Genomic DNA, 55226 nt, shown 5'->3' with positions numbered 1-55226 from the left:
CGGGAGGCTTATGCACATGCAACCGCCCGTCAAAAGTTTCGCATTGCAGCGGAAAATCCAAAAAAACTGGAGGTCGTCCGCGAGCTATTGGAGAGGCACGCCCACGATCGCGTTTTGATCATCGGGCAATATATCGATCAGCTTGAGCAGATGGCAACGGCCCTCCAACTGCCACTCATTACAGGAAAAGTACCGGACAAAGAACGTGAGCTTTTGTACACGCAGTTTAAAAAAGGGGAAATTACACGCCTGATCGTATCCAAGGTAGCCAACTTTGCCGTTGATTTGCCGGATGCCAACGTCGCGATCCAAATCTCCGGGACGTATGGTTCCAGACAAGAAGAGGCACAGCGCCTGGGACGTATCTTAAGGCCCAAAACAGACGACAACACCGCCCATTTTTATACATTGGTAACACGAGACACGAGAGAGCAGGAGTTTTCGCTCCATCGCCAGCTTTTTCTGGTCGAACAAGGCTATCCATACGATATTATAGAAATGGAAACGCTGGTCTGAAACGTTTATGAATAACCAGCGTCTCATAGAGGGAAGGGAGGCCAAAGATTCAATGCAATCCGACGCCGAAATCATTCAGCGGATTCTTCAAGGCGACATCGAAGCGTATCGCGACCTCATCCAGCGATATCAGCATATGATCTATGTTTTCATTTACAAAATGGTAAACAATCGCTCTGATGCAGAGGATCTCACTCAGGAAGTATTTGTTAAAGCGTATGAAAAATTGTCCACATTCCGCGGGGACAGCCAATTTTCTTCTTGGTTACATACGCTTGCCAGAAATAAGAGCATCGACTTCTTGCGTCGCCGAAAGTATCATGACTCGGATGAACAATTGGCCTATGTGCCATCTAATACACGTGACGAATCCCCTCAGGAATCGCTCATGACAAAAGAGCAACGTCGAGAAATTCAGGAGGCCTTTGCCTTACTGTCAGATTCTTATCGAGAAGTGATCGTCCTTCGCTGTACGCACGAATATCCGTTTGAAAAAATAGCTACACTCCTCGGCATCGCCGAATCTACAGCTCGCGTCCGTTACTTGCGTGCTCGTCAGGAACTCGCAAAATTGTTATCCCGCAAGGAAGGGGGGCTCGTACATGAACTGCCAGGCATTTAGAAAAGCATGGTTAGATGACACAGATAGCGATTCGCACTCACATATTGAAACCTGTGACGAATGCATCGCTTGGATAGAAACGCAAATGACAACAGAAGAGGAGGTGCAGTTCTTGAAGGAGGTTCCACTGCCTCAAGCGAACCTGGAAGACAGAATCATGCAAGCAATCTACCAGACCGCCGGAAAAGGTGTACCCCCTCACGCCGCTACTGCATCTTTAGAGCAACAAGCAAGCACAGTGATTTCAAAGCCAAACAAGCGTTGGACCAAAGGGTTCCCTTCATACGCCTGGGTTAGCGCAGCGGCTGTGTTGCTCGCAGTTGGTTTTGTCGGCTACCAACAGCTGACACCGAGTAATATTCAAATGGCTGCCATACAAGAAAACGGAATGAAAGACACCCAGAGCATTATTGCATTCGACGAAACGGAATCAAAATCGGCACCGCAAGCTCCAGCACCTGCTATCGCTTCCCAACCAGCAGCCGCTGATAGTCCGACGCTGAAAAAAGCAGAGAGCAATCCAGATTCCGCTGCTTCACAATCGCAGGTCGCTCCGACTGCACCTGCAAAAGATGCACCACCTGCATCACCTCCCCAATCGAACACTGCGATTGCGATGGTGAAACCAGAGGAAAAAATAACCTCACCAGAGCCACGTACGGTAAATAAAGACGGGCAGAACAACGTGGCATCTCGGGGATTACAGGGGAACTCAGCTGATCAAGCGGCAAAAGCGAAATCAGAAGTTCCAGCGGAGTCAGCAAATACTGGTAGCCATATAGCCGCTAAAGAAGCCAATGGCGCTGCTGCTGAGAATCCTACGACCTTTGGGATCGCTTCCCAAGCAGAACCAGACACTGCTGATGGCGGTATGACCGAGAACGCATTAGTGGGTCCAGCGTTGCCAGCGGCAGCGAAGCAACCCATTACGCTATCCTCCTTCTCGGATTTGAACACCGCTGTACAAGCATCAGATATGCCTGTACCTGCCCTCTCGCAAGCACCGAATGGGTTCGGGCTGAGTACGGTATCGGTCCAATATGAATCAGAAACCAGTCAAAAGGTAACTCGCTTAACTGCAGATTACAAGCGGAACAACGACTGGATTCGCCTTGATGTTGTGCGAAATACAGAAGGCAAGCGCAGTCTCTCGATCCCAGGTACGTTCTCCGCTACTCAGTTGTTCGCGGTCAACGGAGAGCAAGCTATCGCCGTTTCTTTTGATCAAACGGATTCAAAAGGATCAACAGCCCAGCACGCGGTTCATTTTAACGCTCAATCCGACAACCAATCGTTGTATGTGGTAGTGACAGCAAACGGAATCACCCTTAATGAATTAATGGAAGCTACCAAACATATCACGTGGAATCCGTAAAAACTCCCTACAATTGGAAAAGACACGATCTACTTTTCAGGATCGTGTCTTTTTTTCTACTTTAATGCTTTTGATTTTTCTCCTGATTCCACTGCTTAATTTGCTCGATGATTTCCCGAATTTGATTCCGTGCTTCCATATGCTCAGGCTCACTTCCCCAATGCTGAATCAGCGGCGGCATCGCTTTTGCCATTGTCGTGTACAAGCACCATATTTTCACCATTTCTACGCGCTCAGGAGTCGCTTCTCCTGTCAACAGCTCTGTAAATTTATGAACTAGATCCTCCAGTTCAGGGACCAACGCTTCTTTTTTCTCATCCATGTCAGTTACCTCACTTTCAGGAACTTTTCTATTTGTATCCTTGGTTTATTTTACGAAAAAACACCCACGCGGAAAAGGAAGATTTTTCAGGTGGGATCTGTTACGCTTATGCTATCAACATGGTCGAGGTGAAGACTTATCAAAGACATTCGTATTCGATTGGTTCCTACAACCAGAGATAACTGGCAAGATGCATTACGCTTGCAGGTGCAAGATGAGCAGCAGCGCTTTGTCCCGTCTGTCGCCGTTTCATTGGCAAAGGTTCATATCCGCCCTGATGGTGATAACTGCGCATACGAACCATTCTGTTTGTATGACGCTGATGAAATGGTTGGGTTTGTCATGATTACCTATGACGCCTCAACAGATTGGTGTTACTGGTTCAACGGTTTTTTGATCGATCACCAGTACCAAGGTAAAGGATATGGCAGAGCGGCTCTCGCAGCGATCGTGGATTCGGTACGGAACCGTTTCCCGAAAAGCAGATTTGTCAACCTGACCGTATGCCCGGATAATGCAGGTGCAAGACATTTATACAGTCAAACCGGTTTTGAAGAAACGGGAGACGTATATGATGGAGAGATTGTCTACAAACTCACATTATGAAGAGCATAAACAAAAACCGCCAGAAATGGGCGGTTTTCATGCATATAGCTATTTTGTTTCTGGTACCATGAATTGCAAAAGGCCAAAAGCCACTCCTGCCGTCAATAGCGCACTCCAGATAATAATGCCCACCGACATCCACAACATAAGCTTTTTCGTAGGGGCTCCCAGCGAGATACCAATAGCAGCTCCCAGCGGAGCTCCCGTTAACAGCGGCGAAGCGAGACCAAGACCGACCACTCCGTATTTATCCCATATCTGCCACATGCGCCCCTGCCGCTTGCTCCGTTTCTCTACACGCTTTAAAAGCCAATTGCGCAAGGAACCTCCCACAAAAATAACAGCACCTGCGCTGATGATCGCACCCACCGCACTAAAAATACCGATCAGAACCGGTGGTAGCTGCAACATAAAGCCTACAGGGATCGCTGCCCACAGCTCAAACATGCCAGATAGTGTAACCGAGCCTGCTTTCCATAATACATCCATTCTGTTTCGCCTTTCTCCTCTCGCTGTCTTTTTCATTCGTCATGGTAAAGACGAGCAGACTTGCAATAAAGTAACGGAATTTGGCAAATTAGGATGTGACATCCCTACGGATAAAGGTCGCGTACGCAATGATCAGCGCTGCTATCGCCCATACACTCAATACGGTCAACGAGAACGGCAACGTCATCCCCTTAATCGGAGGAAGTGTTCCATTGAGATAATCCGTAAGCTGCAAATTGACCACGAACAAGTATTTGGACGATTCCCAGGATGAGGCCATCTGCGTCAGGATCGTTCCGCTAATTAACGCTGCCATCATTATTCCCATCCCCGCAGCCGCACTCCGAACCAAAACAGAGACCATCAGTGTTACCGTCGCAACCACGAGGCAGACGAACCAGCCGAGCCCGTACTGCATCAGCAAAAATTGCCATTGTGGCAGCATGAAAGCCCCAGAAGTCTCCAGTTCTCCTCCCGATACTTCAAATCCAGTCAAAATAGGAAGGTCCCAACCCGAATAACCAAACACAACCCCAGAGAGCAAATAGGCAAGAATCAGTGTCGTAAGAACCGTAAGAGAGGTAAACAGCAGAAGTGTGATGTATTTGCTGGTCAGTACCTTCCAACGCCGTACGGGTCGCGTCAATAGCAGCTTGACCGTGCCCTCACTAAACTCAGAAGATACGAGGTCAACCGCGAGTACGACGATTATCATCGGCAAAAACATCGAAATAGCCTGATCCATAAAGCCACGGGCAAAAGTCGGTCCACCCGGCGCCATCGGGTTTATGTCGTGATCCAAATAATATTGCTGCTGTGCGATCCTGACCTTGATTAAATCCCGCCACTCTTCAGGAAGACGGCTTGATGCCAGCCTGTTTTGCATATCGACAATTTGTTGGGTTAAGAGCGGACGCCAGTCAGTTGTCCCCATTCGTTCTTGTGCAGTGACAACCGAGCGGTACTGCGCATATGTAAAAATCGGGATCAGAATCGCCAAGATCAGCACGACGACGAGAAAACGGCGACGACGCAGCAATTTTATGGTTTCATTTTGTACGAGCCCCACTATGCTCTGCTCCATGACTTCCCCCTCCTCCCGTCAATGTAAGGAACAGGTCTTCCAGTGTAACCGTCTTCGTTGCAATTCCCATCACAGGTATGCCGCCATTGACCAACGCTTGGTTAGCCTCGCTCACTTTTTCTATATCCATGCGTGATTTCAGGCACTCTTCACTGACCACCCACACATCTGTAACTGCTTGTAAAGTTCGCAGAATTTCCTCGGCCTTTTGTATATGGGAAGACGGGATTGTCCAATCGACCTGATCAGCAAACTGCTCCATCAGTTCTTTGACTAATCCAACGGAAATGACCTTCCCTTGGCTGATAATCGCCACCCGGTCACACATCATCTCAATTTCACTGAGAAGATGACTCGAAATGAAGACAGCGAGCCCTTCCTCCTCGGCAAGCTTGCGAATAAACTGACGCAACTCACGAATCCCCGCCGGGTCCAACCCGTTCGTCGGTTCGTCCAGGATCAATATTTTTGGACGATGCAAAAGTGCCTGCGCAATCCCCAGACGCTGTCTCATTCCGAGCGAATACGTTTTTACCTTATCATCAATCGCACGCTCCAAATCAACAAAGCGGACGATTTCCTCAATACGCTCAGGCGTAATACCGCCGCTCATTCTCGCAAACTGCTCCAGATTTTCCCTGCCCGTCAAAAACTTGTACAGCTCCGGGTTTTCGACGATACAACCAACCTGCGCAATCGCTTGCGGAAACTGTTCCTGAAGGGAAATGCCTCCGATACGAATGTCTCCCCCATCCGCCTTTGCCAATCCAACGAGCATGCGGATCGTGGTGGTTTTGCCTGCGCCATTCGGCCCGAGAAATCCAAATACCTCTCCGGCGAAAACGTCAAACGTAATATCATGAATGATCGGCTTTTTGCCAATCGCTTTTTGCAATCCCTTTACTGAGAGGACCGTTTCGGCCAATGTGCGCCCTCCTATCTGAGTCTCCCCTCGTCAACTGACGATGGCGTTCTGTTTATGGTACACTGTCATAAGATGTCCATCCACATTATACCATGACCATAGACTTTATAACGAATAGGAGGATACCCGATGCGCACATCCGGCCAATTTCTTTGGCGCACGGCAGGTCTCTTGTCTTTACTCTCCTTTCTTTTATTTGCGACAGGGTTTGTACTCGCGATGAATCCGCAGCAGTTGGCACCATCCACAGCAAGCCCACCTGCGCAAAAAGAGCATCCACCCTCCCCTTTACCAGAAAGGGGTGTCCACAAAGTAGTCGCGCTAGGGGATTCCCTCACGCGCGGTGCCGGAGACGCAAACGGCCAAGGCTATGTCGGACTCGTTCGCCAAGCATTGGAGAAAAAATCGGGACAGTCGATTACGTTCACCAACCTCGCGATAAATGGACAGGAATCATCTGAGCTGCTCAAGCAAATGTCCCAGGAGCAAGTGAAGAAGCTGCTCGCTGAAGCCGATCTGATTCTTTTTACCATAGGCGGCAATGACTTGTTCAGGCAGACAGGCGGGCTGTATACCATTGAAAAAGAAAAAGTGACCACGGCTCTTAATAAGCTCGCGGTCAACTACGAAGATATTCTCAAACAGATTCGCAGCGTCAACAAGACGGCGACGATCGTTTACACTTCCCTGTACAATCCTTTTGGCAATACCGAAGCATCCGTCGACACCATCGGGCCCGTGCTCGATTGGAACAATCAGGCGTCCCAAATCGCCTCACGGTACCCGCAAGTATTCGTGGTGCCGACCTACGACTTATTCTTGCGAAAGGAACAAAACTACCTATATACAGACCACTTCCACCCAAATGCGGAAGGCTATAAACGAATGGCGGATCGTATCTTGCAAGCGTTAGAGTGATTCAACCCTGGCTTCATTTAAGGATTTGCCTCGGGTTGCCTCAAAGGCGCGAGCACCCGCCCATTGGAAGGCACTGCTCATCATCGAAGTCGCTGCTACCACCAGGAACAAGGTCGTACCTCCGTAATGTGCCAACAGCAATCCGCCCATCCACGGACCGATGAACTGGCCGAAGTTGCTGAAGCTTTTCGCACCGTAATAGCTGCCCCGCATACTCTCTGGGGCCATTCGGTCGATCAGGACGTCCCCTGCGGTAAACGTAAGGATTTCACCAATCGTGAAAAATACCATCGCCACAATGAATATCAGCCACGAATTGGCAAAGGCATAACCCACGTCACCAACTGCATACATGGCGTTTCCCACCAAAATGGCGGTGAGAGGCGTCTTTTTTTCTGCCCAAGTCGTCAACGGAAGCTGCATCACAACGACAACAATCGCGTTGACTGTCATCAGGATGGCAAACAGCTCTGTTCCATTCACGACCGTCATTTCTGCGAATTTGGCCAGCGTAGAAGACATCTGCGAGTAGCCAATTGCTCCTAAAACTCCGGCGAGCATGTACAAGCGAAACGCTTTGTCGTTTACGACTACGCTGAATGCACGGCTGAATGTAACGACTTCTTTCTTTTGACCTTCGATTTGCTTAATGCCGAACTTGTTCAATAATCCTTGCAAGCTAATCACATAAATGAGATAAATCAGTGCAGTGACCAGGAAAGGCAGGGCTACAGAGCTTTTCGCCAGTACTACCCCTGCGATCGGCCCTACCGCTACCCCAACATTAATCGCCATGTAGCGAATACCGAACACACGAAGCCGCTTCTCTTGTGGCGTTACATCTGCCATCAACGCCTGTGAGACCGGTTCGTAGAAGGATCGACAGAGTCCCCCTGCTATATTGAGGAAAAGCAGAATCCACGGGTCTTTACTAAGCGCAAACCCGACGAACACGAGCGTCCACACGTACAACGCGCCTAGCATGACTCGCCTGCGCCCGATTCTGTCCGACCATGCTCCCGCAATAAAGCCTCCGATTGTACCCGCGAGCGGTCCTGCTCCAATCGTCAATCCGATCATTGCCAAGCTCATATCTGTTTGATTGGACAAGTATAAGAACAAAAACGGCATGCTCATCGAGCTGGCGGCCCGGACGAACACGGTCCCGACGACCAACGACCAGACGATCGGGTGAAACTCCTGTAAACGCATCTTGATCCAGCTCATTTTCTCTCTCTCCCCACTACTGTTATGCTTTACCACCTCTGCCAGAACAGATGCTCTGTGATGTTCCCATTGTAGAGAGGCAACGGTCGTTCGTCAATGAGCATTCAAAATTTTTTGATTATGAAACATTTCTATGAGAGTAATCAAAAATTCGATAAGGTTGGACACGTTAACCCTAAGCAACGCAAAAGACCGCCAGAAAACGCTGACGGTCTTTGCCTATCCTTTTTACAAAACAACTTCTATACGATCAATCATTTCTCCCTGTTCGTTCCATTTCACCGCACGGTAAACGCTATCGTGGTAAAACGTGAACCAAGCGCCTTGCTTGATTCCGTTGTTGATCCATTCTTCTTTTGCATAGATGGATGTCATTGGATAGTCGTCGTAAGCCATCACCCACAATGGATTTTGGTGGGCGTGTGTTGGCATGATGTCCGCCAGATGCAGAAGCAGCTGCCCCTCTGTCTCCATCCTGACGATAGCATGTCCCTGGCTGTGACCGCCTGTATGATGAAGCGTGATTCCCGGCACAACTTCGTGTGAAGCACCGTACGTCTTCACCTGATTCTCAATCGGACGCCAGTTTTCTTCCCAATATGTATTTTTCGAGCGAACATTCGGCTCTCTCATCTCCGCCCATTCCTGCTCCTGCACGTAGATGACAGCTTGTGGAAATGTAGAGACAAGTTGTCCATCGCGTATAGAGACAAGTCCGTTGGCATGATCGTAGTGCATATGTGTCATGATGACGATATCAATATCGGCAGGAGTCAACCCTTTCGCAGCGAGGGATTCCACCACTTGAGACTCTTCCTCCAAGCCAAAATTGCGCTTCTGTTTTTCCGTTAGCCGATCATTTCCCATACCCGATTCAATCAAAATACGCTTGCCATGGGCCTGTACCAGGATTGGGTCAGCACGCAAAGGGATTTGATTGAGATCATTCGATGGGTATCTTTTGCTCCAAAGTGGCTTGGGCACCACTCCAAACATTGCGCCCCCGTCCAACTTCGTGAGTCCACCTCTCAGCCAAGACAATTGAAACTGACCTACCTGCCATTCGTTCCCTACCATGATCCTGCCGCCTCCTCGATTGCTTGGAATGATGATTGAAGTTCGAAAGCGAAAAGCACCCCGTTCAGGGTGCCCTACAGCTTTTCTGCTACACTTACAGTTCTAGTCGCCGGGGCGATTTCTAACAGGAGATCACTCGATACAGCCTGCACAGTGACATCTGAATCACTTCGTCTATGATGAAGCACGAGTTGCGCTACCTTTTCATTCTCTCGGTAAACGCTGATTAATGTCTGTAATGGATTGGCACTCCCGCCTGCGATCATCTTAAACCCCGGGGCTATCGTAAACGTCCATCCCTCCACCTCTATGAGCGGTGCTAACGAGTACAGGAAGTAACGTTTCCCTAAGAGAATGCCATTATGGTTCATCAAGGCGAGAGCCCCCAATCAAATGAATTTGAACAGTATAACTTCATTTTGCAAAAATTAGCGGAGGTTGAAAAGCGATTCGACAAAACTTCTAAAAAGACGACATACTTTTCTTAATCATATCCGATTCCTCTTGTTTTCGAAATAGAAAATCTTTTCAGCACCTTAAATCGCTCTTCCGATGGTCGCCCCCTCCAAAATGGCTCGCTTGGCATCGAGCTCTCCCGCTTCTTTCGCCCCGCCTATAAGGTGCACAGGCAGCCGATCACGCAAAGCGTGGTATAGCGAATTGTTGGAGGTCGCTCCAGCTGCTACAATGACCGTATCAGCAGGTATCATGCGTTCCTCCCCGTTCTGAATGAAATACACCCCTTCTTCTGCAATCCGGCTGTATTCAATTTGCGTCAGCATTTCTACGCCACGTCGCTTCAGGTTGGCGAGAACGGCCCAGCGCGTCGTTTTGCCCAAGCCCGATCCGACATGCTTCCCACGCCGCAGCATGAAGATTTTTCGTTTTCTTTGTTGCAATTGCTGTACAGCTCTTCCATCCAAAATCCGATACTCCTGCAAGTATTCCGCTGCCTTCGGTGAGATCGTTTCGTCGTGCATCAGCAAATGGGACAAATCACATGCGATTCCCCCCGCTCCGACGATGACCACTTGTCTACCGACCTTGGCACGTTTTTCAAATACCGCATCATATCCCTTCACATGTCCAAGCTCCACACCTAGAATCTCTGGACGTCGAGGAATGACTCCCGTTGCTACCACAACTTCAGCAAAGCCTTCTTCGATCAGGGCATCTGCCTCTGCCAGTGTTTCCAGCCTGATTTCGACACCAAGACGCGCAAGCTCTGTCTGATAATAGCGAAGCGTTTCATTAAATTCCTCTTTACCTGGCACCTGTCTCGCGTAATTTAATTGTCCACCGATCTGTTTTTTGGCCTCCATGATGACCACCTGATGCCCTCGTTCAGCCAGCACACGAGCTGCCTCCAATCCGGCAGGCCCCGCACCAATTACAGCTACCTTCTTGCGGTTTTCCGCTGGAACCAACTGCCACTCTGCTTCTCTGCCTACGAGGGGATTGACCAGACAGGAGGCTACCTTCCCATCAAAAATATGGTCGAGACAGGCTTGATTGCAAGCAATACATGTGTTTACTTCATCAAAGCGCCCTGCTTTACTTTTTTGAACGATATACGGATCCGCTAAAAATGGTCGGGCCATCGAAACCATATCACTGCATTCCTCATACAAAATCTTTTCAGCCTGGCGCACGTCGTTGATTCGATTGCTGGCGATAACCGGGATGTTCACGACCTGCTTGACTTGCTGCGCCACCCATACATATGCTCCACGCGGCACCATCATGCCAATTGTCGGTACTTGTGATTCATGCCAACCAATTCCGACATTGAGAGCATCAGCACCTGCCTCCTCCAGCATTTTGGCAAATTGCAATGTCTCTTCCATCGTCGTACTATCTGGCATCAAGTCCAATCCCGACATACGGTAGATGATCGGATAATCCGGTCCCACTGCTTGGCGGACGCGCTTAGCCACCTCGATGCCAAAGCGGGCTCTGCGTAAAAAGTCTCCACCCCACTCGTCTTCTCGCTTGTTGGTTACAGGGGACAAAAATTGATTGATCAAGTATCCTTCCGAACCCATAATTTCTACGGCATCAAAGCCAGCTTTTTTGGCGCGGACGGCTCCCTCAGCAAAGCATCGGATCGTCACTTCGATCTCCTCTGCGCTTAACTCTCTCGGCTTCCAACGGTTAATCGGCGCCTGCAATGGCGATGGTGCTACCGGATCTAATCCTGTTGCTTCCTTGTACGCATAACGCCCGGCATGAAACAGCTGCAACGCAATTCTCCCGTTGGCTTGATGAACCTCTTTCGTGATCAGGCGTAATTTTTCGATATCCTCGTCTTGGTATACATTGCAATACTCTTCGCCCATGCCTCCTTCTGGATGTACGGCCGCCCCTCCTGTCACGATCAGACCTGCCTCCCCAATGGCACGCTCTGCGTAAAAGGTAGCAAGCCTCGCTACACCATTCTGAAGCTTTTCAAATCCAACGTGCATGGACCCCATCATTATCCGATTTGGCAACGTCATCGAACCAATTTGAATCGGTTCCCACACTTTTGAAAGTTCCACGTTAAACGCCCCCTAACGAGTGAATGCTCATTCATTTTTAATATCTATACGATTCTCTATCTCCTCTTCATATTCCTCCTTCCTCACCTTTCATGCAAAAAAAGCTCTGGACATGACTCCTGAGCTTTCCTTATGTATAGCCTATGTTTTTATGTGTTGAGTTTGACGAGCATCCCTAAATCCGCGGAAAATCTTGCGATGGTTTCTGTAAATGCCATTTCCTCCGCTTCTGTTCGCGGCATCTGCACGACAAAGTGATAATCCAGCACGACCTTCGCTTCTGCCTGCTTGCCAGGCTCCACAAAGCGGCGTTTTTCTGTCAACGAGCACTCAGCTACCAAGCTTTTTGCTTGCGTCCACAATCCTTGAATCTCCTCATACTGCAAGCTATAAGGATAATCAATTTCCACCTCAATTTCACAGCTGTCCTCTTCCGCAATCGAAAAAAGATGGATGGTTGCCGTTGGTTGCTTCTCGTCCTCCGCCTCGGAAAACGTGATCAGAACCTCTTGCCCTTCCGATTCTTCCAGCAACGAATGATCGGAGCGCAAGACGATATCCGAAATCATTCCATGCGCATGTAACTGTTGATTTAGTTTTTCCACCATAAATTGTAGCACGTACTTCTTTCCTCCTGTTTCACGATATCCTCTCGTAGCAGTATAGCACGAGTTCTATAGATGCGAAAAACCCCTTCACGAGGAAGGGGTCGGTGTATTGTTCATATTTTTTTGATTCATAAATTCTGACAGCCACGCACGACGTACTTCTTTGTTTGGGCAATAGCCTAAAACGTAGCTTTCTCCGCGCATATATTTTTCCTTAATCCACTCTTTATGCTTGCGGAAAAAGGCGTGCTGGAAATCAATCGGCATCTGCTGATATTCTTCCAAAGCTGAAGGGTTCTGGAGGAAAAAATCTTCATCGTACACAAACTCTTCATTTTGTTGGCGGCTGATCAGGTACACAAAAGCAATCACCAAGAACAGGTTCACCAAGAAAATCGTCATAGAAATCCCTCCAGTCAGTAATAATTATCTGATTAATCTGTCTTATCAGCATATTATTATTGTACCACGAAATTGGTGTTTTCTAAACCTTTTCCATAAACGAATTTTTAAAAATTTATGATGAATCGACAAACAAAAAACACCCGCTCGTGATGAACGGGTGTTTTTCGTACTCGTTAAGAGTTTGTGCTCGGACCATCTGTAGTTGAAGGACCAGCATCCTGACTGGTCGGCGGGATGATATCTGGTGGTGGAGTAGAGTTGTTGCCGGTATTACCTGGTACTGTTTGAGTTACATCAGTCGCAGGCTTCTGTGCTCCCTGGCCTTGATCTGTCGACTGACCTTGCCCTTCTGTGTTTATGACATCAGGTGGCGGCATTGCGCCTTCATTTGCCGTACCGTCTTGGTTGTCTGTTGGATTCGTCGGCTCTTGTTCTTTCGGAGCCTCCGTTTTTTGCTTCGTTGACGTTGACGCTGCTGATTCTGTCGTTTTCTTCTTGACGCTCTTCTTGCTGCTAGTCGCAACCGCTTCACCAGTGCCGAGTATCGGGGAATTGTTGAGCGACGCTACGACGCTCCCAGTCAATCCCATCTCTGATTGCAAGGAATTGCGAACTGACTCGAGCTTTTCTTTTTCGAGATACGTATATCCTCCCTGCCAATATGCCCCATTATCCAATGCGGTGACCGTAGAGGAATTAAATCCTTTGAAATCGTAGGCCAAGCCTTTGATCTGATCCTTGGAAAGATCGGTATGTATATTCTTGGCACCTACATCCATGACGTTAAAGATCTTCGTCAAGCCTTCAAGAGAAGCCGCTTTGTCCACAACTGCCTTGATGACTTCTTGTTGGCGACGGTTACGGTCGAAGTCACTGGAATAGTACTTCGTTCCACGGTTGTCATGACGATGTCGCACATAACCAAGTGCTTGCTCGCCATTCAATTTTTGAAGTCCTGGCTGGAGATTGATGTGTGTATCGTCAGTTGGATCATCGTATACCAGTCTGCGATCCACATTGACTTCTACACCACCCAATTCGTCAATAACGGCTTTGAAACCATCGAAATCAATGGCTACAAAATGCTCAATCGGAATACCCAGTATTTCATTCAACGTTTTCTTGGTTAAAGAAATACCATCTTCGGTAACCGTCTGGTTATTGCGCTCTGCTTGTCTGCGTTCTGCTTCGCCATTGGCATAGACAGAATTGATTTTATGGTAGTCGCGATAGCCTGGGATCTTGACGCGTGTGTCCCGCGGAATCGATACCATGGTAACTTTCTTCGTCTTCGGGTTAGCAACTGCTACGATCATTACGTCAGTATTCATGGAACCTGTTTCAGGACGGGTATCAGAACCAAGCAACACGAACGACATTGGCTTATCCGAGTAGTATACCGGATCGACATTTTGGGATACTGGCGAAGTAAATCCACTGTTTGTAGGGTTCGTTACTTCCGTCAGAGTGTCTTCAATTTTCCAATAAATTGCTCCAGCCACACCGCCTACCAGCAGCAAGGTGATCAATGTGAAGGATACCACGAATTTACGTATTTTTCGATTACGGCTCGGCTGTTTCTTTCGAGAAGCTGAAGCGCGTGTTTTCACAACAGTATCTGGCATATGAATCAGTCTCCTTGTTCGCGCACGCTTTTTGACAAAGTAAAGGGAGGCACGATTTTGAATTGTGCCACTCGACAATATGCACCACTATTTTCTTCAGTTGGCAATACTCTGATTCAGGTATTGTACCATATCGTTGTCTGCATTTGTAGAAAAATGTTCCTTTAAACGAAAAGTCCCCCATCATTTTGTCGATAAGGGGACTTTAGTTGCACATATAAATTTGGGCTTATTGCAAGCCGCGTGGTGCCTGACTAAATCCTTGTACAGGACCTTCAGGACGCTTGTTTTTGGAGCGGTGTGAATCTCCGCCCTGCCGAACATGGCTCTCTTGTTTACCGTTCACATCATTTGATTTCTTTTCCATGACATACACTCCTCCTCTGTAACTAACGGGTAGTGTACGTCAAGCTATGTATTTTCATTCTCTGTCGAGGAACTGTCTTTCTTTTGCGGCGTAGTAATCTTTTCGTGCCAAAAGGACATCGATATCGTATTTTCCGTTTCCCTTTGTTCTCATCTCGGCCAGAGCAACTCCGAAAGCTGCTTGTTCTACAAGGGACAACGCTTTGTTTTGCGCATAAATGATTCCCGCAGCAAACGCATCTCCCGCGGACTCTCGAATCGGCATAATCGGGGCAGCAAGCCATTTTTCCTCCTGTGCGGTGCACAGCCACAGCCCTGCTTCCCCACAAATGACCATGACCTGATGAACACCTTCTGCCACCAATTTTTTCGCGCATATTTCCACATCATTATAGGAATGAAGGGTTTGGCCAACTAACACTTCCAGCTCATCAATGCTCGCGACAAGTATATGAACACCTTCAAGCAACCCTTTCCATTTTTCCGCTTTTTTCACAGAAACAGGGTCGATGATGATTTTTTTGTCGAGTCTTCTGGCTTCGGCCAAAAATGCCCGCATAACCTCGACAGGAAGATTGGCATCCAGAAACAAGCCTGCGGCCTGCGGCAAGCGCTTGAGGCCTTGCTGGACAATCTCCGCTGGCCACTCTTCATTTAGTTCCATATCTGCAACAGCCGTGTACAATTCACCGTCGCGATCACGAATAGCCAAGTAGCGGCCAGTCGATTTCCCTGGAATTCGCAACATGCCATGGGTAGCTACTCCACTATTTGCTGTGACCTGTCTTAGCCACTCGCCATCTGCATCTTCTCCTACCAGAGCAAACAGCTGCACTTCTTCTCCTAGCCATCCCAGATTTTCCGCCACGTTTCGAGCTACACCGCCTGCCGCTTGATGCACTTCACCTGGATTACTTGTTCCAGGCAACAGTCTAGCAGAAGTGACTCCCTGTACGTCAACATTGGCTCCTCCCACGCATAGCCAGTATTCTGTTATACCTTCCAGCATTCCAGCATTCCCCCTAGCCTTCTGCTCATGGTCTAGTCCATTGTGCTTCTCTCTTTTTTCGACAGCGTCTCCCTATTTACCTACCTTTTTAAAAACTTCCTGACGGATCAAATCCTTTATCTTCGACCATTATATTCCCATCATTCATGGATGACGTCCTGTAGAATCCGTGCTACATTGAAAAAATGAAAAAGTAAGTTACGAAAGAAAGGTTGGGGATGAACTGACATGAGTGCCTCATCGACACCCATTCACTCTACAACCGCAGGGACTTCGGCACCAACTGTCTATCGCATGCTATTTGCCATTAGCATTGCGCATCTGTTAAACGACAGCTTGCAAGCGGTCATCCCTGCATTGCTTCCAATTGTAGAGAAGAATCTGGCATTAACGTTTACACAAGTCGGAATGATTTTGCTCGTCATGAATCTTACTTCATCTGTTTTGCAACCATTTGTCGGTTACTTCTCCGATCGCAAATCAATCCCCTTATTGCCACCACTGGCTTTGATCGTTTCGGGATTGGGAATGCTGGCACTCGCTTTCTCTGGCAATTACTATTTCGTTCTTATAGCAGTTGCCTGTGTTGGAATTGGCTCAGCCATCTTCCACCCAGAAGCCTCACGCTTCGCCCACTTGGCATCTGGTCCTCGCAGAGGGCTGGGGCAATCCATTTTTCAAGTAGGTGGAAATGCTGGGCAAGCACTCGCTCCCTTAATGACCATCCTGGTCTTTGCGAATCTGGGACAGACAGGGGCTGCCTGGTTTCTGCTGCCCGCGCTATTAGCTAGCGGCATCTTGCTCTATGTTGCTCTCTGGTATCGTGGACAACAGCGCTTGAAAAAGACTACTGCCGCAGCTGTCACGTATACGAATCGGAACAAACGGCTGATTGCCCTCGGCCTCCTGATTGTCATCGTCAGTGTGCGTTCGTGGATGAATGCTGGCTACCAAAGCTTTTACCAGTTTTATTTGATGTATGTGAAAGATATGGATTACGCTAATGCACAGCTGGTCATTTTTGGCTTTCTTTTCGCAGGAGCGATTGGGACATTTTTTGGCGGACCGCTGTCGGACCGATTCGGAAAAAGGAACTTGCTCATCATCTCCACACTCGGTTCACTTCCCCTGACATTGCTGACGCCTTACGTCTCAGGCTATTGGGCCTTTCCATTGCTGGTGATCAGCGGCTTTATCATGCTCTCCAGCTTCTCCGTCACGGTCGTATACGCGCAGGAGCTATTGCCTGGCAAAATCGGGACCGTATCCGGACTGATTATCGGGCTTGCCTTCGGAATGGGAGGCATGGGCGCTCTCGTTTTCGGCTATCTCGCCGATCTCTACAGTCTGAGCTTTGTCATTCTGTTATGTTCGTTCCTCCCGTTGATTGGGTTTATGGGCTTTTTGCTCCCGAAAGACAAGACACTCCGCGAATGGGCTCACTAATCTATACCAATGATAAGTCAAAACAAAAAACCCGAGGACACGTATCCTCGGGTTTTCTTCATGTTAGGGGTTCTAGACCAATACACCTGTTGGTGCGCCCAGCACCTGAGCAATGACTGGCGGATACACCTCAGGCGTACCATACAGTCTCCACGTACCGTCCTCACCTTGACCGAACAAGCCATGGATCATCCAATCTGCTGCCAGCATAGCACCCAATTCAGTACCAATAGTCAGCTTGATTGTCTCACCATTTGCCCGTTTTGCCGTACAACCAGAGGAAGTGATCTCTTGCACGAGCATGGATTCTTCCGTGATATCCTTGATCGCCATCGGGCTGCTGTAAAGATTTTGAGTCGCTTCTTTTTCCATTACACCACGCAAGCGATAAGATTCCGGCAATGTTTCCTTCAACTCGGCGAACAATGGCTGCATAACAGGATAAAGCGCGTATGGTCCTTGCTTATCCAGCCACTTGAAGAACGCCGTCAATACAGACATCAGATTGGTTGCCAACGTTTTGGTCGTTGCGTCCGTGCGCGTGAAAATGTCGTGGACGAGGAAGTATACCAGGTCCTCTCTGCGCAACTGCTCCCATGTAAAAGATGGGCCAAACGCTCCTCTGACGAATGAACGGAAGTTATTCATGACCTCATCGTATTTTTTGACGGTGGCTTCCGACTTGCCATCGGTCATCTCTTGCACAAAGCGATTGATGTCCGCAAGTCTGTCAGGATGTACGGTGTACACACTTTCCGGCAACCCTTCGATCAACGGACGGCGCAGCAGGTTATGCACGTGCAGGCTGTCATTTGACAACGAGAGGCGAGGACGAAGCATGTCCATTCGGATAAAGCGAGCCAAGCCTTGTCCCACTTTATGATCCTGTTCCATTTGCTCCATCAGCTTGTGGAGTTTTTCATGCAGCGCCTCGTTTTCAGTAGCCGCAACCAGGAGCGGAGCCAAATCATCGAGCTGTTCATGGGAGGTAACCAGCCATTTTTCAGCAAAATAGGTTTGGACTGCCCACTGCAACACTTTTGGTGGCAGAGTAGGCTGACTCGTGATAAACAGAGTTCCTTTGGACAAACGAGAGCCAGTTGAAGTAAGAACGCGAATCTCCTCTTCGTTCTCAAATGCAAGCAGCAGCAAAAGCTCTGCGACTTCGTCCAACTGCGGTGCATACCCTTCCAGAATCAGGCTGTCATCCTGCAAAATCACTTCTGCCTGGACTTCGTATAGCTCCAGCAAGGCATCCTTTAAATTCGGGAACAAATGCTCTTCCTTGCGTGACGCATATACCCATGTCTCACGAGCACCATCCCGTTTTTTCAGCTCAAATGCAGGGTTCGACTCGATTACTTTCAGCAGCTGTTTACGCTCTGGCATAGGATAAGTACGACGCAGAAGCGCTTCTGGCTTCGGCCCTTCCGACTCGCTTGCCGCTTCACCAAATTGAACGATGAAGTGATATAGCTCTGTCGTATAGCTTCTCTTGCTCGTATCTGCCTTCGCAGCTTCTACTTCTGGATGCTGGCGTAACCACTCGAGCATGCTCTCCTTGACATGCGGCTGCAAGATGATGCTGCCAGAGAAGAGCATATCACGCAGACCTAGATTCAGCAGGCGCCCTACGATCAATTGTCCAGGGACAACATTCAACGTATTGGCACGAAGAAGATAGTGTTTTTCCTCCGAAATCGGTTGTTGAACCGTGATGACATCACGATCCACTTCCATGATTTCATAAACATTCAGGTGCAATCCAGCAAAGGCACGACGAAGATCAGGCTCCATCCGACGTCCATGCTGTTTGATATAGTTCTCAAGCAGCGTGCTTCCACCTGTTTTGACGTCCAATACACACCAGTTGAAGAAATGGGCTGCCCATTCAGGACGTGCGACACTCTCTTGGGTCAAGCCTACTTCTTCGACAAAACGATTCCGTGCTTCTTGAATCGTCTCGCTGGTTGCATTTGCGCCGACAAAATGATTCAGTCTTTCGACCCAGCCAGCGTATTCTTTTTGCAGCTTTTGCTCGTGGCGGCTACGCAGCTCCGTAATAGGAGTGACAACCCCACAGCATTTTTTGTATTTTTTTCCGCTCCCACAAGGGCACAGTTCGTTTCTTCCTACCGACATAGAGGGTTTGGATCTCCTTTCCATCCCACGCGGCATGCGCGGGGAATCATGCACAATCCCCCTATTTTACCGCATTATTCGTCATGTGTTCAAGTGTTCTCGCTTTGGTTCATGTGCGATACCCACATCCGTGTTGTTGCTTTCCCATTGAACAATAAATTGTTCCAGTCGATTCATCAACCTGACGATGCGCTGCTTCTCGCCCATGCATGCTGAAATAGCAGAGAGTTGGTTCGTGGCAAAAAGCTCCACCACTTCCTTCTCCATTTCTTGAAGGCGAATCCGATAGCCCGCGATAACCTCGCGCAGGATGGCAAATCTCTGCTCTAACCGGATCGTAGCCTCAAGTTTACTCATTGTTGCTCACTGGTCGCAAGCACCTGCTGAATGCCAAGTACGATCTGCTCATGCTTATGTTTCTCTTTCATCAGCACTTCTATAGCTTGCATATTGCTTTGTTGAAAATGAGCGACAACTTCTTGGGACATTTCTTGGTTTCTTGTCTCCAAGCGGTTGATAGCTTCTTGCATCAGTTTTTGTACTTCCTCGAGAACTTGCTGGTTGGTAATGGTAGACATAGTAGCTTCCTCCTTGGTAAATAATGGTTCTTGTTGTTCTTCCACCTGGTGTAAGGGATTCGCTGGTTCTTCCGATGCAATTTCTTCTGAGACGGACTCGCTGTTTCCTATTGATACAGAAGGGGCAGCAACAGCAACCTCGAGGGCCGCCTGCTCTTCCTTGGAATCTTCGCTACGAGCAATGATGTACATGGTATCACCGTCAATGCGGAAGCGGTCATCTTGCGCAGGGAGAAAAGCAGCATCTGCAGCAATTCCTACTTCCTGCTCCAGAAAATGGACTAATGTGCGAGCAGCTACCTGTGTAATGCCATTGTCGCGGCAAAACGCATACACTTGGTCATTGCCCAAAGTCCACTCAGCCAAAAACCATCTGCTGTCGCCTTGATATTGCACAAAGCGAGGATCGCGTTCCAATTGCAGCATACGAAGAATCTGATTCCAGCCAAACTGCGTTTGACGACGCAGCTCTGCGACAATTTGCTCAAGCTTTTTTGGTGCTTGGCTATCTCGCAAATAGCGATGAGCCAAGTCGTACACTTGATGCGGCTGGTGAGTGACCTCTACGATCGCCTCTGAGCTTCCAACTCGCACTGGAGACTGCTCCATGTTCAACACTTTATCCAGTATTGTCTTGCAGTCCAGATCCAAAAAAGCATTCAGCTCATTCGCTTCCATCCGGGAGCAGATCTCCGTACGTGGAAGGGAGCGCTCACCGGGCCGGAATACCTTTTTTACAATACTTGGTAGGGTATAAGTTGGCCGTTTCATTGCACTTTCTCCTTCTCGTGATCAGCATTGTTTGCCAAATCAAATGGGAATCAAGAAGTTATTCTACAAAAAGAAAAAAAATCCTACCTGCCTTGAAGTGTTTATGAATTCCGATAATGATGAAAAGGAAAACCCGACATGGCTTCTTCACCATATCGGGTATTGGTTATTGGGTAGCTTTCCATTCCAGCCAGCTTTCCTCCACTGCCCCCGTTGCAGCATCGATCTGCAGAGACTTGGTACCTGCTGTCGGTAAATAGGCCAGCTGCGGCAGTTTCGCAGAATGCGTCCCTACCTTTGGATACCAGTATGCCAAGCGCAGATTTGCTTCTTTGACATACGCATCCTTTGCTTTCTCATCCTTGACAATACCGTCTTTAGTTATGGTAGCAGGCATGGACGGCAGTTCATTTACTTGAGCAAGGACTACATTGCCTTTCTTTGCGTCCACTTCGAGGTAGAACAGTGGTCTCTTAGTAGGGATACCATTGATCTCAGGATGAAAAGCAAAGCTACTGATCGGCCGCACCAGATTTTGATCCACCCAACCAGGCAGATTTTCCACGAGACTCGTCTCCTTCACGGAGAAAGATTGTTCTTTGGACAATAAGTATTTCTCCATAAATCGTACGGCGATGTCTTTTGCCTCATCATGCGTGAGCGGCTTCTCAAGCTCCTTTTCTACAGGACCGTCCAGCTTGAATTCAATGGGTGATTTTGTATTACGGTCGAGCGTAATCCACGCGCTTTGATACGAGCTCGCATTCCATTCATGGCGATCGATGTCACTGTTTTTATACTTTTTGTCTTCTTTTACATTTTTGTACGTGCGTTGATTCAGCTTCAGGCCAAAATCCTTCTCGAGCATCTGCTCCATTTTTTTCGTATCTCGCCAGACGCCCATGTCTGCTGTTCCTTTGATTTTCATCGTCTTATTCGTTGTTTTATTCACAGATGGAACCACTTCACCAGACAAAGCATCTATCGTTGGCCATTGGTCCGGCACGTAAACGAGCTTGCCCGCTGACTCATCGTAGACCAATTCCAAGGATACCTTGTCTTGCCACTCCTTCATTGCCTTTTCAAGCGCTACAGCCTTGCTTGGGTCCGTTACTTCCTCTGTGGTAGGAAGCTTTAGCTTTTCTTGCTGAAAATGGACAACCTGACCCTTTGCGTCAACCATGACCCGCGCTGTCTCTTTATCCACCCATGTATTGTTCAACCGTGGGTAGACACTGACAACCGCCAGATGATCCAGCTCAGATGCGCGATCGAAAGAAAGCATCGCTTGCGGGGAAATAACATGGTCAAATGCTATGTAATTCCGAATAAAGTCAACAGCCTTTTGATAGGCTTCCTTTTGATTGATTTTGGTTGTTTTGTCCCGATTCACATCATGCAGGACAAAGCTGGTCATATCTCCCTTTGCATTTGTGGAGATAGTGAGCGTCGTATTCGTGGTGATGACACTCTTTCGGTCCGAAAGATTAATGACATACCCCGACTTGCTTGTCCCTCCGTATGAGTCCACATGAAGGTCTTTCATGAGAGGCACATAGTCCTCTTTCAATTCTGTTAACAGCTGGACGATGTCTTCTGGCAACTGAATTGGTTCCAGACTCGATTTGCCATCATACGCATAGGAAGACAACGGATGCAGAAGTGCCACTGGTGTCGTGACCATGCTGACTGCCAACACAAACATGGCAGCTCTGTTTCGTTTTTTCACATGAATACCTCCTCATTAAGACATTACTGTTTAAGACGAGCATCCTGCAAAAACGTTTCTGATTTATCTAAAAAAGGCCAACTGCTTCGTTTTGCTTAGCAGTTGGCTTTTTGTTCCATGAATCAATACCCGCGCCAGACTTTTCGTCTAAGCACGCCAGCGTACGCCCATTCCTCTTCTTCCGTCATGTCCGCTAGTGTTTGGCTCAAAGCATTCATTTTGCTGTCGATCTGGTCCAGGTAATGGAACATGACAGCCGTAGGCGTTTTTCCAGATACAGCACTGCCCCAGCCGTTCTCTACCTCTCCATGATGACTCAAAATGCAATGCTTCAAGTGCAGAACCTCCGCGTCCCCTAAAGAAATATCCAGCTTGCGGCAAATGCCGCTTACCATCTCGACTCCCATGACCAGGTGACCAATTAACTGACCTGGCGTGGTGTAATCCGGGGCAATGGGATCAGATAACTCGTAAAGTTTTCCGAAATCGTGCAAGATACAAGTCGCAATCAGTACATCCCTGTCTACTTGTGGATACAGTGGCAAGAGGCTCTGTGCCGCCGTCAACAAAGAGACAATATGCTCGAGCAAACCGTGATAATAGTTGTGGTGCATGCGAACGCCAGCCGGATAATGGCGAAGGCGATCCTGAATCTCCTCCGTTGCCAGCGCCTCTTGAATAATGGCCTTGAGCGTAGCACTCTTCAGGCTGTCGACAGCGTGGGTAAGCTTTGCCCACAGTTCATCTACTGGAACGGGCGAGATCGGAATGAGGGACTCCATCTGAACTTCGTCTGAAGCGGCAGCCGGTCTGATTCGTTGAATCACCAGTTGCTTTTTCCCACGGTACATTTGGACGGCAGCGTCGATCTTCACGACAGCCTTGACGTGAATCCATTCCTTCATTTCTGCATTGACATCCCACAGCTTTGCCATGATCGTACCGGAGCGGTCTCCCAGCTCCAGATTCAAGTATTCACTCTGATTACTCGCTACGCCCGCTTCCTTGTTTTTAATCAGGCAAAAAGCGACAACACGCTCTCCCTCTTGATAATCCAATAAATATTTCATCTATTTGTCCCATCCTAGCTTATTTTTTTCGGAACAGGGTTTCTTCCAGCTTTTTCACTATTTTCTTGCCGACTAAATCATCCGCTGATCGAATCACCTTCGTAATGACAGCCAAGAGATCTTCTTCGCCATTCCAATGCTCACGTACAATCGATTCATCGATATCCACCAAAATCTTGCGCAAAGCATAAACAGCTAGAATGACATCGTCCAGAAGTCCGAATCCGCCGACTAATACCTCGGGAATAAAATCAACCGGGGTAATGAAGTAGGCAACTGCTACACCCGCTAACGCTTTTGATTGAACACCTACGCGCTTGTCCAGCATAAGACGGGCCAAGAGAACAAATAAATCTGGCGCAAGCAATATAAAGTTGGCAACAGAATCATTGATTCCCTTGTCTTTAATGAACGTTTCGATTTTCTCACGCAATTTATCATAAAATCGCTGATGTTTTTCCGGTAGTACGACAGGAACCAGCTCGGTTGGCTTGTGAACCACAGGCAGTAGATTTTCGTTGCGGTTTTCTTCACTCATTCTGATCCCTCCGTAATTGCTTTTTTACATTCGCCTTGTGTCTGAAATACGACCAGGCTGCGATCAATGCCAGCAAAGCGATAAAGAAGATCGCGAGGTTACGGGCAATCAAGTCAAACAGCTCATCCCAGCGCTCTCCTAATTGCCAGCCAAGCGTCACGAAAAGCAAGCTCCAAAACAGCCCACCCAAATAGGTAAAGAGCATGAAAGTCGGAAATGGCAATCGTGTGATCCCGGCAAAATAGGCCGTAAACTGACGGACACCAGGGATGAAATAGCCTAGGGGAAGCGCCCATTTTCCGACACGATTAAACCATTCTTCCGTTTTTTTGTAAATAGTGTAGCCCATCCCTAATCGTTTCCCATATCGTTCGAGAAAAGCGTAGCCTAGCGTTCTGCCGATCCAGTATGCTGCCGTCATCGCTGTAACGGAACCAAGAAAGCAGACAAAAAAAGTAGGCCAAAACTCCAATTTTCCCGTGGAGACAAGAAATCCAGAAAAAACGAGCAGCGTTTCTTCAGGCAAGGGCATTCCCAAAATTCCTAGAAAGAACAATCCAAACAAGGCGCCATACCCATATTGCGAAATATAGTCACCAACGGTTCCCATAACACCTTCCACGAATGTCACCACTTTTCCAGCAAGCTGCCCTCTTCCATTATGCCAAAAGAAAGGCGCATTCACAAATCAGAGCTCGTATGGCAACTATTAATTTTTGCCAATTTGGAGATACTCTACAACATCAACCGAAAAACGAATCCAGCTTCACCATTCGCCATACCCTTAATGGATTTTACGGACAAATGACTTGGGAAAAACGAGGGATAGCACGGATGTGGAAAAAAACATATCGAAAGCTAAAATACGAATACTACAAGGTACTGAGAATGAAAGGGGCTCCAGCTTTTGTCGCCCGCGGATTTTCGCTCGGAATCTTCATCGAGTTCATTACCCTGCCTACTTTTGGCATCGCGTTTCTGTTGCTTTTCCCACTCTGCAAGCTGTTTCGCGCCAGTTTGCCTGCTGGTTTGGTTGCGTTTGTCATCGGAAAGCTCATCTTACCGCTTTTCATTCTCATCAATTACAATATTGGATACGTGTTGATCGGCAAACCGTTACAAGAGAATTTGATCCATCAGGAGCCTGGAATGCCATGGCTTCACTGGATGAAAGAAAAAGGACTTGTCTATTTTACCGGGAGTGCCATCATGGGGCTGATTGTCGCGCTCGCGAGCTACTTTCTCGTTTTAACTGGCCTGCTATTGTATCGCCGCAAGAAATTACGGCGCTCATTACCCGAGGAAAGCCCTACCCCTTAATCTCGAACGAAAAAGACCGGTCCGACAATCAATGTCAGTCCGGTCTTTTTTGCTCGCAAAGTTATGCAAAGTAGCCTTTATCGCGCAGGTGCTCCATGATTTCGGCAACAGTTTTGTCTTCTTTCAAGAGCTCTACAGTTACTTCCACTTGCTCTGGGGACAAACCGTTCGCTCCGAGGCTTTCCTTGATCAACACGTCGTTAGGGCGACGGAAGTACGTTTGCAACGTACGCTTCACACGTCCTTCCAGACTTGTTCTCAGCATCAATTCAGTCGTAGACATCTGTTCCACCTCTTTCCTAGAAAGATTTGCGTAACCCCTATTATCTTATAAAACCGTGGAATAATCAACCTTTCTGCGAAATAGCTTCCTTGCATAGTTGATCCCGGTTTTGGTCATGGGAAGAACGAAGATGTTCATCGATCGATACACCATCGTACGTCAGTTGGGAAAACTTCTCCTTCAGTACATCTTCCTCTACGTTATTGGCGATACCTTCGAAAACAACTGCACGTGCATCCACCAAGTACTGGCGATCCCGTTCAATTCGATGCAGGATTTCCTCGCGTCCTTTTGCAGGCACTCCGTGTCCAGGGATGACTTCTTCCACTTCCCCTTGAAGAACTAACCGTTCGATCTTTTCCAGACTCTCTAAATAGGCACCGCTGTCATCGATAAACGGGAACTCCAAATTGGATAGCATATCGCCGACAACAAGCAGCTTCTGCTCCCGGAACAAGGTCGCCATCTGATCAGGTGTATGTCCTGGTACAGGCAGGAAAAAGACTTCCTGCCAATCTTGCGCATCCTCCACAAGCTTGGTGAACTTCGGCATTCCTACTTCATACGATCTGACCACGTAATACGACCCGTCAAACTTTTTCGCCTTGTTCAGCTTACCCTCGATCCGTCCAGCTGTGAGGATTTCCTTTTGTGCAATGACTGTGGCATCCGGAAATTTGCCGACTCCGACAACATGGTCCCAATCTCCGTGAGTCAGGACAAGAACGAGCTCTCTTCCATTCCTCTCACTCTGCACATAGTCAGCAATCGCCTCTACCTCATTGGGAAAATAGGCCGGATCAAACAAGTAGAGACGCTGCTCTGTTGATACGACTGCACTGGTCGTTTGCCACAGACAACTGGTAAACAGCTTGTAGGATTGTGCCATATCTATATGCCTGGCATGATGTTGCGCTTATGCTCAGAGATTCGATGCAGATAATCAATGCGTTCTTTGGCCTCCGGTCGAGTTTCCCCTGTAATCAGCAAACGATCCAGATCCTCATAGGTGAAGCCCATCTCCTGTTCGTCTGTCTGCCCTTCCCACAAATCGGCAGAAGGCGGCTTCGTGATGATTTCTCCAGGCACCCCGAGCTCAGCAGCAAGAATTCGCATCTCATGCTTCGTCAAGCTAGCGACTGGATTAAAGTCGGCAAGACCGTCTCCGCCTTTTGTCATATAGCCAACATGAATCTCGCTGCGGTTGCACGTATCCGCTACCAAGTATCCCTTTTGGTTAGCGATGGCGTACAGCACTGTCATGCGCAAGCGAGCCTTTGTATTTCCCTTTGTTTTGTCATCAAGCCCAAGTACGCCCTCGATAGCAGGTACCAAAGCATCATACGCTGGCCCTACATCTACCGAGTGCAATTGAAATCCAATGGCTTCAGCAAGTCGCTTGGAATCTGTTTCATGAACGGTTTGCGAGTAAGCAGGCAACCATACGCCAATGACGCGTTCAGAGCCTAATGCACGAACACACAGCGCTGCCGTAACGGCACTGTCAATCCCGCCAGAAATACCGACGACTGCACCGCCGAGGCCATTTCCGTCAATTTGCTCACGAATAAAGGCAATACGTTTTTCCACGTCTTCTTTTACATGAATCTGGTAGTTCGCCAGATGTTCTTGAAACTTGTCCACGCTACCTACCCCCAGGGTTGATTATTTCTTCCTCATCCTACCATGCCGTTTTCGGTGTGGCAATTGGCGCAGAACGGGTCTACACTATATACTATAAAGAGTTCTTGACTAACGAGGAGAAGGAGAGAGTCGATGATTATCCTCAAGACACCTGAAGAAATTGAACTCATGCATGCAGCAGGCAAGATTTTGGCTGCGTGTCATCGTGAGATTGCCAAGATGATTCGTCCAGGCATTTCTACCTGGGAGATTGATCAATTCGTAGAAGAATTTTTGGCTGAAAATGGCGCGACCCCTGAGCAAAAAGGGTTTCATGGATATCCCTATGCCACATGCGGTTCAGTAAATGATGTCATCTGCCATGGCTTCCCGAAAAAAGAGCCACTGCGTGATGGCGATATCGTTACCATCGACATGGTTGTTCGCAAAAACGGTTGGCTGGCTGACTCCGCTTGGTCGTATGAAGTGGGAACAGTGTCCCCGGAAGCGAAAAGACTGCTGGAAGTCACGGAAAAATCGCTGTACCTCGGTATTGAGCAAGCTGTTGTAGGCAATCGGATCGGTGACATTTCCCACGCCATCCAAACGTATGCGCAAGAACAGGGCTACTCCGTCGTGCGCGATTTTACCGGACATGGTATCGGTCAGGAAATGCATGAGGAGCCGTTTGTCCCTCACTTTGGCCCTCCTGGCAGAGGACAACGCCTCAAAGAAGGCATGGTCATTACCATTGAGCCCATGCTGAACATCGGAACGTATCACGCGACTGTCGATGAAGATGGTTGGACAGCACGTACACGCGATGGGAAGCTGTCCGCTCAATACGAGCACACCATCGCTATTACCGCGAATGGACCTGTTATTTTAACAAAACAATAAGGATGTACGAAGAGCCCTTGCATTGTCAGGGCTTTTTCTTTTTCTCCCAATGTGCTCGGTCGCACATCCAAGCGTTGACATCCCATCTGCCGCTCCGTATGATGCAAGTACGTTTTGTTACTACTCAGTAACAAACTTATCCGCCAGCAACCGCTAAGCACAAGGAGGGTTTCATCCCATGTCCGATACAATCTCATCTAAGCAACTGCGAGACATTCCGCTGTCCGTTCTCGATCTAGCCCCTATTACGGAGGGGAGCAACGCTGCTGAATCGTATAAAAACAGTCTCAACCTGGCGCAACAGGTGGAAACATGGGGCTTTACACGTTATTGGCTCGCCGAACACCACGCAATGCCCAGCGTAGCCAGCTCTGCCACCTCCGTTCTCATTGGTTACATTGCTGGCGGCACCAGCAAGATCCGTGTAGGTTCAGGCGGCATTATGCTGCCCAACCATGCTCCACTCGTGATCGCCGAGCAATTCGGGACATTGGAGTCCCTCTATCCAGGCCGGATCGACCTAGGTCTAGGACGGGCACCCGGGGCGGACCAGCGAACAGCACGTGCGCTACGCCGCGATTTGCGGGTTGGTGGAGAGGATTTCCCGGAGTTATTGGAGGAGTTGCGTGAATATCTTCGTCCACGTACAAGCGAATCGGCATCGGCCATCCGCGCTATCCCTGGTGAAGGTCTGAACATCCCGATCTGGCTGCTTGGTTCCAGCGATTTCTCAGCGCGCCTGGCGGGCATGCTCGGATTGCCGTTTGCTTTTGCTGGACATTTTTCACCGAACTTCACCTTGCCTGCCTTGCAGACGTATCGCCATTGTTTCCGTCCATCGGAAGTGCTGGATCAGCCATATGCCATGGTTGGCGTCAACGTGATGGCAGCCGATACGGATGAGCTCGCGAATCGACTCGCCACGTCCCATTACCAGGCATTCTTAAATCTCGTCCGCGGCGATCTCAAGCCAATCCAACCACCTGTGGACAATATGGATGAACTATGGAGCGAATTCGAAAAACTGTCTGTCCAAGCACAGCTGCGTTCTTCCATCATCGGCAGCCCTGTTACCGTGAAAAGCAAGCTGCAAGAGTTGCTCGATGCTACAGGAGCAGATGAGCTCATGATTACGACGCAAATGTACCACCATGCCGATCGTGTGCGCTCTTTTGAAATCGTCGCCGACGTTTGGAAGTCCTAAATGGGGGATGGTATATGACAGAAGCAAAACGGCCTCGCGTGCCTCGTGAAAAAGCGCAAGAGATCATAATGAAAGCTGCTGAAGAATTGTTTTATCAAGAAGGGATTCATGCCGTCAGTGTAGACGCCATCGTCGAGCGTGCTGGAATGAATAAAATGAGCGTCTATCGGCAGTTTTCCTCGAAAACAGACCTGATTCTCGCCTACATGACCCGAAAGCAAGACGCTTTTTGGCAAGAGTGGGAAGAGAGCATCGCCAAACATCCCAATCGGCCGCGAGAGCAGCTCATTCAGTTTTTTGCTGATCTGGCAGAGCGAGCGACCAACGAGCAATTTCGCGGCTGTTGTTTTATTAATGTAGCTGCCGAGTTTCCTGATCCGGTTCATCCTGTTCGCGAGTTGGTTTGCTCCCATCAGAAACGAATCCGCGACGCCTTTTTGGACCGCACGACTGCCCTTGGCGCTGCGCATCCTTGCGAGTTGGCCTATACGTTGATTTTGTTGATGGAAGGTACTTATGCGGATAGCCAGACGTACGGAACCGATAGTGCAGCGATCCGCATGGTTCCTGCCATCGTGGAAAAGGTTTTGGACCAAGCGCTTCACAATTAAAAAAGTGGCTCCCTGCCTTCTTCCGGCAGTTGCCACTTCCTCTTTTTGTCGCTCATAGAGCCGTTTTAGCGCTGGGCACTGGTCGCATATTTTTCTTGTTTCGCCGTCATCGCTTCTAATTCTTTGACGTCTTGTTCCAAGTCATGGATGTCTTCTTCAATCAGTTTTTTCAGATGTTGCTTTTCCCGCAGGATTTTGCGGGTTTGCTCCAAACGCTGATTCAAATCGAACACGCCGAGATACACTGCTTTTCCCTCCCTATGTAGGTTTTCCACCTTATATGTTATGCAACGATTTCCAGAAGTTGCCGACCATTTTTTGGTGGGATCAAAATAGGTAAAAGTGAAAAGAGACTTCCCGTGAGCGTAAAGCCCTGGAAGTCTCTTCTTTACTTTAGAGTCCTTTGTATTTGCCCAATTCTTCGCGCAGGCGATACACTTCCTGTACCAAAGCACGCTTCTCCAGACGGTCAATTTCCTGATCCAAATCGTTCATGCGTGCATGTCCACTATATGGAACATCATGCATCGGGAAACCGTCAGAAGCGTATGACCAATGCGGTTCTTTTGGCATAATCATCGCCATCAGCAAATAAAGCAAAATCGGTACTCCTGTAAAAACAGTAAGAACGACAACTCCTACTCGTACCAGCGTAGAGTCAATGCGCAAAAATTGCGCTATCCCACCACAAACCCCAAATAGCCGTTTATCATGAGAACGGTATAGTCGTCTTTCCATCATTGTATTCCACCCTCTCTACAGTATCCGCTTGCCTTGTATCTACAGGATACCCGATAGGCGATTTCGGTAAAATGGTCCGTAGAGGGATTTGTCCTCCGTCGCTGGACGGAGATCGATCATTTGGCAGGTGGCTCATAAACGGGGCGGGGACGATCAAACTGTTCGCCCAGCGTCGCATACGTATGACCCGCTAATCTGCTAACGGGTGCAAACGCTGTAGCATCAATACGTCCTGCATGATATAGCTCATCCGCTACATGTACATGCACCACTTCCCCGATAATCAAATCCGAAGTCGTCGGACTACCTAATTCCACAATCTGATGCAGCTTGCACTCAAAATGGATGCGGGATGCACGGAGTCTCGGCACCTTGACGCGAACAGATGGAGCGACTTCCAGCCCCAATGCCTCGACTTCACTGATCTGAGGCGGATAATCAGCAGAAGTCTGATTGACCGCCTCCACATTGTGTACGTCGACCATATTGACCACGAATTCTCCCGTTTGCATGATGTTTCGTGCCGTATCCTTTGGGACACTCCCCGGCTTGCGCATGACGGCAACCGAAACCATCATCGGTTCAATGCTGGCGACATTAAAATAGCTGAAAGGAGCGGCATTGACGATTCCTCCCTCCCCTAGCGAGGTGACCCAAGCGATCGGCCGTGGGACGATACATCCGATCAAGAGCTTGTATTTTTCCTGCCGTTCAATCTCGTGAATGGCGATTTCCATTGTGTTTTTACACCTCTTCCTATTCCTGCGGTGGCAACCAGCTTGACATGTATGCCTCATCCTCAATTTCCAACGCTTGCTTTGTGACGTGAAGTGGGTGGAATGTGTCCAGCATGACAGCTAGCTCTTGCGTTTCTTTTTTCCCAATACTCGCCTCTACCTTACCTGGATGCGGCCCGTGAGGAATCCCCATTGGATGCAGGGTAATAGATCCCTCGTAAATGCCTTTTCTGCTCATAAAATTGCCATCTACGTAGTATAACACCTCGTCACTTTCAACATTACTGTGGTAGTAAGGCGCAGGGATCGCTTGCGGATGATAGTCGTACATCCGCGGAACGAATGAGCAGATGACAAAGTTTTGACCAGCAAAGGTTTGATGGACAGGTGGCGGTTGATGAATGCGTCCAGTAATCGGTTCAAAATCATGAACACTCAGTGCATACGGATACAAATAACCGTCCCAGCCAACGACATCGAACGGATGGAAATCAAAGAAGTAGCTGTAGACCACGGACTGGCGTTTGACGCGCACCTCGAAGTCTCCGCTTTCCACATGCGTCACCAATTTTTCCGGCACACGAATATCCCTTTCGCAAAACGGCGAATGTTCCAACAATTGACCGTGTTCGTTGCGATAACGCTTTGGTGGCACGATCTCATTCTGGGACTCAATGACGAGGAAACGACTCTGCACAGAAGGTACAATCCGGTAGGTCGTGCCGATCGGAATGACGAGGTAGTCCCCCGGCTTGTAAGTGAGTGTACCGAAAATTGTTTGCAGCTCTCCCTCACCTTGATGGACAAAGACGACTTCATCCCCGTCTGCATTACGATAAAAGTAATCCATCGGCTCTGTAGGTGCGCATACGGCCATGACGACATCGTTATTCCCCAGCATGTAGCGACGCCCGAAAATCGGGTCTCCGCCCGGCTGAACATCAAATGTTTTAAAATGCTGATGCTTCAAATCAACCTGCTCCACATATTCCAAGCGGACGTCTGCGTATTTACGCGTCTCCCTCACTTGTGTTGGCGGATTGTGGTGATACAAAATCGATTGAATCCCGGAAAACCCTTTGGTTCCCATCACTTGCTCGCGGTACAATCCCCCATCCGGCTTGTAAAACGTCGTATGCCGCTTTTTTGGAACTTCCCCCATTCGTTGATAAAAAGCCATACGTTCCTTCCTCCTTTTTTCATCCCTATTCACAAATCGTATTGCGAAGCACACCGAGGCGTTCCACCTCTAGCTCCACTACATCACCTGGCGCAAGCCAAGCATATTGCTCTGTCCCCAGCTCCAAAATGCAGCCAGTCCCTACTGTTCCCGATCCGATAACATCTCCGGGATACAAGGAGCAATCCTCCGAGGCACGGGCAATCATTTCAGCGAATGTATAGTGAATGTCTTTGAAGTTTCCGTTGGAATACTCCCTACCATTAATGCGTGCCACCATCTTCAGATCGTAGCGGCTGCCCTTCTCGCCTGTGATGCGTACATCCGCCAGCTCCTCCGGCGTAACCATCCAGGGCCCCATGGATGTTGCGAAGTCTTTGCCCTTGGCTGGCCCTAAGCCAACCTTGACCTCCTCCCGTTGTATATCCCGGGCGCTCCAGTCGTTTAAAATACAATATCCAGCGATGTGCTCTTCCGCTCGTTCCACTGGAATGTTTATTCCTGCTTTTCCAATCACGCAGGCAATTTCCAGCTCATAGTCCAACCACTCGGTTGCTTTTGGTCTGCGAATATTCGCTTGCGTCCCTGTAAAAGCTGCTGCATTCGAAAAATAAAAGACGGGGAAGTGATACCATTCGGGCACCATCGGAAGTCCGCGTTTGGCTCGCGCTGTCTTCACATGAGCCTCGAAGGCGTAAAAGTCACGAAAGCTGGCGGGACGCGGAAGTGGCGAGCCTAGCTCGACTTGCTCCAAATCCCAGCCTTCCTCTGCCTCATATGCGGTTTGGATAACGGGTAGCCAGTTTGCCCACTTCTCAAGCAAACCTAGCACTGTACTCGGCGCCCCCGGGCAAGCATGCGCAATATCTTTGACTTTTCCTTCTCGCACCAGCCCTGCTCGCCAAGCATCCCTTTCCTTTTCTCGATAGGAAACCAGCTTCATGAAACCCTCTCCTTCTCTTGGGCAAATAAGAAAACCTATATCGAGGCTTGCTCAAGGATGAGCGACCGCGTATTAGCGGAATGTTATCCGTAATATCGGGAAGAAACCCGAAGAGGTGTATGCTTTCCGATATTATAAGAAAACCCAGCTCACCCCCAAAGCAATTCCGGTGCATGACAAATAAAAAGGGAAGCCCTCTTTGTCAAAACGATCCGAAACAGGCATCAGGCGCAAGCTGGGTCTAGTCTGCTACTGAAAAAAATCTTTGCGGGATTTTCCCCCGCAGACAGCCAGCTATTCTCTGTTGTGTTTCCCATGTTTGTAACGTATTTCTTCTATCATATCGAAAACGCTTACAGCTTTCCAGAGGGAAATGACGAAATTTTTCGCCTAGGTCATTTCCTTACCCGGATAATCAGGAAAAAATTGTTCAACTAGCTGCTCCATATCATTTGGCAGCGGCTCCTCCCAGCTCATCGCAAGACCACTGCGCGGATGGACAAAGGATAGCCCCCATGCATGCAAAGCTTGTCTGCCGATATGCTCCCGTTCTCCCCCGTACAGATCATCTCCGGCAAGTGGGTGCCCTTCACTGCTCATATGTACGCGAATCTGATGCGTGCGCCCCGTCTCCAGCTTCACCTCGACAAAACTCATGCCTTCCCCTCGGGCAAGCACACGATAATGGGTAACAGCTGTCTGCCCATCCGGCCTTACCTGTCTGGTAATAAACGAATTTTCCGCAAGGCCTATCGGCGCATCAATCGTACCTTCGTCTGACTCCACGATTCCTTGAACGATAGCCCGATAAGTCCGCTGCAACGTCCTGATCTGCTGCATGCGGCTGAATTGTTCATGCGCCCATTGATTTTTCGCCACGATCATCAAGCCTGATGTATCTTTATCCAAACGGTTCACTGCTCGGAACTTTCTGTGCTCGCCACGCTTTTTCCAATAAGCGATCATCCCGTTTGCCAACGTTCCACTGGGATGATTTCCTGTCGGATGAACGACCAATCCCGCTGGCTTTGCGATGACCATCAGATCCTCATCCTCGTAACGGATGGAGAGCGGCATGTCCTCTGGGGAAACGGTCTCTTCCGCTTCTTCTTCAACCATGACTGCTATTTTATCGCCGGCTTGCAATTTTTCGTTCACAAATACGAGGACGCCATTCCGTGTAATGGAGCCTTTAAACTTGGCACGTATGAGCAAGCGACGCGATACACCATACCGCTTTTGCAGCACTTCTCGGACGGTTTGCCCTGCGTCGGCCTCATCAACCGTGAAGCTAATTAATTCTTCTAGCATGTTGTCTCTCCTTTAAGTCTTCCCTCCTCCTCAGTATAGCAAAAAACGATCATGGCTGTTTGGCCATAACCGTCTGGGCTGTCTATCAGATGTTGTCTTTCACTTCGATGACAAATGCATGACCTGCATCGCCTTGCGTCCACTGACCGCGAACATCGAACAAATACCAGCCCGGCTGTTCGGGTGCCTTCCACTGATTGCCGTTTTCCACTGCTTGCTCAACTTCTTTCACGCCGTCCCATTGGGTTACCTTGACCGTATTTGCGGTTGGCTGCTGGGCAAAAGTAACCGTCAGCGTTGCCCCCGGCTTTACTTGCAGGGGTGCAGGCTTATGCTCTGCGACGAGTTCTGGTGGTGCTGCCGTATCCTTGCAGATCGCCTCGTTATTATAGCTCCAGCAGGAAGATGCAGGCACCGTCGCAGCTGTTTTTCCGCTTCATTCAATGACTGGCTGTGGTGGTTCCGTAAGCTGCGCAGTCCCTTGCGTGGACGATCCGTTCCCACACCCCGTCAGTAACAGTGTCGCTATCAGAAATAGTTGACCAAGCCATCCTACCTTTTTCATCCAATCACCTCAAACCTATGACGCGAGAAAAAGGAGATTCGTTTCATACAATTTGGCTCAGTCGAGAATTGCCCTATGATTGCCAAACACTCGTTGGAATCGAAAAAGTAGTAGAGACCTCATTCAAATAATCATCGAGCTGTTCTGCTGGATTTTGGATCGATTTACCATGGCATACTTCCAAATGGCGTGGTCGCAATTGGCGGACGATCAAACTGCTTTTGAGTGCTTGAGCCATATCCGCCGTAAACATCGGCATGGGACGATGCAATCCGCCGCGTTTGGAAGTAAACAAGTCTCCCGCCAAAAGCACTCCATCCTTTTCGTGATAATACACCACATGCCCCGGAGAATGACCGGGTGTCAGATAAGGTTGTAGTCCACCAATGGGAGCTACATTCCCTTCGGCATCCTCTGGCAAAGGCTGAGCCAAGCCAGGCTGGACGTTTACTTCCAGCTTTTTACGACGAGGATACAGCTCTTTTCCTTCCATATACGGAATCTCAATTCGATGGGCAAAGACTGGTACGGATTCTGCCGCCGCAATTTTTTTAACGGCTCCCACGTGATCCGAATGACCATGCGTCAGCACTATTCGCTTGAGTGGCCCTGCATTCAACTGCTCGATAAAGGCCATAATCCGTTTCGTCATAAATGGCATCCCCGCATCGACAAGCGTTACGCCATCCTCCTCTCTGACAATCCAGACCCGCAAAGGAATCAACAACCACGCTCTGATACACCAAATGTTCGCCGAAATTTGCTCCACTCTTATCATTTCTTCGTCACTCCCTGTTCATTATGTTTTGACTTCCTGCCAGAAAAACATCTACGGCTAGAGCAAATGTAGGGGCTAGCCTTTCCATCAAGCTGTCCAATGGTTCTTCGGAATGTGTATACGTACCGACGATGCCATGCAGCGTGTAAAAGTAAATCCGTGCATGGGCGAGCGCTTTTTCTTCCTCTATGCCACTTGGCAAGCAACGTCTTACAGCCTGCCTCAACAAACCAAACAATTGATTGCGCAGCGTTTGCAATTCTTTTTCCGGTTCCTCTACATCGATCCGAGAGGCTTTGATCATGAAGAATAAGGTATACATCGTTCGATTGCGCAAGCAAAAGTGGATGAACTTACTGCTGATTTCACGCAGGTTCTCTTCTGGCGTTCTTCCTTGTTTGGACAGTGTTTCTTCCATTTGCAGAGCCAAGCTTTGCAAAGGTTCCTTGGAAAGATGATGAAGCAGTGCTTCTTTGTCCTTGAAATAAATATAGAGGGTTGTATGGGAACAGCCAGCTGCTTTGGCGATTTCCCTGATGGATACCGTTTCAAAGCCTCGGGTAGCGAAAAGGTCTGCTGCCGCCGTCAAAATGGCTCGTTTCGTTTCTTCTGAGCGTATTTCTTGTTTGCTTGCCATTGCGTGATATTCAGCTCCTTACTCATTGAAAAAACTTTATAACCAGTGGTTAGTAACCGTTGGTTATAATATAACCACTGGTTACTAACTCCGTCAAGACTATTTTTCCACTTGTTGCAAATAAAAAAACTCCCTTCTCGTCACTTGGACAAAAAGGGAGCTTACTTATGAAAAATGCTTACTTCGCAGCTTGTGCAGCAGCAATCGCAGCTTCGTAGTTTGGATGCTCACCAGCAGCAGCCACATACTCAGCATGTACAACTTTGTCGTTTGCATCGATTACGAATACAGCGCGAGACAAGAGACGGAATTCTTTGATCGCTACGCCGTAAGCTGTACCGAAGCTCAGGTCTTTGTGGTCAGATACAGTTTTCACCTTGTCGATGCCAGCAGCACCGCACCAGCGGTTTTGTGCGAATGGCAGGTCAACGGAAACTGTCAGCACAGTAACGCCTTCCAATTTCGCAGCCTCTTCGTTGAAACGGCGAGTTTGTGCATCGCACACGCCTGTATCAATAGAAGGGATTACGGAGATGATGCGAACAGTGCCTTTGGAATCTTCCAAAGTTACAGGGGACAGATCGCCACCTACTACAGTAAAGTTAGGAGCAGTATCTCCTACTTTGATTTCAGGACCAAGCAGTGTTACAGGACCACCTTTGAATACAAATGCGCCTTGACGCTCAACAGCAGTTGTCATGATTTCTTCCTCCTCACCAAATCTTTCAGTATGTACCTCAATTATCATAACCTATCATTCACTTTTTTTCACTATGCCAATAGTAGAAATTACAGATTCACTTGCACTTTTCCGCTTCGCTTGGCTTGTACCACGGCGATTCGCTTCACTTCATGCTCATACTCCCAATCCGTTTTTGCATTCAGCTCATGACAGCGCATCAGCGCGTGATAGAGGGCAAAAGCGAAGGTAACCTGCTTCATTTCGTACCGCGTTCCATGTGCTTTCGGCAATGCTGTGTTGATAATCTCAATTTGATACGTGGCTTTTTCCCGCTTGTCCCTGACTGGCACGATATAGCCCATACGCTTTAAGACATGGCCGTAGTCGAATTCTCCTTCATCGTCAAAATCAATGGTGTCGTCCGATGTTGCCAGATACTCCAGCAAGGTCCCCATATCCAGCGTTTCGAAGCAAGCAGGCTGTGGCATAGACAAAACTGAGCCGTCATTGTTTACAAAATAAATATGGTCGCGATAATGAAAGATCAGTTCATCTTCTGGAACCTCGTCGGGAAACATCCAGTGATTTTGCGGAATCAGGTAACGCCAGATTTGTGCAGGTTCACAATGAAGTAATTCCATGGCAGGGCTCCCTCCTTTTCCCTACCAGTTTTAGCAAAACTAGTACGGGCTATTCAGGCAGCTCCTGCATGTAGCGTCGCCAATTCCCATGCGGAATGTGCACCCCTGTTCGCTTGACCAGATCTTGATCCAAATAACGATAAACGTAGACGTTCACGACCTGACCTGTTCCTTCTATGGTAGCTGGCACGATGATCCGTTCATATTCATTGCGCGGATCACCCTCACCATAGTACGTCTCCAGCTCGTCCAGTCCAGCTAGTGCTTGCTCGTACACATCAGGGGCAAACGTGACGATCTCCCCCACGACCTCCTGCACTCCCTTCAGCAATCCCGGATAGCCTGCCGGCAAATGATAGATCTCACCTTGAATCGTCGCAGGTGTTGACACATGCTTATACGGTTTCACGTAATTCCTATGATTTCCAAAGCCCGCCAAAAGTGTGCCGTACACAAATACAGGCAGCTTGTCGTTCTGATTATTCATGCTCATCTATCCTCCTGTGCTCCAAAAAAGTGGTGTCTTGTGTCGCGAAAATTTTGTATATTTGTTCTATATATAATTTTAATACGTCTTTTTTCCGAGACGTAAGGGGGAGAGAATCATGAAAAAGAGAAAAATCAATCGCCTACTGGTAGCAAACCGCGGTGAGATCGCCATTCGGATCTTCCGTGCCGCAACGGAACTCGGCATACGTACGGTAGCTGTATACTCCGAGCAGGACAACGTTTCTATCCATCGCTTCAAGGCTGACGAGTCATACTTGGTCGGAGCGGGAAAAGGGCCTATTGAGGCTTACCTCGATATTGAAAGCATTATCGAAATTGCCAAGCGCAACGATATCGATGCCATTCACCCAGGCTACGGATTTCTTGCTGAGAATGCAGATTTTGCAAAGCGTTGCCAAGAGGAAGGCATCATTTTCATTGGACCATCCCCTGAGCTGATCGACAAATTCGGGGACAAGGTAGAAGCCCGCCGTCTTGCGATTGAAGCGGGAATCCCGGTGATTCCAGGCACTCCCGAGCCAATCGAAACACTCCAAGAAGCGCTTCTCTTTGCCAAAGAATACGGCTACCCCATCATTATTAAAGGCGTATCTGGCGGTGGAGGCCGTGGCATGCGTATCGTCCGCAGTCAGGAGGAATTGCAAGATTCGTTAGATCGTGCCCGTTCCGAAGCCCGCTCTTCCTTCGGCAATGCCAAGGTGTATTTGGAGCGATACTTGGAACAACCCAAACACATCGAGGTCCAAATTCTCGGTGACAACCACGGAAACATCGTTCATCTGTATGAGCGCGATTGCTCTGTTCAACGCCGCCATCAAAAAGTGGTCGAAGTAGCACCGAGCCTATCGCTGGATGACAAGCTGCGTGAAGATATTTGCCAGGCTGCTCTCACTCTCATGAAAAAAGCCGGCTATTCGAACGCTGGTACTGTCGAATTTTTGTTAACGCCGGACAAGCGTTTTTATTTTATAGAAGTCAACCCACGCATTCAGGTAGAGCATACCATCACGGAGCTCATCACTGGAATCGACATTGTTCAGTCGCAGATTCGTGTAGCCGAAGGTCATGCACTCTCCGATGAGGAAATTGGCATCCGAGCGCAGAGCGCCATCCAGATGAGTGGTTTTGCCATCCAGTGCCGTGTCACAACAGAAGACGCTGAAAACAACTTCCTGCCAGATGCCGGCCGCTTATCCGCCTGGCGTTCCGGTGGAGGCTTCGGCGTAAGGCTGGATGGAGGCAATGGTTATCCAGGCGCGATCATTACACCGTTTTATGACTCGCTACTAGTCAAAATCTCCACGTATGGCACGAGCTTCGATCAAGCGGCTCGCAAAATGCTGCGAACTTTGCGTGAGTTCCGTATTCGTGGCGTGAAAACGAACCTGCCGTTTTTGGAAAATGTCGTGACACATCCTGATTTTTTAAGTGGCAACTACGATACGTCGTTTATTGACACCAAACCAGAGCTGTTCATCTTCCCTGGCCGTCAGGACCGGGGTACCAAGTTACTATCTTATATCGGAGACACGATTGTCAACGGATATCCCGGTCTCCCTAAATCGGAGAAAAAGCCGCACTTCGACTCGCCTCGTATCCCGCGGACACCATTTACCCAGCCATATCCGGACGGTACGAAGCAAATTCTGGACACAGAAGGTCCCGACGGTCTGGTACGCTGGATTCAGGCGCAGAAGCAGGTGCTCGTCACAGACACAACTTTCCGCGATGCCCACCAGTCTTTGTTTGCTACACGTGTGCGCACCTACGATCTCGCCTCCATTGCAGAGGCGACAGGCAAGCTCGGTTCTGGCCTCTTCTCGCTGGAGATGTGGGGTGGCGCCACCTTTGACACGACAATGCGCTTTTTACAGGAATCTCCCTGGGAGCGGCTGCAAATTCTTCGCCAGCGCATACCGAATGTCCTGTTCCAAATGCTCTTGCGCGGAGCAAATGGCGTAGGCTACACCAATTACCCGGATAATGTCATTCACGCCTTCGTCAAAGCATCTGCTGAAAATGGCATTGATGTCTTCCGGATCTTTGACAGCTTGAACTGGCTTCCTGGGATGCAAACAGCCATCGAAGCCGTACGTGAATCCGGCAAGGTGGCCGAGGCAGCGATTTGCTACACCGGAGATATTCTGGACCCGACCAAGACCAAGTACAGTCTGGCCTACTACGTCAATCTGGCGAAGGAATTGGAAAAAGCAGGTGCCCATATTCTCGCGATCAAGGATATGGCAGGTCTTTTGAAGCCTTATGCTGCTTATTCGCTCGTCTCTGCTTTAAAACAAGAAATCAGCATTCCGATCCATCTGCACACTCACGATACGTCAGGAAACGCTGGGGCCATGCTTCTGAAAGCGATCGAAGCCGGCGTGGATATCGTCGATGCTTGCGTCAGTTCCATGTCTGGACTCACTTCCCAGCCAAGCTTGAACGGGTTAATCGCGAGCCTTGCCCACACGGAGCGTGAGACTGGTTTATCTCTTGAATCATTCAACAAGCTGTCTGATTACTGGGAGGATGTACGTCCGTACTACCAAGGCTTTGAAAGCGGCATGAAAGCGAGCAACACGGAGGTGTACGTTCACGAAATGCCAGGCGGACAATACACCAATCTGGAACAGCAAGCCAAAGCGGTTGGTCTGGAAGGTCGTTGGGACGAAGTAAAGCACATGTATGCTGTCGTCAATCAAATGTGTGGCGACATCGTAAAAGTGACGCCGTCTTCCAAGGTCGTCGGTGATATGGCACTGTTCATGGTTCAAAACAATTTGAATGAGGAAAACATTTGGGAGAAAGGCACACGCCTCGATTTTCCGGATTCCGTTATTCAATTTTTCCAAGGGTATCTTGGCCAACCGCCAGGCGGATTCCCGAAGAAGCTGCAGGAGCTCGTACTCAAAGGTCGCGATGCCTTTACTGCACGTCCTGGCGAATTGCTCGCACCCATTGACTTTTCGCAAGTTGCTGCTGAGCTGGAAGCCAAAATCGGACGTGAGCCCAGTCATTTAGACGTCCTGTCCTATATCATGTATCCGCAAGTCTATTTGCAATTTGAACAACGCCTGAAGGAATACGGTGACCTGTCGGTATTGAATACGGGAACATTTTTCTACGGATTGCGTCCGGGTGAGGAAACTGCCATTACGATCGAGCGCGGTAAAACGCTGATTATCAAGCTAGTTGCAGTTGGTGAGCTTCATCCAGATGGCCGTCGCATCATCTATTTTGAACTGAACGGACAGCCACGCGAAATTTTCATCCGTGACCAGGCTGCAAAAGTCTCTGAACTGATCCGCCGAAAAGCAGAAGCGCAAAACCCTGCCCACCTCGGTGCCTCCATGCCAGGAAAAGTGCTCAAGGTGCTTGTAGCAGAAGGTGACAAGGTGCGTAAAGGCGAGCATCTTTTGGTGAGTGAAGCTATGAAAATGGAAACGACGATTCAGGCCCCGCTCGACGGAAAAATTAAAGCCGTCTATGTGAAAGCAGGCGAAGCCATTCAAACTGGCGATCTGCTCATTGAAATGGAGTAGGCATCGTCTATAATAGGAGATAGTAAATTGTTCCTGGGGATTCATTCCATTTGTTTGTGAGGAGGTGACCGACATGAAAACGAATCGAGTCAGCCACGTTCCATTTACGCAGCGGGTCGGCCGCTATCATTCCCATATGCTTCATGCAAAATTAAGCACACCAGTCAATCCGATCTTTCGTTATAATTTGCAGCCGTTCTACACTCGTCAGCAGCAATGGACAACGGAGCTTTCCGATTCCTTATCGCGTCTCTACCGCTTTTCCTCAGATTTGGAGAAGAGTGCTCGGGAATTTATTGATGCGGGGAAAGATGACGAGACTGGCCCTGACATTGAGCGATTACATGAACGCACATACTCGTTAGTAAGTAAATACAATCGCCTGCAGCTATTTCTTGCAGAAAAAGCAGATATCTTGACGACGCAAAAGCTGGATGCATTCGCTCAGGTGGCTAAAGACGCAGAGGAAAAACTCCAAACGTTTGGACTCAAGCTGTTACCAGATGGACAACTGGAAATGGACGATGAGAAATGGTTGGAGGCCGTGCAGACCCACTATGTGGACTTTACAAATACAATGGAGAGTGTAGCCCAAGCATTCAGAGCTGGCACATTGGGATTGCAAAGCAAACCCCTTGGCTCCTTTTCACGTTACTACGAGGAAGCGATGGCTCTCCATCCTTATATCGCCTCCTCCAGCTCGAGCCTTCATTATCAGCATGTTGCAAAAACAGGCTTGTATGTAAACGAACTCTGGTAATGCCATATACCTTCTACCAAAAAAACAGGTATGCCCCTTGTATGAGGCATACCTGTTTTGTGCTTTCCTTATTTTCGATCCATAAGGTCTTCCAAATCTTGTTCTTCTGCCCTGGCAATAATCGTATTGGAATAAACAGGAGGTTCATCCGATTTGGTAAACATCCCCTGAACTTTATCCACGATTTGCGGAACAGAATCCAAAATCCGGTCATAGAGATGGGTCGTATTTTCAAGCGGAATCGAACGAATTCCTTGTTTGCCAACGACCAAAAAAGCTACAGGTGTGATGGAGACACCGCCACCACTCCCCCCGCCAAACGGGTGACCAGTATGTTCATGCTGCTGATGGTGTTGGTGCCCATTATGATGGTGATCGTATTGGAACTCACTACCCCCGGCCGCGAAACCAAATCCTACCTTGGAGATTGGAAGAATGACACTACCGTCAGGTGTCTCAACCGGATCACCAATGATTGTATTCACGTCCACCATTTGTTTGAGATTTTCCATCGCTGTTCTCATGAGGCCTTGAATCGGGTGGTCTGCCATATTTGTCGTTCCTCCTTCCTGTCTGTGTCATGTTTTATCATTCCCCCAACAAATCCGGAGCATGTACCTTGCATAAGGGAATAAATATTCATGCTGTCACTTTTGTGTTTAGGCACGCGTAGGCGCAGCTTGCCATTTTCGCTGCTTGCTTTTTCGAACCCGCAGAATTACTTTTAGCCCAGAGAAAAGGAAATGACCCAAATAAAAATGCAGCACAAAATGCACTTTGGTATGTAAAAGTGGCTGATTCCAAACAGGCTGTACACTCATCGCTGGCATAGCTCGCAATGAAATGGCGTTTGATATTACGCCGACAATCATGCTTTTTACTCCCCAGATTAAGCCTGTCAAAGCACCTGTTTCTGCTGCCTGCCCTGTGCCAAGCAATGTATGCCATTCGAAATGCGTACAGCGAATTCGTCTAAACAGCTCCTTTACCAACGGCATCAAATCGCGCACTTTTTCCAGCAACTCACGATAATTTTGATACCATTTCTTTACTTGCCTCCGCGTAAAATCTTTGACCCTCTCCCGAACCTTTCTTCCTTGCTGTATCGTTTCCTCTTTCGCTACCAGCTCTGGTCCTGCTTCTGTCAATTTCAAGAGGAGAACGGGAATATCGTATTTCCTTCGAATAACACCCCAAGCTGTAATCGTTATCTCCAAATGATCATTATTGCCCTCGCGACTGTAAAAGCACGTCACCTGTACTGGTGTTATGATTACCAAAATGAATAGAACAAGCAAGCCAACGAACACCCAAACCATAAAAAAAATCCCACCCCTTCCACGTTAGTATGAGTGGAAAGAGCAGGAAATATGTTCAGCATTTTTATTAATCAAGTACGTATACTTTGACGCCTTTTTGCAAACCGTGATTTTCGGCTTCATTCACCGTCGGAAGATACAAATCCACATGGCGTTGCTTTACCGCACCACCGATATCAGCTGCCACTGCATAGCCGTAGCCATCGATGTACAAGTGTGTACCAAGCGGGATGACATTTGGATCAACCGCTACAACCCCTTCGCGCAGTGGATACTCCAGATACGACAGAATCTTGTCGTTCGAGTAGCTGTAAGCAGTCGTCTGTACCGTTAATTCCTGACGAAAAGGTGTACCGTTTGCGAGGGCTTTTGATGTTCTAGGCTTGCTCGGAAGCAAGTGAAGGGCCGCGTATGTAGCTGCTTCGGCTCTCGTCATATACTTGTTCGGCTTTAATGTACCGTCCTCATAGGCACCCATTAACCCGTTTTGCACAGCGTAAACAAGTGGGCGTTGCTCTTTCTCGTTCACGTTGTTCCCATCCGAGTATTCGTTTAATGTCTGGATCGTCGTAGACCACTTTAAGTTATTGACTGCTCCGCTGTCCCCCATCGTTCTTACTAGAATAGAGGCGAGCTCTGCTCTTTTTACTGGGGCATTCGGATGTAAGTACAGGTGATTCCCCTGCTTTTGCCCATGGACAATTCCCAGTCGATAGGCTGTCTCCGCATAGGACGACAGCCAGCTGTTTGCTGGTACGTCCGCAAAGGAAGATTGCTTATTGCCAAGGGGCTCAATTCCTTTGGCATTCACAAACATCGTGAGCAGTTCACCCAATGTCACGTTGTCATCAGGTCGAAAATATTCGTTTTGACCAATTACGTCGGCTATGTATAGTTGATTGATTTCTTGTTTTGCCCAATGGCCGCTAATGTCTACATAAGGTGTTTCGTTCATGTGAGTTGTTTCTGCCTCGACAACTGGTGTACCTATGAGCAAAAAGGCTGCCAGCGAGGCAAGGATCATCCGTTTCTTCATCATCAACCTCCATGGGGAAATATGCGCGAATCCTTTCGTATCATTTTATCGAACTATTTTGCAAAAACAATGAACAATAGTTTCCAGTCAAAAGGAAAGCCCTCGAACAGCATCATAACGAAGGCTGTTTTAAGGGCTGCATGTACTACAATGATTACTTGGCAAAAATGTGTTTGCCGATCTTTTTCACTTGTGGTCGAGACCAAATCCACTTGGAAGTTGCCGTAACAGGGTTAAAGTAGTATAGAGAATTGTTTGTCGGGTCCCATCCTCGTACGGCATCCCAAGCTGCCTGATAAGCAGTCTTGTTAGGAGTCATCCAGAATTGTCCATCATCTACAGCGGTAAACGCTAATGGCTCAAAGATGACACCCGCAAGTGTATTGGGAAATTTTTTGGACTGGATACGGTTCAACGCGACCGCAGCCACAGCTACTTGGCCTTCATAAGGCTCTCCGCGCGCTTCAGAATAGACTAGCTGCGCCAGCATCTGCATTTCCGCTTTATTTACCGACACTTTCTTAAGAACGCGCCATGTATTTGGACCAGTGATACCGTCAATGCGAAGTCCGTATGCTTTTTGAAACTGTCTGACGGCCTTTGTTGTATTTGCTCCGTAAATGCCATCCATGTTGCCGTTGTAGTAACCCAGCATTTGCAAACGATACTGCAAATCCCATACATCCCCGTTCACACTACCACGCTGAATCTGTGTAGCTGCCAGGGAGTCGGCCGGGAAAATAAACGCTACAGCCATAAAGGCAGCAAGCAAGGTTGTTACTGCTTTCTTGCTCCACCACATATATTGTACCCTCCTTTACCCAACCCATTCTACAAGTTGGCGAAAGTAGGTTCAATTCAAGTATTTTGGCACAAGTGGCAACATGTACCTGCCATTATCCTTTTGGTCGGAACAAGACTGCCGTGATAAATCCAAAGACGATGGCAGCCGAAATCCCTGCACTTGTCACTTCAAAAATGCCAGTTATTATGCCAATGACTCCATGCTGCTCGGCCTCCGCCATTGCCCCGTGCACCAGTGCATTTCCAAAGCTCGTTATCGGTACTGTCGCTCCTGCTCCGGCAAAATTAACCAGTGGTTCGTATAGACCGAGTCCATCTAGCACTGCTCCAGTGACAACAAGAGAGGACATCGTATGGGCAGGTGTGAGCTTGACTACATCCATGAGAAATTGACCAATTAAACAAATCGTTCCTCCTACGAGAAACGCCCACAAAAACATCATGGTATCACTCTCCAAATTACTCCGACTCAACAGCCACGGCATGGGCGATGCAAGGAATGCTTTCTCCCTGCTGGAAGGTCAACGGAGATAAAAGGGCTCCCGTGGCAATCAGCAAGATTCGCTTCCATTCTCCTTGCTTCATCCGCCGAAGCAGATGCCCGTATGTCACTGTAGCGATACAGCCACATCCGCTACCACCTGACCATACATTCGGATTTTCTCCATAAATGAGCTTTCCGCAATCGATGTAACGCTCTAATGGGATGTGCATGTGATGCTTGGGCAGCAGATCAGATAAAATGGCATGGCCCGTTCGTCCTAAATCGCCTGTCACGATCAAATCGTAATGGTCGTGAGGGAGCTGAAAGTCACGGAAATGCGACTCAATCGTGGATAATGCGGCTGGCGCCATTGCTGCTCCCATATTGAATGGGTCTGTCAATCCCATATCGACGACATGCCCGATGGTGGCACCCGTAATCCGCAACCCCTTACCCTGACTAGCTACAACAGCAGCCCCTGCTCCTGTCACGGTCCATTGTGCCGTTGGGGGCTTCTGTGAGCCGTACTCGGTTGGATAACGATATTGCTTTTCCGCAGCCCCATTGTGACTGGAGGTACCAGCCAAAACGTATTCAGCAGCTTGACTATTCACCATGAGAGCAGCCAAGGCCAGTCCTTCCATCGCTGTTGAGCACGCTCCGAAAATCCCCAGAAATGGAATCGAAAGCGTCCGGGCCGAAAAGCTGGCAGATATGATCTGGTTCATTAAATCCCCGGCAAGCATAAAGTTGATTTGCTCTTTCGTGAGCCCCGCTTTCTCCACCGCTTTCGAGCACGCTTCTTCCAGCAGGACTTTCTCCGCCTTTTCCCAGCTGTCTTGTCCGAGATTCAAGTCTCCGTGCAAGATATCAAAGTCTTCGGCTAACGGTCCCTTAGCCTCAAAAGGCCCACCAATGGCAGCATGCCCGAGAATGACAGGTTTTAAAGGAAAGACCCAAGACTGATGACCTTGGCGCATCCGTCAGCCTCCCATCGTAAACAATGTTTTGATCAAGCCAACGACGAATGCCGCCGCCACTCCAAACACAATCACAGACCCCGCGAGCTTGAACATGTTACCGCCGACCCCCAACACAAATCCTTCGCTGCGATGCTCGATGGCCGCAGATGCAATCGAGTTGGCAAAACCCGTAACCGGCACACTCGTACCTGCTCCAGCCCACTGGGCAATCCGGTCATATAGTCCTAGACCGGTCAAGAGAGCAGAAAGAATGATCAAGACAGCCGCTGTAGGATTCCCAGCGGTTTTCTCCGTAAAATCGAAGTAGTAAATGAACATTTCTTGTATCCCTTGTCCGATCATACAAATACCGCCACCCACTAAAAATGCCCGTATAAAATTACGCAAAAGCGGTCGCGGAGGCTCGTGCGTCTTTGCCAATTGCTGATACTCTTGCTGGACGGGAGTCAGCTTTTTCTTTTTTTGATCTGCCATGTCACCCACTCCTTTTTACCGCATCATGAACGGTTTCACTTGATCAATAATCTGTTGTAGCTGTTCCGAATCGGTTTGGTAGGTACGTTTCATTTGTTCATTTTTTGTACTAAGTGCGTACAGCTCCAGATCCGCCTGACATTTTTTCAATGTAGCAAAAGCCAGCTTCATGGCTTGGGCCCCAGGAACCATCAGTTTATCGTCATAGAGGTCGAGATAGAGCTCTCCACCTTTGTCTACTTGCCCGAGGAAAACATTTTCCAGAGCCACTCCCGCTTTTTGCAGCTCCGTGCGAACCCATCTGCGATTCAGACCTGCTGTTGCCAGGGGCTCGTCCATGATCACCCCATCCATAATGACCACTTGATTTTCTTCCGAAGGAGCCACCTTCAATTCAAGGTGTTTGGGTGTTACCGGCTGACTCTCTGATTTTAATAGGACACTGATTTCCCCGCTTGTTTCCATTAACGCAAACTCTACATCGGCTACTCGGAACACATTTTTGACGCGTAATTGTTCCATTAAGTCTTCCGCGGTCAATCGTTCCTTTTTCAGATTGTCTTCCAAAATTTTGCCTTCCTTGATGAGAACCGTTGATTTGCTTTCAAAAAAGTCACGGAGAAACTTGCTTTTGAGTGAAAGCCACTCCATTACTACAGGGAAGAGCGCAAAAACACCCATGGCGATCAAACTATGATAGATCGGTCCATCCATTTCGGTTGCCATGAAGGCCGCAATCGAGCCGATGCTGATGCCGACGATATATTCGATGTATGTAAGTTGCTTGATTTGCCTTTTCCCAATGATCTTCGTCAGTAAAAATAAGTACGCAACTGCACCAACAGCACGCAACGTGATATTTAACCAATCAGGCATAAGCCACCTCCATCACCTGAGGTGATTTTTATAGATAGTAAAACCAAGAGAGAGGGAGTCCCTCTCCCTTTCCCAACACTTCCTAGAATCCCTTAAACTGTGGTTCTTCCTTTTCCAGCTCCGTTACACGCTGCTGGAGGTTATCTACAATGGATTGCGTTTGCTCTGCTGCTTGCGAATACAATTGCTTTGCTTTCTTGTTTTGCGTGCTAAGAGCAAACGTTTCAAAATCTGCTTGTGCGCCTTTCAAGCTGGCAAGCGTTTGTTTTACTTGTGCTCCTACTGTCATATCCACTCACCTCCTAACACATATAGAATCCGCCTCCACCCATTATTTAATGCGGTAGTCTCCCCGATTTTCACCTGCCAATAATTACCTTTTTATGGAAACGTAAAAAGAGAGACACCATAGGTGCCTCCCCTTCATCCAGCTTATTAGATTAGCCACGTCCAGCCAATTGTTGCTCAGCAAAGGAGACAAGACGTTTTGTAATCTCTCCTCCAACTGAACCGTTTTGACGGGAAGTGGTGTCTGCTCCGAGCTGAACGCCGAATTCGGATGCGATTTCGTATTTCAGTTGATCCAGAGCTTGGTTTGCTTGAGGAACCAGCAAGTTGTTACGAGATCCGCTGTTGTTGTTAGCCATCTATATCACCTCCTCGTCGTTGGTAAGTTTAATATGTGTGAAGTTTTGCTTGTTCATGCGTCCTTTTTTTCTTCCAATTTTAGTCTGTTAATTGGAGAAGAGTCTGGGCAATTCGATGAGCTGCTTCCGGTCGCCCCAGCTTGTCCAAACCTCCTGCAAAAGCATCCCTTTTCTCAGGCTGACGCCATGACCTGATGATCTCTTTGATTTCTACCGGCGTTTCAGCCAAGATCGCCGCTTGTTGCTCGAGTAAAAACGAACAATTATGCTTTTCTTGTCCGGGCAATGGGTGGAATAAAATGAGCGGTGTCTTAAGGGCAAGTGACTCCGCGCACGAAATACCACCTGGCTTCGTTATATAGGCGTCTGCTGCTCCAATCCACTGCCACATTTGCGGTTCAAACCCTTTCAATATAAAACGATGACAGGTGGCCTCCGTACCTAGCAAGTCCGCCAGTCGTCTGTACAGGCTTGCATTCTTCCCTGTTACGACTACGATCTGCAATGGTTGCTCTTCCAACAGCAACTCTCGTACGACCTGCTCCACTCCACCATAACCGCCTTCTCCCCCACCAATCAGCACGGTGAATTGATCTGGCACGAGTCCAAGCTGTTTTTTCAAAGCCGCTTTGTCGGTATGCAGCGCTGTAGTAAAAGCAGGACGAACTGGAATGCCATAAACATGGATTTTTTCAGGGGCAACCCCATAGCGATCGATTAGAATTTGCGCAATTTGCTCATGTGCTACCATGTACGCATCAATTGCTGGATGAACCCAAAACCGATTTATATGATAGTCCGTGGGCACACAAACGAGCTGGAAAGGCTTGGATACCCTTCTCTTCGCTTCTGCCAATGCGGACAAGCAGTATGCATGCGTAGCGATGACGACATCTGGTTTCTCTTCTTGCAATAGTTGGTTGGTTAATCTTGGGGATAGCCACCATCCCAGTGCTTTGGTCAATACTCTGCCCAGCAATTCTTCCTGTTCATAGATGCGTTGCCATACTGGTTGACCGTAGCGCAGCATATTGCGATAAAAAAAATGAGAGAGCACACGTAAGCTTGGACTGGCGGTTTTCAGCCCTCCCACCACTCGCGCCGATCGTGCCCCCTCCTTTTCCATTAAAGCTTCTTGCAAAGCTTCGGCAGCCATCCGATGGCCACTCCCTGCCCATTCCTCTGTTACTAACAGAAACCGCTTTGCCATTAGTAGGACTCTCCTAGAGGCTGCTTGCCCTCAGCATATCGATTGAGTAATAATTCCTTGGACATATAGACGCGCTTTAAGGGCATTTCATGATTCCATGATTGCAATCGTTGCTTTCCATTGGGATGCACGAATCTGAGCATGAGACGCAAGTACCATCGCTTGTATCGAAAAAACCAGGACATGGGTACATCAGAAATCGAGAAACCCAAAGGTGTTACCCCTTTGTGCAGCATGGTCGTTCCCACTATCCCTTTTATTTGATCTTTATTTTCCATGGAATTCAGGAACGTGGCTAGCTGCGGCAGTGACTGGAGGATATGTCTACGCAAGAGAAGTGCCACGCGCAGTTCATCCTTTACTTCTTTGCACAGGGTAGCAAAGTAATAATTGTGTATATGTAGCTTTAAGATCAAATCCCCTTCATGAATGATGCAATTATCAGTAGTAACGAGTGGCTCTCCCCGATAGCGTAAAACGACAACCCGAAATATATTTTTCCCTTTCTCAATATAGGTAAGTCTGGTGCAGCGCTGGTAGATTTCATCCCAGTATCCCCATAGCATCAAGAGGCTTGTATTCATGTCGAAAAAGTTCCTTTCCCGCTATGTTTTCATTGAGCATAGTATGCCCAAGAATGTACAATCCTCATCACCGTTTCACGTCCTTTTCATCCGCCCCCAAAACATGACCACTACAGCAGCAAATACGGGCAACCACATATGGTTGAGAAGCAAAGGATTCACCCACTTCCAGACATACGGATCCTGAAGACACATATCAACTGCTGTAAAAGTAAGAATTCCGCCACCAATGATGACCATACTGGGAAAACGATTCATCATGCGGGCAATCCACACACTTCCCCACATTAATAATGGAATGCTCATTGCTAACCCCAGCAAAACTAACCATAAATCGCCATGTGCTGCTCCACCAACTGCCAAAACATTGTCCAAACTCATGACAAAATCTGCTACTATGATAGTCCTGACTGCCTGACCAATTGTCTGATTGTGCGATACGTCTGCGAGTTCTTCATTCTCGCCCAGCATCAGCTTACACGCGATCCATAGCAATAATAATCCCCCGATCGCCTTCACGAGAGGAATATCCAACATCCAGGTAGTCATTCCCGTTAAAACAATTCGCAAGACGATTGCACCCAATGTCCCATATAAAATCGCCCGTTTTCTCTCCTGTTGAGGGAGTCCGCGGCAGGCCATACCTATGACCACAGCATTGTCACTGCTTAATACCAGATCGATCATGAAGATGTGTACAAGACCCAGCCAAAAATACTCGCCCATCCCTGCCTCCCTGGTCCAATAAAGTTCGTCCATTCTACTTTATGCGACTAGAATCGGACTCATGATTGAATATTTTTCCGAAAAAAGGCGGTTTTCAGCGGATTTTGTAGATAAAAACTTCCGAAAAAAATACATTTTATTGCGAAATCAGGCTAATTATACCTTGTCTAAATTAGGCATTTTCCCTTACGATTTTAATGGGGTGGATAAGAGATGGTGGAGACCGTGACGCTAAACCTTTATGACGTTTCTAGAAAGATTTTAGACTTAACACCAAGTATCACCACAATATGGCTGCAAGAAATTGTTCGCAGCATGGAAATTCCCGTAACCATTCCTCGCGATTTTGCAGAAAAACGAACAGTGCTCTTGGCTCGCTATCTAGTTGAGGATGTAGATCATGACATGCAGACTTGGGCATTAGATATGGGAGAGTGGCTTCGTTCGCAGGAATTCCCCTTCTCCTCCATTTTGCGCACATATCAATTGTACCGGAATGTATTCTGGCGGGTTCTCCAACCAGAATTACAGAGATGGTCCCTCTCCTCACAAGAAATGCACTATTTGGAAAGCCAACTGGGCAAGGCCATGGATGAAAGTGTCTTCTGGGCTGTTTATCACTTTGAACAAATGATGAATAAAGAGCTGGTCCAGAAGGAAGAGACGATCTCCTATTTGCATAACGACAAACTGACCATGCTCGGAAAAATTGCCGCCAATATGGCTCATGAGCTACGTAATCCTTTGTGCGCCATTGAAGGGTTCCTGAAGCTGATCGGCGAGTCTACACAGGAACAGGCCCAGCTTCAGACGTATATCCAAGTCGTCATGCATGAGTTTGAGAATTTACATCGGCAACTGACCGGGTTCCTCAGCTTTTCCAAAAAACCAATTCTCGATGAAATTTTTAAAACCGTTCAAGTAGAAGAACTGCTTGAAGAAGTAGAGATGCTGATTACGCCTCGCCTAGTGGGAGAAAACATACGTTTTGAAAAACAAATCCACCCCTGCTCACTCGCATGTTATGAAGAAGGCCTGAAGCAAGTTGTCGTCAATCTATTAAACAATGCCATTGACGCCGTGCAAAATCGTACAGACAAGTATATTCATGTCATTTCCACTTCTTCAGATGGATGGCTCTATTTGAGTGTGGAAAACAACGGCGAAAGGATTTCACCCGAGATCGTGGAAAATCTATTCCAACCATTCTTTACGACTAAACAAAATGGGACGGGTATTGGCTTGTCCATCTGCAAAAATATTATCGAAAAGCATCAAGGCACGATCCATTGTGATTCCAATGAAAAACGCACACGCTTTATCGTTTCTCTGCCGATTGCAAATGCCCAGGAAGTCGGACCGAGAATGGAAGCTCTCTAGGTCTCTCTTTTTTGAATTACGCAAAAAAGCCCCCTGACAATGCAGGAGGCAAGGCAAGAGATCCGTTACCAATTTCATCGGTAAGCGACCTTAGTTTTACTGTACACGAAAACATATGTTGCTACCATAGAAAACGTCAGACAGCTTTCGACAAACTTTTATACCTGTATTGAACAAAGGCTTATCTATTCAACTGTTGGATAAGCCTTCATACTTTTGCCCCAAGTAAAAATAGGCCAGCTTTCCTAGACACAAAAAAAACAGAGAACCTGTTGGCTCTCTGCTTTATGTATGGAGCGGGTGATGGGAATCGAACCCACGCGACCAGCTTGGAAGGCTGGAGTTCTACCATTGAACTACACCCGCATCAAAATAGATGCTGGTGCCGAGGACCGGACTTGAACCGGTACGGGAGAAACTCCCGACAGATTTTAAGTCTGTTGCGTCTGCCCATTCCGCCACCCCGGCAAACCTGTAAAACGTGGGCAAATCATGGTCGGGAAGACAGGATTCGAACCTGCGACCCCTTGGTCCCAAGCCAAGTACTCTACCAAGCTGAGCTACTTCCCGACATATTATCATCTTCACTTTTGTAGTAAAGAAGCGTGCCCTGAGAGATTCGAACTCCCGACCTTTTGATTCGTAGTCAAACGCTCTATCCAGCTGAGCTAAGGGCACATGTTATGGAGCGGACGAAGGGTCTCGAACCCTCGACCTTCGCCTTGGCAAGGCGACGCTCTACCAATTGAGCTACGTCCGCATTGTAAGAAGAAGTTGATTGGTGCGGTCGAGAGGACTTGAACCTCCACGGTGTTGCCACCACTAGAACCTGAATCTAGCGCGTCTGCCAATTCCGCCACGACCGCATTTTCCCATCCAAGTAGCCAGAGCTGTTAACAAGCTGACCTTCACTTTTCGGGTTTATAAAAACTGGTGAGCCATGAAGGACTCGAACCTTCGACCCTCTGATTAAAAGTCAGATGCTCTACCAACTGAGCTAATGGCTCATGAAAAATGGTGGGGAGAGACGGATTCGAACCGCCGAACCCGGAGGGAGCAGATTTACAGTCTGCCGTGTTTAGCCACTTCACTATCTCCCCAATTTCATGGTGCCGGCAATAGGACTTGAACCCACAACCCCCTGATTACAAGTCAGGTGCTCTACCAATTGAGCTATACCGGCACATCTTTAATTATGGCATATCTTTCATGAAAAATCAACGTTTTTTTATTCCGTTAAACCTTTTTCATTTTTATGAACTATGCCATCTCGTTAAGAAAGATGGCGGAGCTGACGGGACTCGAACCCGCGACCTCCGGTGTGACAGACCGGCGTGAACTCCAACTTCACCACAGCTCCATGTTTGGTTGCACCCAATGGGCACTCCGATCCTACTTGATCAAGAAGATTACTCGATGTAGAGCAAGTAGAAAATTTGGTTGCGGGAGCAGGATTTGAACCTGCGACCTTCGGGTTATGAGCCCGACGAGCTACCGAGCTGCTCCATCCCGCGATAGTCAGGACGACTGAGTGTCAGTGTTGCCACAGGACGTGGCGCCTTTAGCTGACCTTCCTTGCCCTTTAATATAAGTGGTGGAGGCTGACGGGATCGAACCGCCGACCCTCTGCTTGTAAGGCAGATGCTCTCCCAGCTGAGCTAAGCCTCCAAATCACCTACTAATGTAGGGATTTTTCTAGGTGACCCGTAGGGGATTCGAACCCCTGTATGACAGCGTGAAAGGCTGC

Annotated in this window: 62 protein-coding genes and 12 tRNA genes (1 of these 74 running past the window's edge); 13 read left to right on the top strand and 61 right to left on the bottom strand. The window is 48.3% G+C overall.

The features are described from left to right. The 3 genes in view from C7R91_RS00360 to C7R91_RS00350 are tightly spaced (at most 52 nt apart) and all read left to right on the top strand, a layout consistent with a single transcriptional unit that may run on beyond the window. A protein-coding gene (locus C7R91_RS00360) for a DNA repair helicase XPB (protein ID WP_047068531.1) crosses the window boundary here: on the top strand, positions 1–516 show its end. The gene continues 1149 nt to the left of window position 1, outside the view; 516 of the gene's 1665 nt are visible here — the last part of the coding sequence; its start codon lies beyond the left edge, outside the window; it ends in the stop codon at positions 514–516. Positions 517–568: 52 nt separating this feature from the next. Further along, complete coding sequence (locus tag C7R91_RS00355) at positions 569–1138, top strand: RNA polymerase sigma factor (protein ID WP_007716978.1); 570 nt, start codon at positions 569–571, stop codon at positions 1136–1138. Further along, positions 1119–2513, top strand: coding sequence for a hypothetical protein (locus C7R91_RS00350; RefSeq protein ID WP_047068532.1), 1395 nt, complete (start codon positions 1119–1121; stop codon positions 2511–2513). Before C7R91_RS00355 ends, C7R91_RS00350 begins: the two co-directional genes overlap by 20 nt. Positions 2514–2574: 61 nt before the next feature. On the opposite strand, the gene C7R91_RS00345 is transcribed toward C7R91_RS00350, so the two are convergent. Continuing rightward, positions 2575–2835: a DUF2573 family protein gene (locus C7R91_RS00345; protein ID WP_047068533.1), complete on the bottom strand. Its 261-nt coding sequence runs from the start codon at positions 2833–2835 to the stop codon at positions 2575–2577. 147 nt (positions 2836–2982) lie between these two features. Between C7R91_RS00345 and C7R91_RS00340 the strand changes: the two genes are divergently transcribed. Beyond that, positions 2983–3441, top strand: a complete 459-nt coding sequence (locus C7R91_RS00340) for a GNAT family N-acetyltransferase (protein ID WP_047068534.1) — start codon at positions 2983–2985, stop codon at positions 3439–3441. A 48-nt stretch (positions 3442–3489) separates the two neighbouring features. Here the strand turns inward: C7R91_RS00340 and C7R91_RS00335 are convergent, their stop codons facing one another. From C7R91_RS00335 to C7R91_RS00325, 3 genes are all read right to left on the bottom strand, one after another. Then, on the bottom strand, positions 3490–3930 hold the full coding sequence (locus C7R91_RS00335; protein WP_047068535.1) for a small multi-drug export protein: 441 nt from the start codon (positions 3928–3930) through the stop codon (positions 3490–3492). 88 nt (positions 3931–4018) lie between these two features. After that, positions 4019–5014, bottom strand: a complete 996-nt coding sequence (locus tag C7R91_RS00330; RefSeq protein ID WP_047068536.1) for an ABC transporter permease — start codon at positions 5012–5014, stop codon at positions 4019–4021. Further along, complete coding sequence (locus tag C7R91_RS00325; protein WP_047068537.1) at positions 4980–5939, bottom strand: ABC transporter ATP-binding protein; 960 nt, start codon at positions 5937–5939, stop codon at positions 4980–4982. Before C7R91_RS00325 ends, C7R91_RS00330 begins: the two co-directional genes overlap by 35 nt. A 129-nt stretch (positions 5940–6068) precedes the next feature. Here C7R91_RS00325 and C7R91_RS00320 point away from each other — a divergent pair, with 129 nt between their 5' ends. Next, a complete protein-coding gene (locus C7R91_RS00320; protein ID WP_047068538.1) occupies positions 6069–6857 on the top strand; it encodes a GDSL-type esterase/lipase family protein in 789 nt (262 codons plus the stop codon). On the opposite strand, the gene C7R91_RS00315 is transcribed toward C7R91_RS00320, so the two are convergent. From C7R91_RS00315 to C7R91_RS00280, 9 genes are all read right to left on the bottom strand, one after another. After that, the gene (locus C7R91_RS00315) at positions 6849–8084 is read right to left on the bottom strand and encodes an MDR family MFS transporter (RefSeq protein WP_047068539.1); all 1236 of its coding nucleotides are present in this window, start codon (positions 8082–8084) and stop codon (positions 6849–6851) included. The genes C7R91_RS00320 and C7R91_RS00315 overlap by 9 nt on opposite strands. A 228-nt stretch (positions 8085–8312) precedes the next feature. Continuing rightward, entirely contained in the window at positions 8313–9161 is an 849-nt protein-coding gene (locus C7R91_RS00310; RefSeq protein ID WP_047068540.1) for a YtnP family quorum-quenching lactonase, read from the bottom strand. A gap of 74 nt (positions 9162–9235) precedes the next feature. Continuing rightward, a complete protein-coding gene (locus C7R91_RS00305; RefSeq protein WP_007717008.1) occupies positions 9236–9532 on the bottom strand; it encodes a hypothetical protein in 297 nt (98 codons plus the stop codon). A gap of 165 nt (positions 9533–9697) precedes the next feature. Continuing rightward, complete coding sequence (locus tag C7R91_RS00300) at positions 9698–11701, bottom strand: NADPH-dependent 2,4-dienoyl-CoA reductase (protein WP_047068541.1); 2004 nt, start codon at positions 11699–11701, stop codon at positions 9698–9700. Between the two features lie 149 nt (positions 11702–11850). Next, on the bottom strand, positions 11851–12321 hold the full coding sequence (locus C7R91_RS00295) for a hypothetical protein (RefSeq protein ID WP_047068542.1): 471 nt from the start codon (positions 12319–12321) through the stop codon (positions 11851–11853). Positions 12322–12396: 75 nt separating this feature from the next. Then, on the bottom strand, positions 12397–12711 hold the full coding sequence (locus tag C7R91_RS00290; protein WP_047068543.1) for a hypothetical protein: 315 nt from the start codon (positions 12709–12711) through the stop codon (positions 12397–12399). Between the two features lie 176 nt (positions 12712–12887). Beyond that, positions 12888–14339, bottom strand: coding sequence for an LCP family protein (locus C7R91_RS00285; RefSeq protein ID WP_047068544.1), 1452 nt, complete (start codon positions 14337–14339; stop codon positions 12888–12890). 229 nt (positions 14340–14568) lie between these two features. Continuing rightward, entirely contained in the window at positions 14569–14706 is a 138-nt protein-coding gene (locus C7R91_RS29185) for a hypothetical protein (protein WP_007717021.1), read from the bottom strand. A 54-nt stretch (positions 14707–14760) separates the two neighbouring features. Then, positions 14761–15714 carry a carbohydrate kinase family protein gene (locus tag C7R91_RS00280; RefSeq protein ID WP_047068545.1) on the bottom strand — a complete coding sequence of 318 codons (954 nt, stop codon included), beginning with the start codon at positions 15712–15714 and terminating at the stop codon, positions 14761–14763. 228 nt (positions 15715–15942) lie between these two features. On the opposite strand from C7R91_RS00280, the gene C7R91_RS00275 reads away from it, so the two are divergent. Further along, positions 15943–17160, top strand: coding sequence for an MFS transporter (locus C7R91_RS00275; RefSeq protein ID WP_047068546.1), 1218 nt, complete (start codon positions 15943–15945; stop codon positions 17158–17160). Positions 17161–17232: 72 nt separating this feature from the next. Here the strand turns inward: C7R91_RS00275 and C7R91_RS00270 are convergent, their stop codons facing one another. From C7R91_RS00270 to C7R91_RS00240, 7 genes are all read right to left on the bottom strand, one after another. After that, on the bottom strand, positions 17233–19302 hold the full coding sequence (locus C7R91_RS00270) for a YecA family protein (RefSeq protein WP_047068547.1): 2070 nt from the start codon (positions 19300–19302) through the stop codon (positions 17233–17235). Between the two features lie 81 nt (positions 19303–19383). Next, a complete protein-coding gene (locus tag C7R91_RS00265; protein ID WP_007717030.1) occupies positions 19384–19659 on the bottom strand; it encodes a hypothetical protein in 276 nt (91 codons plus the stop codon). Further along, positions 19656–20651, bottom strand: a complete 996-nt coding sequence (locus tag C7R91_RS00260) for a hypothetical protein (protein ID WP_047068548.1) — start codon at positions 20649–20651, stop codon at positions 19656–19658. Before C7R91_RS00260 ends, C7R91_RS00265 begins: the two co-directional genes overlap by 4 nt. 166 nt (positions 20652–20817) lie before the next feature. Continuing rightward, entirely contained in the window at positions 20818–22380 is a 1563-nt protein-coding gene (locus tag C7R91_RS00255) for a YcdB/YcdC domain-containing protein (RefSeq protein ID WP_047068549.1), read from the bottom strand. Positions 22381–22502: 122 nt separating this feature from the next. Next, positions 22503–23450, bottom strand: a complete 948-nt coding sequence (locus C7R91_RS00250) for a 3'-5' exoribonuclease YhaM family protein (RefSeq protein ID WP_047068550.1) — start codon at positions 23448–23450, stop codon at positions 22503–22505. A gap of 19 nt (positions 23451–23469) precedes the next feature. Next, positions 23470–23988 (bottom strand): YkvA family protein, encoded by a 519-nt coding sequence (locus C7R91_RS00245; RefSeq protein ID WP_047068551.1) that lies wholly within the window; start codon positions 23986–23988, stop codon positions 23470–23472. Beyond that, positions 23981–24610, bottom strand: coding sequence for a DedA family protein (locus tag C7R91_RS00240; protein WP_106786165.1), 630 nt, complete (start codon positions 24608–24610; stop codon positions 23981–23983). Before C7R91_RS00240 ends, C7R91_RS00245 begins: the two co-directional genes overlap by 8 nt. A gap of 212 nt (positions 24611–24822) precedes the next feature. On the opposite strand from C7R91_RS00240, the gene C7R91_RS00235 reads away from it, so the two are divergent. Next, positions 24823–25308 (top strand): DUF2062 domain-containing protein, encoded by a 486-nt coding sequence (locus tag C7R91_RS00235; protein WP_047068552.1) that lies wholly within the window; start codon positions 24823–24825, stop codon positions 25306–25308. Positions 25309–25369: 61 nt separating this feature from the next. Here C7R91_RS00235 and C7R91_RS00230 read toward each other — a convergent pair whose 3' ends face one another. The 3 genes from C7R91_RS00230 to nadE all read right to left on the bottom strand — a co-directional run bounded on the left by C7R91_RS00230 (position 25370) and on the right by nadE (position 27235). Further along, on the bottom strand, positions 25370–25591 hold the full coding sequence (locus tag C7R91_RS00230; protein WP_047068553.1) for a hypothetical protein: 222 nt from the start codon (positions 25589–25591) through the stop codon (positions 25370–25372). 64 nt (positions 25592–25655) lie between these two features. Then, entirely contained in the window at positions 25656–26480 is an 825-nt protein-coding gene (locus C7R91_RS00225) for an MBL fold metallo-hydrolase (RefSeq protein ID WP_047068554.1), read from the bottom strand. Positions 26481–26482: 2 nt separating this feature from the next. After that, entirely contained in the window at positions 26483–27235 is a 753-nt protein-coding gene (nadE, locus tag C7R91_RS00220; RefSeq protein ID WP_047068555.1) for an NAD(+) synthase, read from the bottom strand. A 132-nt stretch (positions 27236–27367) separates the two neighbouring features. Between nadE and map the strand changes: the two genes are divergently transcribed. From map to C7R91_RS00205, 3 genes are all read left to right on the top strand, one after another. Beyond that, positions 27368–28114, top strand: a complete 747-nt coding sequence (gene map / locus C7R91_RS00215) for a type I methionyl aminopeptidase (protein ID WP_047068556.1) — start codon at positions 27368–27370, stop codon at positions 28112–28114. 178 nt (positions 28115–28292) lie between these two features. Further along, positions 28293–29318, top strand: coding sequence for an LLM class flavin-dependent oxidoreductase (locus C7R91_RS00210; RefSeq protein ID WP_047068557.1), 1026 nt, complete (start codon positions 28293–28295; stop codon positions 29316–29318). A 14-nt stretch (positions 29319–29332) separates the two neighbouring features. Beyond that, a complete protein-coding gene (locus tag C7R91_RS00205) occupies positions 29333–29929 on the top strand; it encodes a TetR/AcrR family transcriptional regulator (RefSeq protein ID WP_047068558.1) in 597 nt (198 codons plus the stop codon). A gap of 65 nt (positions 29930–29994) precedes the next feature. On the opposite strand, the gene C7R91_RS00200 is transcribed toward C7R91_RS00205, so the two are convergent. The 13 genes from C7R91_RS00200 to C7R91_RS00145 form a co-directional block, all read right to left on the bottom strand. Further along, complete coding sequence (locus C7R91_RS00200) at positions 29995–30174, bottom strand: hypothetical protein (protein WP_047068559.1); 180 nt, start codon at positions 30172–30174, stop codon at positions 29995–29997. Positions 30175–30322: 148 nt separating this feature from the next. Further along, entirely contained in the window at positions 30323–30670 is a 348-nt protein-coding gene (locus tag C7R91_RS00195; RefSeq protein WP_083995015.1) for a PspC domain-containing protein, read from the bottom strand. Between the two features lie 116 nt (positions 30671–30786). Further along, complete coding sequence (locus C7R91_RS00190; RefSeq protein WP_047068560.1) at positions 30787–31407, bottom strand: flavin reductase family protein; 621 nt, start codon at positions 31405–31407, stop codon at positions 30787–30789. A gap of 19 nt (positions 31408–31426) precedes the next feature. Further along, positions 31427–32587: a homogentisate 1,2-dioxygenase gene (locus C7R91_RS00185; RefSeq protein ID WP_047068561.1), complete on the bottom strand. Its 1161-nt coding sequence runs from the start codon at positions 32585–32587 to the stop codon at positions 31427–31429. A 25-nt stretch (positions 32588–32612) separates the two neighbouring features. Next, entirely contained in the window at positions 32613–33530 is a 918-nt protein-coding gene (locus tag C7R91_RS00180; protein ID WP_047068562.1) for a fumarylacetoacetate hydrolase family protein, read from the bottom strand. A 390-nt stretch (positions 33531–33920) separates the two neighbouring features. Then, positions 33921–34841 (bottom strand): RluA family pseudouridine synthase, encoded by a 921-nt coding sequence (locus tag C7R91_RS00175; RefSeq protein WP_047068563.1) that lies wholly within the window; start codon positions 34839–34841, stop codon positions 33921–33923. Between the two features lie 85 nt (positions 34842–34926). Continuing rightward, positions 34927–35256, bottom strand: a complete 330-nt coding sequence (locus tag C7R91_RS00170; RefSeq protein WP_236697809.1) for a hypothetical protein — start codon at positions 35254–35256, stop codon at positions 34927–34929. Positions 35257–35277: 21 nt separating this feature from the next. Continuing rightward, a complete protein-coding gene (locus C7R91_RS29595; protein ID WP_255322470.1) occupies positions 35278–35406 on the bottom strand; it encodes a hypothetical protein in 129 nt (42 codons plus the stop codon). 73 nt (positions 35407–35479) lie between these two features. Continuing rightward, positions 35480–36184, bottom strand: coding sequence for an MBL fold metallo-hydrolase (locus C7R91_RS00165; protein ID WP_047068564.1), 705 nt, complete (start codon positions 36182–36184; stop codon positions 35480–35482). A gap of 7 nt (positions 36185–36191) precedes the next feature. After that, positions 36192–36821, bottom strand: a complete 630-nt coding sequence (locus C7R91_RS00160; protein ID WP_047068565.1) for a TetR/AcrR family transcriptional regulator — start codon at positions 36819–36821, stop codon at positions 36192–36194. 178 nt (positions 36822–36999) lie between these two features. Next, the gene (tpx, locus tag C7R91_RS00155) at positions 37000–37521 is read right to left on the bottom strand and encodes a thiol peroxidase (protein ID WP_015892342.1); all 522 of its coding nucleotides are present in this window, start codon (positions 37519–37521) and stop codon (positions 37000–37002) included. A gap of 89 nt (positions 37522–37610) precedes the next feature. After that, positions 37611–38144 carry a hypothetical protein gene (locus tag C7R91_RS00150; protein ID WP_047068566.1) on the bottom strand — a complete coding sequence of 178 codons (534 nt, stop codon included), beginning with the start codon at positions 38142–38144 and terminating at the stop codon, positions 37611–37613. Between the two features lie 49 nt (positions 38145–38193). After that, a complete protein-coding gene (locus tag C7R91_RS00145; RefSeq protein WP_047068567.1) occupies positions 38194–38637 on the bottom strand; it encodes a gamma-glutamylcyclotransferase family protein in 444 nt (147 codons plus the stop codon). A gap of 112 nt (positions 38638–38749) precedes the next feature. Here C7R91_RS00145 and pyc point away from each other — a divergent pair, with 112 nt between their 5' ends. Together pyc and C7R91_RS00135 are read left to right on the top strand one after the other, a co-directional pair. After that, entirely contained in the window at positions 38750–42196 is a 3447-nt protein-coding gene (gene pyc, locus C7R91_RS00140) for a pyruvate carboxylase (protein WP_047068568.1), read from the top strand. A gap of 73 nt (positions 42197–42269) precedes the next feature. After that, positions 42270–42956 carry a hypothetical protein gene (locus tag C7R91_RS00135; RefSeq protein ID WP_047068569.1) on the top strand — a complete coding sequence of 229 codons (687 nt, stop codon included), beginning with the start codon at positions 42270–42272 and terminating at the stop codon, positions 42954–42956. Between the two features lie 68 nt (positions 42957–43024). On the opposite strand, the gene ytfJ is transcribed toward C7R91_RS00135, so the two are convergent. The 13 genes from ytfJ to C7R91_RS00070 all read right to left on the bottom strand — a co-directional run bounded on the left by ytfJ (position 43025) and on the right by C7R91_RS00070 (position 52099). Further along, positions 43025–43507, bottom strand: a complete 483-nt coding sequence (gene ytfJ, locus C7R91_RS00130; RefSeq protein WP_047068570.1) for a GerW family sporulation protein — start codon at positions 43505–43507, stop codon at positions 43025–43027. Between the two features lie 108 nt (positions 43508–43615). Next, a complete protein-coding gene (locus tag C7R91_RS00125; protein ID WP_047068571.1) occupies positions 43616–44275 on the bottom strand; it encodes a DUF2953 domain-containing protein in 660 nt (219 codons plus the stop codon). Positions 44276–44342: 67 nt separating this feature from the next. Beyond that, a complete protein-coding gene (locus C7R91_RS00120; protein ID WP_047068572.1) occupies positions 44343–45311 on the bottom strand; it encodes an S-layer homology domain-containing protein in 969 nt (322 codons plus the stop codon). A 154-nt stretch (positions 45312–45465) separates the two neighbouring features. Continuing rightward, positions 45466–46113: a spore cortex-lytic enzyme gene (gene sleB, locus C7R91_RS00115; RefSeq protein WP_047068573.1), complete on the bottom strand. Its 648-nt coding sequence runs from the start codon at positions 46111–46113 to the stop codon at positions 45466–45468. 94 nt (positions 46114–46207) lie between these two features. Beyond that, complete coding sequence (gene spoVAE, locus C7R91_RS00110; RefSeq protein ID WP_047068574.1) at positions 46208–46558, bottom strand: stage V sporulation protein AE; 351 nt, start codon at positions 46556–46558, stop codon at positions 46208–46210. 16 nt (positions 46559–46574) lie between these two features. Then, entirely contained in the window at positions 46575–47579 is a 1005-nt protein-coding gene (gene spoVAD / locus C7R91_RS00105; RefSeq protein WP_047068575.1) for a stage V sporulation protein AD, read from the bottom strand. A 3-nt stretch (positions 47580–47582) separates the two neighbouring features. Continuing rightward, positions 47583–48056 carry a stage V sporulation protein AC gene (gene spoVAC / locus C7R91_RS00100; protein WP_047068576.1) on the bottom strand — a complete coding sequence of 158 codons (474 nt, stop codon included), beginning with the start codon at positions 48054–48056 and terminating at the stop codon, positions 47583–47585. A 15-nt stretch (positions 48057–48071) separates the two neighbouring features. Further along, positions 48072–48932: a DUF421 domain-containing protein gene (locus tag C7R91_RS00095; RefSeq protein WP_047068577.1), complete on the bottom strand. Its 861-nt coding sequence runs from the start codon at positions 48930–48932 to the stop codon at positions 48072–48074. Between the two features lie 82 nt (positions 48933–49014). Next, positions 49015–49221, bottom strand: a complete 207-nt coding sequence (locus C7R91_RS00090) for a DUF1657 domain-containing protein (protein WP_007717150.1) — start codon at positions 49219–49221, stop codon at positions 49015–49017. A gap of 151 nt (positions 49222–49372) precedes the next feature. Continuing rightward, positions 49373–49579 (bottom strand): alpha/beta-type small acid-soluble spore protein, encoded by a 207-nt coding sequence (locus C7R91_RS00085; RefSeq protein ID WP_047068578.1) that lies wholly within the window; start codon positions 49577–49579, stop codon positions 49373–49375. Between the two features lie 79 nt (positions 49580–49658). Then, the gene (locus tag C7R91_RS00080; RefSeq protein WP_047068579.1) at positions 49659–50789 is read right to left on the bottom strand and encodes an MGDG synthase family glycosyltransferase; all 1131 of its coding nucleotides are present in this window, start codon (positions 50787–50789) and stop codon (positions 49659–49661) included. Further along, positions 50789–51373, bottom strand: coding sequence for a YkoP family protein (locus C7R91_RS00075; protein WP_047068580.1), 585 nt, complete (start codon positions 51371–51373; stop codon positions 50789–50791). The genes C7R91_RS00080 and C7R91_RS00075 overlap by 1 nt, the downstream gene beginning before the upstream one ends. A gap of 75 nt (positions 51374–51448) precedes the next feature. Next, the gene (locus tag C7R91_RS00070) at positions 51449–52099 is read right to left on the bottom strand and encodes a TerC family protein (RefSeq protein ID WP_047068581.1); all 651 of its coding nucleotides are present in this window, start codon (positions 52097–52099) and stop codon (positions 51449–51451) included. 213 nt (positions 52100–52312) lie between these two features. Here C7R91_RS00070 and C7R91_RS00065 point away from each other — a divergent pair, with 213 nt between their 5' ends. Then, on the top strand, positions 52313–53479 hold the full coding sequence (locus C7R91_RS00065; protein WP_047068582.1) for a sensor histidine kinase: 1167 nt from the start codon (positions 52313–52315) through the stop codon (positions 53477–53479). Between the two features lie 292 nt (positions 53480–53771). Here the strand turns inward: C7R91_RS00065 and C7R91_RS00060 are convergent. The 12 genes from C7R91_RS00060 to C7R91_RS00005 form a co-directional block, all read right to left on the bottom strand. Then, positions 53772–53845, bottom strand: a tRNA-Gly gene (locus C7R91_RS00060). A gap of 14 nt (positions 53846–53859) precedes the next feature. Beyond that, a tRNA-Leu gene (locus C7R91_RS00055) sits at positions 53860–53947 on the bottom strand. A 25-nt stretch (positions 53948–53972) separates the two neighbouring features. Beyond that, positions 53973–54049 (bottom strand) — tRNA-Pro (locus C7R91_RS00050). 34 nt (positions 54050–54083) lie between these two features. Next, positions 54084–54157, bottom strand: a tRNA-Arg gene (locus C7R91_RS00045). Between the two features lie 6 nt (positions 54158–54163). Further along, a tRNA-Gly gene (locus tag C7R91_RS00040) sits at positions 54164–54239 on the bottom strand. 19 nt (positions 54240–54258) lie between these two features. Then, positions 54259–54345 (bottom strand) — tRNA-Leu (locus C7R91_RS00035). Positions 54346–54410: 65 nt separating this feature from the next. Then, positions 54411–54486: transfer RNA gene (locus C7R91_RS00030), tRNA-Lys, on the bottom strand. A gap of 8 nt (positions 54487–54494) precedes the next feature. Then, a tRNA-Tyr gene (locus tag C7R91_RS00025) sits at positions 54495–54579 on the bottom strand. A gap of 7 nt (positions 54580–54586) precedes the next feature. After that, a tRNA-Thr gene (locus C7R91_RS00020) sits at positions 54587–54662 on the bottom strand. A 100-nt stretch (positions 54663–54762) separates the two neighbouring features. Further along, positions 54763–54839 (bottom strand) — tRNA-Asp (locus tag C7R91_RS00015). A gap of 77 nt (positions 54840–54916) precedes the next feature. Then, positions 54917–54993 (bottom strand) — tRNA-Met (locus C7R91_RS00010). 78 nt (positions 54994–55071) lie between these two features. Further along, positions 55072–55147 (bottom strand) — tRNA-Val (locus C7R91_RS00005). Positions 55148–55226: the final 79 nt, after the last annotated feature.

Origin of the sequence: Brevibacillus formosus, from assembly GCF_003013405.1 — a bacterium.
In the GTDB taxonomy this organism is placed as follows: domain Bacteria; phylum Bacillota; class Bacilli; order Brevibacillales; family Brevibacillaceae; genus Brevibacillus; species Brevibacillus formosus.
The sequence above is the reverse complement of the archived record's forward strand: the minus strand, read 5'-3'. Positions and strand labels throughout refer to the sequence as shown.

What these genes read in the sequence shown, in the direction of transcription:
- C7R91_RS00355 (WP_007716978.1), top strand. Translation starts at nt 569, where the DNA reads ATGCAATCCGACGCCGAAATCATTCAGCGGATTCTTCAAGGCGACATC.
- C7R91_RS00350 (WP_047068532.1), top strand. Translation starts at nt 1,119, where the DNA reads ATGAACTGCCAGGCATTTAGAAAAGCATGGTTAGATGACACAGATAGC.
- C7R91_RS00345 (WP_047068533.1), bottom strand. Translation starts at nt 2,835, where the DNA reads ATGGATGAGAAAAAAGAAGCGTTGGTCCCTGAACTGGAGGATCTAGTT.
- C7R91_RS00335 (WP_047068535.1), bottom strand. Translation starts at nt 3,930, where the DNA reads ATGGATGTATTATGGAAAGCAGGCTCGGTTACACTATCTGGCATGTTT.
- C7R91_RS00330 (WP_047068536.1), bottom strand. Translation starts at nt 5,014, where the DNA reads ATGGAGCAGAGCATAGTGGGGCTCGTACAAAATGAAACCATAAAATTG.
- C7R91_RS00320 (WP_047068538.1), top strand. Translation starts at nt 6,069, where the DNA reads ATGCGCACATCCGGCCAATTTCTTTGGCGCACGGCAGGTCTCTTGTCT.
- C7R91_RS00315 (WP_047068539.1), bottom strand. Translation starts at nt 8,084, where the DNA reads ATGAGCTGGATCAAGATGCGTTTACAGGAGTTTCACCCGATCGTCTGG.
- C7R91_RS00310 (WP_047068540.1), bottom strand. Translation starts at nt 9,161, where the DNA reads ATGGTAGGGAACGAATGGCAGGTAGGTCAGTTTCAATTGTCTTGGCTG.
- C7R91_RS00305 (WP_007717008.1), bottom strand. Translation starts at nt 9,532, where the DNA reads ATGAACCATAATGGCATTCTCTTAGGGAAACGTTACTTCCTGTACTCG.
- C7R91_RS00290 (WP_047068543.1), bottom strand. Translation starts at nt 12,711, where the DNA reads ATGACGATTTTCTTGGTGAACCTGTTCTTGGTGATTGCTTTTGTGTAC.
- C7R91_RS00285 (WP_047068544.1), bottom strand. Translation starts at nt 14,339, where the DNA reads ATGCCAGATACTGTTGTGAAAACACGCGCTTCAGCTTCTCGAAAGAAA.
- C7R91_RS29185 (WP_007717021.1), bottom strand. Translation starts at nt 14,706, where the DNA reads ATGGAAAAGAAATCAAATGATGTGAACGGTAAACAAGAGAGCCATGTT.
- C7R91_RS00280 (WP_047068545.1), bottom strand. Translation starts at nt 15,714, where the DNA reads ATGCTGGAAGGTATAACAGAATACTGGCTATGCGTGGGAGGAGCCAAT.
- C7R91_RS00275 (WP_047068546.1), top strand. Translation starts at nt 15,943, where the DNA reads ATGAGTGCCTCATCGACACCCATTCACTCTACAACCGCAGGGACTTCG.
- C7R91_RS00270 (WP_047068547.1), bottom strand. Translation starts at nt 19,302, where the DNA reads ATGTCGGTAGGAAGAAACGAACTGTGCCCTTGTGGGAGCGGAAAAAAA.
- C7R91_RS00265 (WP_007717030.1), bottom strand. Translation starts at nt 19,659, where the DNA reads ATGAGTAAACTTGAGGCTACGATCCGGTTAGAGCAGAGATTTGCCATC.
- C7R91_RS00260 (WP_047068548.1), bottom strand. Translation starts at nt 20,651, where the DNA reads ATGAAACGGCCAACTTATACCCTACCAAGTATTGTAAAAAAGGTATTC.
- C7R91_RS00250 (WP_047068550.1), bottom strand. Translation starts at nt 23,450, where the DNA reads ATGAAATATTTATTGGATTATCAAGAGGGAGAGCGTGTTGTCGCTTTT.
- C7R91_RS00245 (WP_047068551.1), bottom strand. Translation starts at nt 23,988, where the DNA reads ATGAGTGAAGAAAACCGCAACGAAAATCTACTGCCTGTGGTTCACAAG.
- C7R91_RS00235 (WP_047068552.1), top strand. Translation starts at nt 24,823, where the DNA reads ATGTGGAAAAAAACATATCGAAAGCTAAAATACGAATACTACAAGGTA.
- C7R91_RS00230 (WP_047068553.1), bottom strand. Translation starts at nt 25,591, where the DNA reads ATGTCTACGACTGAATTGATGCTGAGAACAAGTCTGGAAGGACGTGTG.
- C7R91_RS00225 (WP_047068554.1), bottom strand. Translation starts at nt 26,480, where the DNA reads ATGGCACAATCCTACAAGCTGTTTACCAGTTGTCTGTGGCAAACGACC.
- map (WP_047068556.1), top strand. Translation starts at nt 27,368, where the DNA reads ATGATTATCCTCAAGACACCTGAAGAAATTGAACTCATGCATGCAGCA.
- C7R91_RS00210 (WP_047068557.1), top strand. Translation starts at nt 28,293, where the DNA reads ATGTCCGATACAATCTCATCTAAGCAACTGCGAGACATTCCGCTGTCC.
- C7R91_RS00205 (WP_047068558.1), top strand. Translation starts at nt 29,333, where the DNA reads ATGACAGAAGCAAAACGGCCTCGCGTGCCTCGTGAAAAAGCGCAAGAG.
- C7R91_RS00195 (WP_083995015.1), bottom strand. Translation starts at nt 30,670, where the DNA reads ATGATGGAAAGACGACTATACCGTTCTCATGATAAACGGCTATTTGGG.
- C7R91_RS00190 (WP_047068560.1), bottom strand. Translation starts at nt 31,407, where the DNA reads ATGGAAATCGCCATTCACGAGATTGAACGGCAGGAAAAATACAAGCTC.
- C7R91_RS00185 (WP_047068561.1), bottom strand. Translation starts at nt 32,587, where the DNA reads ATGGCTTTTTATCAACGAATGGGGGAAGTTCCAAAAAAGCGGCATACG.
- C7R91_RS00180 (WP_047068562.1), bottom strand. Translation starts at nt 33,530, where the DNA reads ATGAAGCTGGTTTCCTATCGAGAAAAGGAAAGGGATGCTTGGCGAGCA.
- C7R91_RS00175 (WP_047068563.1), bottom strand. Translation starts at nt 34,841, where the DNA reads ATGCTAGAAGAATTAATTAGCTTCACGGTTGATGAGGCCGACGCAGGG.
- C7R91_RS29595 (WP_255322470.1), bottom strand. Translation starts at nt 35,406, where the DNA reads ATGAAAAAGGTAGGATGGCTTGGTCAACTATTTCTGATAGCGACACTG.
- C7R91_RS00165 (WP_047068564.1), bottom strand. Translation starts at nt 36,184, where the DNA reads ATGATAAGAGTGGAGCAAATTTCGGCGAACATTTGGTGTATCAGAGCG.
- C7R91_RS00160 (WP_047068565.1), bottom strand. Translation starts at nt 36,821, where the DNA reads ATGGCAAGCAAACAAGAAATACGCTCAGAAGAAACGAAACGAGCCATT.
- tpx (WP_015892342.1), bottom strand. Translation starts at nt 37,521, where the DNA reads ATGACAACTGCTGTTGAGCGTCAAGGCGCATTTGTATTCAAAGGTGGT.
- C7R91_RS00150 (WP_047068566.1), bottom strand. Translation starts at nt 38,144, where the DNA reads ATGGAATTACTTCATTGTGAACCTGCACAAATCTGGCGTTACCTGATT.
- C7R91_RS00145 (WP_047068567.1), bottom strand. Translation starts at nt 38,637, where the DNA reads ATGAGCATGAATAATCAGAACGACAAGCTGCCTGTATTTGTGTACGGC.
- pyc (WP_047068568.1), top strand. Translation starts at nt 38,750, where the DNA reads ATGAAAAAGAGAAAAATCAATCGCCTACTGGTAGCAAACCGCGGTGAG.
- C7R91_RS00135 (WP_047068569.1), top strand. Translation starts at nt 42,270, where the DNA reads ATGAAAACGAATCGAGTCAGCCACGTTCCATTTACGCAGCGGGTCGGC.
- ytfJ (WP_047068570.1), bottom strand. Translation starts at nt 43,507, where the DNA reads ATGGCAGACCACCCGATTCAAGGCCTCATGAGAACAGCGATGGAAAAT.
- C7R91_RS00125 (WP_047068571.1), bottom strand. Translation starts at nt 44,275, where the DNA reads ATGGTTTGGGTGTTCGTTGGCTTGCTTGTTCTATTCATTTTGGTAATC.
- C7R91_RS00120 (WP_047068572.1), bottom strand. Translation starts at nt 45,311, where the DNA reads ATGAAGAAACGGATGATCCTTGCCTCGCTGGCAGCCTTTTTGCTCATA.
- sleB (WP_047068573.1), bottom strand. Translation starts at nt 46,113, where the DNA reads ATGTGGTGGAGCAAGAAAGCAGTAACAACCTTGCTTGCTGCCTTTATG.
- spoVAE (WP_047068574.1), bottom strand. Translation starts at nt 46,558, where the DNA reads ATGATGTTTTTGTGGGCGTTTCTCGTAGGAGGAACGATTTGTTTAATT.
- spoVAD (WP_047068575.1), bottom strand. Translation starts at nt 47,579, where the DNA reads ATGCGCCAAGGTCATCAGTCTTGGGTCTTTCCTTTAAAACCTGTCATT.
- spoVAC (WP_047068576.1), bottom strand. Translation starts at nt 48,056, where the DNA reads ATGGCAGATCAAAAAAAGAAAAAGCTGACTCCCGTCCAGCAAGAGTAT.
- C7R91_RS00095 (WP_047068577.1), bottom strand. Translation starts at nt 48,932, where the DNA reads ATGCCTGATTGGTTAAATATCACGTTGCGTGCTGTTGGTGCAGTTGCG.
- C7R91_RS00090 (WP_007717150.1), bottom strand. Translation starts at nt 49,221, where the DNA reads ATGACAGTAGGAGCACAAGTAAAACAAACGCTTGCCAGCTTGAAAGGC.
- C7R91_RS00085 (WP_047068578.1), bottom strand. Translation starts at nt 49,579, where the DNA reads ATGGCTAACAACAACAGCGGATCTCGTAACAACTTGCTGGTTCCTCAA.
- C7R91_RS00080 (WP_047068579.1), bottom strand. Translation starts at nt 50,789, where the DNA reads ATGGCAAAGCGGTTTCTGTTAGTAACAGAGGAATGGGCAGGGAGTGGC.
- C7R91_RS00075 (WP_047068580.1), bottom strand. Translation starts at nt 51,373, where the DNA reads ATGAATACAAGCCTCTTGATGCTATGGGGATACTGGGATGAAATCTAC.
- C7R91_RS00070 (WP_047068581.1), bottom strand. Translation starts at nt 52,099, where the DNA reads ATGGGCGAGTATTTTTGGCTGGGTCTTGTACACATCTTCATGATCGAT.
- C7R91_RS00065 (WP_047068582.1), top strand. Translation starts at nt 52,313, where the DNA reads ATGGTGGAGACCGTGACGCTAAACCTTTATGACGTTTCTAGAAAGATT.